The sequence below is a fragment of the Streptomyces sp. NBC_00631 genome (genome assembly GCF_045206895.1).
Classification (GTDB): Bacteria; Actinomycetota; Actinomycetes; order Streptomycetales; family Streptomycetaceae; genus Streptomyces.
The window spans coordinates 3425474-3481866 of sequence record NZ_CP107734.1 but is presented as its reverse complement, the minus strand read 5'-3'; the positions used below and the strand labels follow the sequence as shown (position 1 = coordinate 3481866).

General features: G+C 71.9%; 55 protein-coding genes (1 of these 55 cut by a window edge). 33 read left to right on the top strand and 22 right to left on the bottom strand.

Going from position 1 to position 56393, the window contains the following annotated elements; all coding sequences use genetic code 11:
- Window positions 1–32: 32 nt before the first annotated feature.
- On the bottom strand, window positions 33–659 hold the full coding sequence (locus OHB00_RS16045; protein WP_406435461.1) for an SCO2322 family protein: 627 nt from the start codon (window positions 657–659) through the stop codon (window positions 33–35).
- Window positions 656–1861: a prenyltransferase/squalene oxidase repeat-containing protein gene (locus OHB00_RS16040; RefSeq protein WP_406435459.1), complete on the bottom strand. Its 1206-nt coding sequence runs from the start codon at window positions 1859–1861 to the stop codon at window positions 656–658. The genes OHB00_RS16045 and OHB00_RS16040 overlap by 4 nt, the downstream gene beginning before the upstream one ends.
- A gap of 346 nt (window positions 1862–2207) precedes the next feature.
- On the opposite strand from OHB00_RS16040, the gene OHB00_RS16035 reads away from it, so the two are divergent.
- Window positions 2208–2858 carry a phosphotransferase gene (locus OHB00_RS16035; RefSeq protein WP_406435457.1) on the top strand — a complete coding sequence of 217 codons (651 nt, stop codon included), beginning with the start codon at window positions 2208–2210 and terminating at the stop codon, window positions 2856–2858.
- Between the two features lie 15 nt (window positions 2859–2873).
- Here OHB00_RS16035 and OHB00_RS16030 read toward each other — a convergent pair whose 3' ends face one another.
- Together OHB00_RS16030 and OHB00_RS16025 are read right to left on the bottom strand one after the other, a co-directional pair.
- Window positions 2874–3227 (bottom strand): antibiotic biosynthesis monooxygenase family protein, encoded by a 354-nt coding sequence (locus OHB00_RS16030; protein ID WP_406435455.1) that lies wholly within the window; start codon window positions 3225–3227, stop codon window positions 2874–2876.
- 28 nt (window positions 3228–3255) lie between these two features.
- Window positions 3256–4296: a hypothetical protein gene (locus OHB00_RS16025; RefSeq protein ID WP_406435453.1), complete on the bottom strand. Its 1041-nt coding sequence runs from the start codon at window positions 4294–4296 to the stop codon at window positions 3256–3258.
- Window positions 4297–4552: 256 nt separating this feature from the next.
- On the opposite strand from OHB00_RS16025, the gene OHB00_RS16020 reads away from it, so the two are divergent.
- Window positions 4553–5134: a helix-turn-helix domain-containing protein gene (locus OHB00_RS16020; protein ID WP_406435451.1), complete on the top strand. Its 582-nt coding sequence runs from the start codon at window positions 4553–4555 to the stop codon at window positions 5132–5134.
- An 18-nt stretch (window positions 5135–5152) separates the two neighbouring features.
- On the opposite strand, the gene OHB00_RS16015 is transcribed toward OHB00_RS16020, so the two are convergent.
- Together OHB00_RS16015 and OHB00_RS16010 are read right to left on the bottom strand one after the other, a co-directional pair.
- Window positions 5153–5617, bottom strand: a complete 465-nt coding sequence (locus OHB00_RS16015; RefSeq protein ID WP_406435449.1) for a nuclear transport factor 2 family protein — start codon at window positions 5615–5617, stop codon at window positions 5153–5155.
- Between the two features lie 82 nt (window positions 5618–5699).
- The gene (locus OHB00_RS16010) at window positions 5700–6770 is read right to left on the bottom strand and encodes an MBL fold metallo-hydrolase (protein ID WP_406435447.1); all 1071 of its coding nucleotides are present in this window, start codon (window positions 6768–6770) and stop codon (window positions 5700–5702) included.
- A 190-nt stretch (window positions 6771–6960) separates the two neighbouring features.
- Between OHB00_RS16010 and OHB00_RS16005 the strand changes: the two genes are divergently transcribed.
- The 3 genes from OHB00_RS16005 to OHB00_RS15995 all read left to right on the top strand — a co-directional run bounded on the left by OHB00_RS16005 (window position 6961) and on the right by OHB00_RS15995 (window position 9340).
- Complete coding sequence (locus OHB00_RS16005) at window positions 6961–7503, top strand: GNAT family N-acetyltransferase (RefSeq protein WP_406435445.1); 543 nt, start codon at window positions 6961–6963, stop codon at window positions 7501–7503.
- A gap of 136 nt (window positions 7504–7639) precedes the next feature.
- Entirely contained in the window at window positions 7640–9097 is a 1458-nt protein-coding gene (locus tag OHB00_RS16000; RefSeq protein ID WP_406435443.1) for an aldehyde dehydrogenase, read from the top strand.
- A 9-nt stretch (window positions 9098–9106) separates the two neighbouring features.
- Complete coding sequence (locus tag OHB00_RS15995) at window positions 9107–9340, top strand: ferredoxin (RefSeq protein ID WP_406435441.1); 234 nt, start codon at window positions 9107–9109, stop codon at window positions 9338–9340.
- On the opposite strand, the gene OHB00_RS15990 is transcribed toward OHB00_RS15995, so the two are convergent.
- On the bottom strand, window positions 9341–10039 hold the full coding sequence (locus OHB00_RS15990) for a maltokinase N-terminal cap-like domain-containing protein (protein WP_406435439.1): 699 nt from the start codon (window positions 10037–10039) through the stop codon (window positions 9341–9343).
- Between the two features lie 327 nt (window positions 10040–10366).
- The gene (locus tag OHB00_RS15985) at window positions 10367–11008 is read right to left on the bottom strand and encodes a TetR family transcriptional regulator (RefSeq protein WP_406435437.1); all 642 of its coding nucleotides are present in this window, start codon (window positions 11006–11008) and stop codon (window positions 10367–10369) included.
- Between the two features lie 220 nt (window positions 11009–11228).
- Here OHB00_RS15985 and OHB00_RS15980 point away from each other — a divergent pair, with 220 nt between their 5' ends.
- From OHB00_RS15980 to OHB00_RS15970, 3 genes are read left to right on the top strand one after another with little or no spacing between them, the layout of a single operon-like run.
- Window positions 11229–12629, top strand: a complete 1401-nt coding sequence (locus OHB00_RS15980) for a glycosyltransferase family 4 protein (RefSeq protein WP_406435435.1) — start codon at window positions 11229–11231, stop codon at window positions 12627–12629.
- Complete coding sequence (locus tag OHB00_RS15975) at window positions 12623–13396, top strand: class I SAM-dependent methyltransferase (protein WP_406435433.1); 774 nt, start codon at window positions 12623–12625, stop codon at window positions 13394–13396. The genes OHB00_RS15980 and OHB00_RS15975 overlap by 7 nt, the downstream gene beginning before the upstream one ends.
- Entirely contained in the window at window positions 13393–14463 is a 1071-nt protein-coding gene (locus OHB00_RS15970) for a prenyltransferase (RefSeq protein WP_406435431.1), read from the top strand. Before OHB00_RS15975 ends, OHB00_RS15970 begins: the two co-directional genes overlap by 4 nt.
- Window positions 14464–14570: 107 nt before the next feature.
- Here OHB00_RS15970 and OHB00_RS15965 read toward each other — a convergent pair whose 3' ends face one another.
- Window positions 14571–14858, bottom strand: a complete 288-nt coding sequence (locus OHB00_RS15965; protein ID WP_406435429.1) for a hypothetical protein — start codon at window positions 14856–14858, stop codon at window positions 14571–14573.
- Window positions 14859–14994: 136 nt separating this feature from the next.
- Here OHB00_RS15965 and OHB00_RS15960 point away from each other — a divergent pair, with 136 nt between their 5' ends.
- Window positions 14995–15561: a hypothetical protein gene (locus OHB00_RS15960; RefSeq protein ID WP_406435427.1), complete on the top strand. Its 567-nt coding sequence runs from the start codon at window positions 14995–14997 to the stop codon at window positions 15559–15561.
- Here OHB00_RS15960 and OHB00_RS15955 read toward each other — a convergent pair.
- The 4 genes from OHB00_RS15955 to OHB00_RS15940 form a co-directional block, all read right to left on the bottom strand.
- A complete protein-coding gene (locus tag OHB00_RS15955; RefSeq protein ID WP_406435425.1) occupies window positions 15558–16568 on the bottom strand; it encodes an LLM class F420-dependent oxidoreductase in 1011 nt (336 codons plus the stop codon). The two genes, OHB00_RS15960 and OHB00_RS15955, sit on opposite strands and share 4 nt — an antisense overlap.
- Before the next feature lie 100 nt (window positions 16569–16668).
- Entirely contained in the window at window positions 16669–17478 is an 810-nt protein-coding gene (locus OHB00_RS15950) for a hypothetical protein (RefSeq protein ID WP_406435423.1), read from the bottom strand.
- Window positions 17479–17670: 192 nt separating this feature from the next.
- Window positions 17671–18591: an N-acetylmuramoyl-L-alanine amidase gene (locus tag OHB00_RS15945; protein WP_406435421.1), complete on the bottom strand. Its 921-nt coding sequence runs from the start codon at window positions 18589–18591 to the stop codon at window positions 17671–17673.
- 22 nt (window positions 18592–18613) lie between these two features.
- Window positions 18614–19267 (bottom strand): class I SAM-dependent methyltransferase, encoded by a 654-nt coding sequence (locus tag OHB00_RS15940; RefSeq protein WP_406435419.1) that lies wholly within the window; start codon window positions 19265–19267, stop codon window positions 18614–18616.
- A 585-nt stretch (window positions 19268–19852) separates the two neighbouring features.
- Here OHB00_RS15940 and OHB00_RS15935 point away from each other — a divergent pair.
- From OHB00_RS15935 to OHB00_RS15885, 11 genes are all read left to right on the top strand, one after another.
- A complete protein-coding gene (locus tag OHB00_RS15935; protein WP_406435417.1) occupies window positions 19853–20908 on the top strand; it encodes an aldo/keto reductase in 1056 nt (351 codons plus the stop codon).
- Between the two features lie 1615 nt (window positions 20909–22523).
- A complete protein-coding gene (locus OHB00_RS15930) occupies window positions 22524–23768 on the top strand; it encodes an ATP-grasp domain-containing protein (RefSeq protein WP_406435416.1) in 1245 nt (414 codons plus the stop codon).
- Between the two features lie 63 nt (window positions 23769–23831).
- Window positions 23832–24890 (top strand): LLM class flavin-dependent oxidoreductase, encoded by a 1059-nt coding sequence (locus OHB00_RS15925; RefSeq protein WP_406435414.1) that lies wholly within the window; start codon window positions 23832–23834, stop codon window positions 24888–24890.
- A gap of 88 nt (window positions 24891–24978) precedes the next feature.
- Window positions 24979–26238, top strand: coding sequence for an acetyl-CoA carboxylase biotin carboxylase subunit family protein (locus tag OHB00_RS15920; protein WP_406435412.1), 1260 nt, complete (start codon window positions 24979–24981; stop codon window positions 26236–26238).
- Window positions 26239–26246: 8 nt separating this feature from the next.
- On the top strand, window positions 26247–27494 hold the full coding sequence (locus OHB00_RS15915; protein WP_406435410.1) for an MFS transporter: 1248 nt from the start codon (window positions 26247–26249) through the stop codon (window positions 27492–27494).
- 85 nt (window positions 27495–27579) lie between these two features.
- A complete protein-coding gene (locus tag OHB00_RS15910) occupies window positions 27580–28098 on the top strand; it encodes a flavin reductase family protein (protein WP_406435408.1) in 519 nt (172 codons plus the stop codon).
- 47 nt (window positions 28099–28145) lie between these two features.
- On the top strand, window positions 28146–29210 hold the full coding sequence (hppD, locus tag OHB00_RS15905; RefSeq protein ID WP_406435406.1) for a 4-hydroxyphenylpyruvate dioxygenase: 1065 nt from the start codon (window positions 28146–28148) through the stop codon (window positions 29208–29210).
- Window positions 29211–29263: 53 nt separating this feature from the next.
- Window positions 29264–30181, top strand: coding sequence for a phytanoyl-CoA dioxygenase family protein (locus tag OHB00_RS15900; protein WP_406435404.1), 918 nt, complete (start codon window positions 29264–29266; stop codon window positions 30179–30181).
- Complete coding sequence (locus OHB00_RS15895; protein WP_406435402.1) at window positions 30181–31092, top strand: prephenate dehydrogenase; 912 nt, start codon at window positions 30181–30183, stop codon at window positions 31090–31092. Before OHB00_RS15900 ends, OHB00_RS15895 begins: the two co-directional genes overlap by 1 nt.
- 4 nt (window positions 31093–31096) lie before the next feature.
- A complete protein-coding gene (locus OHB00_RS15890) occupies window positions 31097–32431 on the top strand; it encodes a PLP-dependent aminotransferase family protein (protein ID WP_406435400.1) in 1335 nt (444 codons plus the stop codon).
- Window positions 32432–32450: 19 nt separating this feature from the next.
- Entirely contained in the window at window positions 32451–33554 is a 1104-nt protein-coding gene (locus OHB00_RS15885) for an alpha-hydroxy acid oxidase (RefSeq protein WP_406435398.1), read from the top strand.
- Between the two features lie 217 nt (window positions 33555–33771).
- Here the strand turns inward: OHB00_RS15885 and OHB00_RS15880 are convergent, their stop codons facing one another.
- A complete protein-coding gene (locus OHB00_RS15880) occupies window positions 33772–33960 on the bottom strand; it encodes a hypothetical protein (protein ID WP_406435396.1) in 189 nt (62 codons plus the stop codon).
- A 63-nt stretch (window positions 33961–34023) separates the two neighbouring features.
- Window positions 34024–35766 carry an MFS transporter gene (locus tag OHB00_RS15875; protein WP_406435394.1) on the bottom strand — a complete coding sequence of 581 codons (1743 nt, stop codon included), beginning with the start codon at window positions 35764–35766 and terminating at the stop codon, window positions 34024–34026.
- Between the two features lie 161 nt (window positions 35767–35927).
- Here OHB00_RS15875 and OHB00_RS15870 point away from each other — a divergent pair, with 161 nt between their 5' ends.
- Window positions 35928–37193 carry a lipid-transfer protein gene (locus tag OHB00_RS15870; protein WP_406435392.1) on the top strand — a complete coding sequence of 422 codons (1266 nt, stop codon included), beginning with the start codon at window positions 35928–35930 and terminating at the stop codon, window positions 37191–37193.
- A 231-nt stretch (window positions 37194–37424) separates the two neighbouring features.
- Here OHB00_RS15870 and OHB00_RS15865 read toward each other — a convergent pair whose 3' ends face one another.
- Complete coding sequence (locus OHB00_RS15865) at window positions 37425–38057, bottom strand: response regulator (RefSeq protein WP_406445807.1); 633 nt, start codon at window positions 38055–38057, stop codon at window positions 37425–37427.
- A 263-nt stretch (window positions 38058–38320) separates the two neighbouring features.
- On the opposite strand from OHB00_RS15865, the gene OHB00_RS15860 reads away from it, so the two are divergent.
- Window positions 38321–39892, top strand: coding sequence for an alpha-L-arabinofuranosidase B (locus OHB00_RS15860; protein ID WP_406435390.1), 1572 nt, complete (start codon window positions 38321–38323; stop codon window positions 39890–39892).
- A 203-nt stretch (window positions 39893–40095) separates the two neighbouring features.
- Here the strand turns inward: OHB00_RS15860 and OHB00_RS15855 are convergent, their stop codons facing one another.
- Window positions 40096–41388, bottom strand: a complete 1293-nt coding sequence (locus OHB00_RS15855; RefSeq protein WP_406435387.1) for a sensor histidine kinase — start codon at window positions 41386–41388, stop codon at window positions 40096–40098.
- A gap of 284 nt (window positions 41389–41672) precedes the next feature.
- Here OHB00_RS15855 and OHB00_RS15850 point away from each other — a divergent pair, with 284 nt between their 5' ends.
- Genes OHB00_RS15850 through OHB00_RS15840 form a run of 3 tightly spaced genes read left to right on the top strand, consistent with a single transcriptional unit; the run spans window position 41673 to window position 44612 of the window.
- On the top strand, window positions 41673–42530 hold the full coding sequence (locus OHB00_RS15850; RefSeq protein ID WP_406435385.1) for a MaoC/PaaZ C-terminal domain-containing protein: 858 nt from the start codon (window positions 41673–41675) through the stop codon (window positions 42528–42530).
- A 37-nt stretch (window positions 42531–42567) separates the two neighbouring features.
- Window positions 42568–43644, top strand: a complete 1077-nt coding sequence (locus OHB00_RS15845) for a Zn-dependent alcohol dehydrogenase (RefSeq protein ID WP_406435383.1) — start codon at window positions 42568–42570, stop codon at window positions 43642–43644.
- A gap of 11 nt (window positions 43645–43655) precedes the next feature.
- Window positions 43656–44612 carry a 3-oxoacyl-ACP reductase gene (locus tag OHB00_RS15840; RefSeq protein ID WP_406435381.1) on the top strand — a complete coding sequence of 319 codons (957 nt, stop codon included), beginning with the start codon at window positions 43656–43658 and terminating at the stop codon, window positions 44610–44612.
- 79 nt (window positions 44613–44691) lie between these two features.
- Here the strand turns inward: OHB00_RS15840 and OHB00_RS15835 are convergent, their stop codons facing one another.
- Together OHB00_RS15835 and OHB00_RS15830 are read right to left on the bottom strand one after the other, a co-directional pair.
- On the bottom strand, window positions 44692–44844 hold the full coding sequence (locus OHB00_RS15835; RefSeq protein WP_406435379.1) for a hypothetical protein: 153 nt from the start codon (window positions 44842–44844) through the stop codon (window positions 44692–44694).
- Between the two features lie 95 nt (window positions 44845–44939).
- On the bottom strand, window positions 44940–46157 hold the full coding sequence (locus OHB00_RS15830) for a hypothetical protein (protein WP_406435378.1): 1218 nt from the start codon (window positions 46155–46157) through the stop codon (window positions 44940–44942).
- A 188-nt stretch (window positions 46158–46345) separates the two neighbouring features.
- On the opposite strand from OHB00_RS15830, the gene OHB00_RS15825 reads away from it, so the two are divergent.
- From OHB00_RS15825 to OHB00_RS15815, 3 genes are read left to right on the top strand one after another with little or no spacing between them, the layout of a single operon-like run.
- Window positions 46346–47185, top strand: coding sequence for a Nif3-like dinuclear metal center hexameric protein (locus tag OHB00_RS15825; protein WP_406435376.1), 840 nt, complete (start codon window positions 46346–46348; stop codon window positions 47183–47185).
- Complete coding sequence (locus tag OHB00_RS15820) at window positions 47182–47925, top strand: zinc ribbon domain-containing protein (protein WP_406445805.1); 744 nt, start codon at window positions 47182–47184, stop codon at window positions 47923–47925. Before OHB00_RS15825 ends, OHB00_RS15820 begins: the two co-directional genes overlap by 4 nt.
- A 19-nt stretch (window positions 47926–47944) precedes the next feature.
- Window positions 47945–49306: a bifunctional RNase H/acid phosphatase gene (locus OHB00_RS15815; protein ID WP_406435374.1), complete on the top strand. Its 1362-nt coding sequence runs from the start codon at window positions 47945–47947 to the stop codon at window positions 49304–49306.
- Here the strand turns inward: OHB00_RS15815 and OHB00_RS15810 are convergent.
- Both OHB00_RS15810 and yaaA read right to left on the bottom strand, forming a co-directional pair.
- Complete coding sequence (locus OHB00_RS15810) at window positions 49278–49916, bottom strand: bifunctional 4-hydroxy-2-oxoglutarate aldolase/2-dehydro-3-deoxy-phosphogluconate aldolase (RefSeq protein WP_406435372.1); 639 nt, start codon at window positions 49914–49916, stop codon at window positions 49278–49280. The genes OHB00_RS15815 and OHB00_RS15810 overlap by 29 nt on opposite strands.
- A gap of 81 nt (window positions 49917–49997) precedes the next feature.
- On the bottom strand, window positions 49998–50780 hold the full coding sequence (yaaA, locus tag OHB00_RS15805) for a peroxide stress protein YaaA (RefSeq protein WP_406435370.1): 783 nt from the start codon (window positions 50778–50780) through the stop codon (window positions 49998–50000).
- Between the two features lie 98 nt (window positions 50781–50878).
- Between yaaA and OHB00_RS15800 the strand changes: the two genes are divergently transcribed.
- Window positions 50879–52315 carry an RNB domain-containing ribonuclease gene (locus OHB00_RS15800; protein WP_406435368.1) on the top strand — a complete coding sequence of 479 codons (1437 nt, stop codon included), beginning with the start codon at window positions 50879–50881 and terminating at the stop codon, window positions 52313–52315.
- Window positions 52316–52489: 174 nt separating this feature from the next.
- On the opposite strand, the gene OHB00_RS15795 is transcribed toward OHB00_RS15800, so the two are convergent.
- A complete protein-coding gene (locus tag OHB00_RS15795) occupies window positions 52490–54052 on the bottom strand; it encodes an FAD-dependent monooxygenase (RefSeq protein WP_406445803.1) in 1563 nt (520 codons plus the stop codon).
- A 67-nt stretch (window positions 54053–54119) separates the two neighbouring features.
- On the opposite strand from OHB00_RS15795, the gene OHB00_RS15790 reads away from it, so the two are divergent.
- The 4 genes from OHB00_RS15790 to OHB00_RS15775 all read left to right on the top strand — a co-directional run.
- Entirely contained in the window at window positions 54120–54746 is a 627-nt protein-coding gene (locus OHB00_RS15790; protein ID WP_406435366.1) for a TetR/AcrR family transcriptional regulator, read from the top strand.
- A gap of 85 nt (window positions 54747–54831) precedes the next feature.
- A complete protein-coding gene (locus OHB00_RS15785) occupies window positions 54832–55095 on the top strand; it encodes a TetR-like C-terminal domain-containing protein (RefSeq protein WP_406445801.1) in 264 nt (87 codons plus the stop codon).
- A 4-nt stretch (window positions 55096–55099) separates the two neighbouring features.
- Entirely contained in the window at window positions 55100–55927 is an 828-nt protein-coding gene (locus tag OHB00_RS15780; protein ID WP_406435364.1) for a helix-turn-helix domain-containing protein, read from the top strand.
- Window positions 55928–55943: 16 nt separating this feature from the next.
- Window positions 55944–56393: the 5' end (the start) of a DMT family transporter gene (locus OHB00_RS15775; RefSeq protein WP_406435362.1), read on the top strand. It continues 522 nt past the right edge of the window; only the first 450 of its 972 coding nucleotides appear in the window; the start codon lies at window positions 55944–55946; its stop codon lies beyond the right edge, outside the window.

Here is a 56393-nt window from a genome sequence, read left to right as displayed (position 1 = left end):
ACTGCGCGAGAAGTCCCCACCGGCCCGCGGTGTCAGGCATTTCTGCGCCGCCGTGTCTGCCAGAAGGCTCCCGCGGCGAGGACCATGACGACTCCCGCACCGGCCACCAGTCCCAGCGACGGTCCGCCGCCCGACGTCGTACCCCCGGCCCCCGCCGCCACCTTCTCCCCGCACCCGCGCGCCGGATACCCCCCGATCGCACACAGCAACGCGTTCGTGTCGTACCGCAGCGGCTTCGCCACCGTCGCCAGTGCCTCCGCCGTCGTCGCGTCCTCGGACACCACCGCGCAGGCCGTCCGCCGAGCCGGCGGCCGTTCCCCCGAGGGCGCGTCCGCCGTCGTACCGAAGTCGACGACCAGCCCCACCCGCTTCCGGCCCCCGACGGCAGGCGTCTGCGCGCAGATCGTCCCGAAGTCCGCCGTGCCGCGCGGCCGCGACGCGTCCCCCGAGTCCTCGCTCACCGCGAACCGGAGACCCTCGACCGAGCCGTCGGCGGGCCGCGTGGTCGAGGGCCCCTGCGTGGCGTACGTCCAGCGCGCGCCGTCCCGCTCCCAGAAGGACCAGTAGCGGTAGCCGGTGGCCGCCGCCGGCCCCGCGGCGGCCGCGTACAGCGTCAGCGCGGCCAGGAGCAGCAGCGCCGCACGGCGGGCCGCGGTCACAGCTGCTGCTGCTTCCGGCGCCCGCTGAACAGGAAGCCGATGCCGATGCCGGCGACGAGACCGGTGCCGACGACCCACCACACGCCGGTGCCGGACTTCGCCTTCTCCTCGGTGTGCCGCGCAGCCGACCGCGGGGCCGGTCCCGTCGCGTTCAGCGCCGTCACCAGGTTCGTGCCGCCGAAGGCACGCGGGTCCGCGCCCATCGCGTGCGCGGCGAGGATCAGCTCGGCCCAGGCCGCGGGCCCGCTCTGCTCCGCCCATCGCGCGGCGTGCGCCTCCAGCCAGGCGTACGGCTTCCGCGCCTGCTCCGTCCAGCCCCGCGCGGCCATGGCGACGACCGCGTCGGCGGTGTTGCCGTAGTCCGGCTGGGACTTGGCTCCAGCGAGTGCGGAGACGAGGTGGCCCGTCCCCGACGTGGCGTCCGCCAGGTACGCGGCGCCGTTGCGGGCCACCTCCTCCCGGGTGAGTTCCTTGCCGGAGCCGGCGCAGCCACGGCCCGCCGCCGGGGCTTTGCCGGCCGTCGTCACGAACCCCTTGCCGAGGGCGCCGAGCACCCCGGCCGCGGTCGCGTCGGCGTTGGCGGTCAGCTTCCCCTGCTTGTCCGGCTGGTACGCGAGGGCGCCGCCGCCGTCCTGGCCGCAGGGCACCGACCACTTGGACAGGAGGCCGTACGGCGACCTGTCCGCGCTCTCACCGGCCGCCGTGAGCGCGCCGATCACCACGGCGGTGGAGTTGGTGTCGCTGGGCGAGCCCGGGGTGTAGCCCCAGCCGCCGTCCTTGTTCTGCACCGACTTCAGCCAGATCACGGCCTTGTCCGCGGCGGCGTCGTGCCCGCCGGCCGCCTTCAGCGCCTGTACGGCGGCCGCCGTGCTGTTGGTGTCGACGGTCACCTTGGTGTCGCAGGCCGCCGTCGGCTCGGCGCGGAACGCGGCGAACGAGCCGTTCGCGCACTGCTGCCCGGCCAGCCAGTCCACCGCCTTCGCGGCCGGGGTCACCCCCACCGCGCGCTGGGCCAGCAGGGCGAGGGACTGGCGCCAGACGCCGTCGTACCGGGGGTCCGAGCTGCCGTACAGACCTGACGGGAGGACCGCCGACGCGGACGCGGACGGGGCGTCGGCGGCCAGTGCGGTCGTCGCGGGTGTGGCGGTACCGATGACGGCGGTGGCGGCCAGCACTCCGGCGGTGCGGCGGAGGACGGTCATGGTCGGCGGGTGCCTCTCCCTGCGGGGAGCCGGGCAGCACGGGACACCCCGGCGGCTCGGCTCCGTAAACCTCGACGGTGCCGTGCGACGACGGGTGCCGGCGCACCTGAGCCGATCAACGTCCCGGGCGGGGTGGTCCGGCTCGCCACAGCGGGTCTGTGGCGCACGGACAGGGGTGTCCCCGGTTCGAGCGAAGCCGAGATGTGGGGAAGGGCCAGCGCCGGAATTGCACCGGCTTCCCCCGTACGGGTGATGACGACCCAGCTACCTTACCGGTCGCCCGCGGAAGGCTGAGAGGGGGCTGTGCGGTGCGAAGGAGGCTGGACCGTCTCGTTATGGTCATGCCATGACGGGGAGACTGCTCGGGTCGGGGCGTTCGGCCGACGTGTACGAGCTCGACGAGGCGTGGGTGCTGCGCCGGGACCGGGACGGCTGGGGTGACGCGGCCGCCGAGGGCGCGGTGATGACGTACGTACGGGAGCACGGGTATCCGGCGCCCCGGGTGCGGCCCTCCGCGTCCCGTACCGAACTGGTCATGGAGCGGCTGTCCGGGCCGACCATGCTCGCGGCGCTGCTGGCGGGGGAGATGGGCGCCGGGGAGGGCGGCGCGCTGCTCGCCTCGCTGCTGCGGCGGCTGCACGCCGTGCCCGGCCGGGATCCGGCCCGCCCCGGCGCCCGGGTCCTCCATCTGGACCTGCATCCGGACAACGTGATGCTGACCCCCGACGGCCCGCGGGTCATCGACTGGACCAACGCCGAGGACGGGCCGCCCGGGCTCGACTGGGGGATGTCCGCGGTGATCCTCGCCCAAGTGGCCCTGGGCGCATATCCGTTGGCACACGACCTGCTGACGGCCCTGCTCGCCGATCCGGGCGAGCTGACCGAGGAGGGACTGGCGGAGGCGCTGCGACGGCGGGCGGCCAATCCGACGATGAGTCGAGGGGAAGTCGAAGTGCTCGCAGCGGCACGGGAGTTGGTCCGGGCGATCGCCTTCTAGCGTCGCGGCGCAGGGCTACCCGCGCGCGAAGCTGTGACTCCGCTCCACTTTCGCCACATGCAGGGTGTAGCTCTCGTACCACTCGGCCCGCCCGCGCTTCTGCGCCGCGCGGTGCTCCGCGTTGGTCCGCCACTGGGTGAGGGCGTCGGCGTCACGGAAGTACCCGACGGTGATGCCCAGCCCGCCGGGGGTCTGCGCGTGGTCCATACCCAGGTACCCGGGGATGTCCTTCACCAGCTCTTCCATGCGCGCGTCCGTCTCGCCGTAGCCGCTCTGGTCCTCGGTCCGCACCGCGGTGAAGACAGCCACGTAGTAGGGGGGTTCGTAGGCCTCGACGGGCGCGACAGGCGCTTGCGAGTGCTGGGTCATGGCGCCACCATAGGGCGCCGGCGCGGTGTCAGGCCGCGTTCGCGAGCGGTGCGATGCCCGCCGACAGGTGGCGGGCCATGCGGCGCAGCGCGTCGTCGCAGCCGGCGGGGGTCTCGCCGACCGCCACCCACAGGGCCAGCCGGTCGGCGACGGTGGCGTGCGGGCCGGCGGTGACGTGGTTGCCGGTGTGCTGGGTGAGGAGCATGCGGTCGGCGCCGGGCTCCTGGGCGGCGTCGGGGGAGAGGTCGAGGCGGTCGAGGCGGCCGGTGGCGGCCGGGTAGGCGAACTGGATCGCCGCCGCCCGCTGCCGGGTGGGCGTCGTGTCCGGCACCTCGCCGGTGGCCAGGGCGGCCTCGGCCTGGGCGAGATCGACGCCGGTGGCCCGCCGGACGAGGAGCGGGATCAGGTCGCCCGGCAGATACGGGGCGACGTCGGTGACCCGGGGGCCGCGGTCGGTGAGAGTGAGGCCGATGTGCAGGACACCCCGGTCGACGCCGAGGGCGTGCACGGTGCGGTCGACGGCCAGGCGCAGGAAACGGTTGTGCAGCAGGCCGTCGTGGGCGTGCACGGTGTGCCGCAGCGGCTGCCGGGCGGGCGCCGGGCCCAGGGTCGTACGGGTGATGGCGGCGATGCGGATCTCGCCGTCGAGGACGACCGTCTCGGCCGAGACACGGGGCGCCCCGGGGTCACCCGGGTCACCGGTGGCAACGGTGTGGCCGGCCGGGAACGCGCGCAGCGCGGGCGGGTCGCCACAGGCGACGGCCGCGGCGAGGGAGGCGCCGGGCAGCCCCAACTGCCCGGCGATCCTGGCGGCGACGACCGCGTACTCGCCCGAGTGGGTCAGCACGCCGCGGACCCGGTGCCGGGCCGCGAACCGCATCACGGCCGACGCCGTGGCGCCGCCCTTGCCGGGGTCCGCCGCGAGGTGGCCGGCCAGGTACGGCTGTGCCCAGTCGGGCGGCGCGGCGTCCACCAGCAGCACCGGACGGGCCGCGGCGATGCGCGTCAGCACGAACTCGTCGTACGCGCGCCGGCGGCCGGCACCGAGGAGCAGGACGGGCTGCGGCATCGGTTCGCCTCACCTTCTGGGGAGGAGGCGGGCGGCTGGTCGCCCCGGATGCCGCTCCCCCACGGGCGGCACCAGGGACGGGTAGGTTCGACCGTGGCCTGGTGATGTGATCCTTTCGTGTCGATCCGTCACATGTCAACGATTACTGCCCCCTTGGGCAGTGGTCCTTGTCATGTCTGGTGGGCGGCACCGGTGATTCGATAGCCTCGCGTCTGCTCGGCCGACCGACCAACCACGTGTGTCCAGGGGGACCTTGGTGAGTGACGCCCATGTCCCGCTGGCCGGCGTACTGGAACGGCTCGGGGAGCTGACCGGACGTCCCGGACGGCTCTTCGAGGTGCTGGACGTGGCCGACCTGTCGTACCGCACCGGGATCCCGGTCGCGGTGGTCACCGAACTCCTCGCCGGCGGGGCCGCGCCGGAGGTGGGGCTCGCCGAACGGGTGCGGCAGCGGCTGGACTTCATCCGCGAGAACCGGCGCCGTCCCGACGGCAAGCGGTACTCGCTGGGCGAGCTCGCGGCGATCGCCGGCACCAGCAGGCAGTGGCTGAGCGAGTGGCGCAAGAGCGGACTGCCGAGCCTCGAACACATCGACCGGCTGCGGCGGTTCTTCGGTCTGCCGGCGGGGTTCTTCACCGCCGACGAGCCCGAGGCGCTGCACGAGGCGCTCCAGCCGGTGCTGCAGGGCCTGGAAGTGCGGGCCGACCCGCTCTCCCGGCTCCGCGAGAGCGGCCTGGTCCGCCTGGCGGCCCGCGCCCCGCAGATGAACGCCCGCCAGCTGGCCACTCTCGCCGACCTGGCGGAGATGCTCATCACCGCCGAGGGTGCCGTCAACTGAGCCTCGGGCAGGCGGGCTTCAGCCGCCCGCCGTGGGCGTCGGCCCGCCGAACGGCAGCACCAGGGTCCGGGACGCCAGCAGCCAGCCGCCGTCGAGGCACCGGAACCGGTCCTCGTAGTGACCGACCTGCACGGGCGGCCCGGCCGGCACCATTCCGCCGTCGCGTCCCCCGTCGTGACCGTCGACCCGGTACGTCTGGAAGTAGGACGTGGCGGTCGCCGTCTCCGGTCCCGTCACCGTGACGAGGATGTTGGACATCACGCGCCGGGAGAGCCGGCCCGGCGGCCGGGAGCCGAAGTACGCGGCGAGCGCCGCCCGCCCCTCGGCCCGCCGCCCGTCCCCGGGCGGCGGCCACTCCCACCAGCCGTCCGCGGTGAACAGCTCGGCCACGGAGGACGGTTCGCCGAGATCGAGACGGCGGACGAAGTCGATGACGAGACGCTCGCAGGCGCGTTCGGCGAGGAGCCGTTCCAAGGGGTCCATGAGGCTGTCTAACAGCCGAAGGGGCAGGCCGCCGAACGATTTTCACGGCCACGTGAACGGTCTGCAGGGCCACCTGAACGGTTTACGCGGCCACGTAGGTGACCGGCTCGCTCCCCGCCACCGCCTCCGCCCGGCCCTGCTTCACCAGGCGCCGCAGATGGGCCTCGGCCTCCGAGACGGCGATGTTGCGCGAGCCGTACGGGATCTGCTCCCAGGGCCGGTTCCACTCCATTCGCACGGCCAACTGCCAGGGCGTGAGCGGCTGCTGGAGGAGCGAGAGCAGACCGGCGAGGCGCTCCTCGTGGTGGGCGAGCAGCTCCCGGACCCGCCCCGGCGCGTCCGTGAAGGTGTGCTGGTGGGCCGGGAGCACCTCGGCGGGGGCGAGGCGGCCGACGCGTTCCAGGGAGTCGAGGTAGTCGCCGAGGGGGTCGGTGACGGTCGCGTCGTCGGGGTCCTCGTAGAGGCCGATGTGCGGGGTGATCTCGGGGAGCAGGTGGTCGCCGGAGAACAGCCGCCCATGGCCGGGGAGCCGGGCGGGATGCTCCTCCTCCAGGTGCAGGCAGACATGGCCGGGCGTGTGTCCCGGCGTCCAGACGGCGCGCAGCCGGCGGCCCGGGAGGTCGAGGAGCTCGCCGGGGAGGATCTCACGGTCGGGGAGGGCGGGGGCCAGGCCGGGCGGCGTGCTTCGGCGGCGGGGCCCGTCGCGCAGCGGCGCCACGTGCTCGTCCGGCGCTCCGGCGGCCGTCAGCTTCGCCGCCATGTACGTGAACCACCGCTCCGGCCGGGTCTCCCGGGCCCGCCGCACGATCGCCGCGTCGGCCGCGTGCATCGCGATCCAGGCCCCGGACGCCTCACGCACCTGCCCCGACAGCCCGTGATGGTCGGGATGGTGATGGGTGATGACGACTCCGTGCACCTCGCCGACGCCGGTACCGCACGCCGCCAGCCCCGCCTCCAGCACGTCCCACGACCCGGGATCGTCCCACCCGGTGTCGACCAGGACCGGCCCCCGGTCGGTGTCCATCACGTACACCAGCGTGTAGCCGAGCGGATTGTCCGGAATGGGTACGGCGACGGACCGCACGCCCCCACCGAGATCCCGCACCGCCACCTCCGGCCGCGCCTTCGCCGACTCACCCAGACTGTCCGCCATCGGTCTGCCTCCGCCCCCGCCCGGTCCCGCCGGCCCCACGGCCTTGCCTCACTATAACGAGAACTGATGGCACGTCAGATAGCGGGTGGCCGAAGTCCGGCGGGGCGGCCGAGGGTGAGCGGCTCGGGACGGGCCGGGGCGGCCGCAAATCCGTTTGCCGCCGACCGGACCGGCCCGATAGGAAGCTCGCATGCTGAGAGGCGACAGGGTCGGGCTCAGGGCCCGGCACGAGGAGGACATCCCGGTCCTGCGGGCCGAACTCTGGGACGACGCGGTCAACTCCTCGCGGGCCGACAGCCGTCCGTGGCGGCCGGTCGCACCCGGCTCGAACGACGCGCGGCTCACGGTGGACCACGGCGGGGAGGACGTCGTCAGGTTCTCCGTGGTCGAGCTGGCGGGCGGCACGCTGGCCGGCTCCGCCACGCTGTGGGGCATCGACACCCACAACCGCTGCGCGCACATCGGGCTGGGGCTGCTGCCGGCCGCCCGCGGCAAGGGTTACGGCACCGACGTGGTCGCGGTCCTGTGCCACTACGGCTTCGTCGTGCGCGGCCTGCGACGGCTGCAGATCGAGACGCTGGCCGACAACACCGCGATGCTGCGCGCCGCCGAACGCAACGGCTTCGCCCGCGAGGGCGTGCTGCGCTCCTCGGCCTGGGTGATGGGCGAGTTCCTGGACGAGGTCCTGCTCGGCCTCCTCGCCGGCGAGTGGCGGCCGGTCTCGAAGACCTGAGCCGTGAGGGGGGTGGAGTGGCAGCCCCCGGTGTGTCAAAGGCGCTGGTGAGAGCTCGTTCGGTCCCATGCCTGGCTTAGTTCAACTAGAACTGGTATCAGTTCTGAGACATCGTCAGGAAGGGTGGCGGGGCGCCATGACCGAGTTCCTGGAACACGGACAGTTGTTCATCGGCGGGGAGTTGACCGACCCCCTGGGCAAGGACGTCATCGAGGTGGTCTCTCCGCATACCGAGGAGGTCTTCGGGCGGGTGCCGCATGCCTCGCGGGAGGACGTGGACCGGGCGGTGGCGGTGGCGCGGCGGGCGTTCGACGAGGGGCCCTGGCCGCGGATGACGCTCGACGAGCGGATCGAGGTCGTCACCCGCATCAAGGACGCGATCGCGGTGCGGCACGAGGAGATCGCCCGGGTGATCTCCTCCGAGAACGGTTCGCCGTACTCCTGGAGCGTGCTCGCGCAGGCGCTCGGCGCGATGATGGTGTGGGACGCGGCGATCAGGGTCGCGCGTGACTTCACGTACGAGGAGACGCGCGACGGGGTGCTCGGGAAGATCCTGGTGCGGCGGGAGCCGGTCGGGGTCGTGGCGGCCGTGGTGCCCTGGAACGTGCCCCAGTTCGTGGCCGCCGCCAAGCTGGCCCCGGCGCTGCTCACCGGTTGCACGGTGGTGCTCAAGCCGTCCCCGGAGTCGCCGCTGGACGCGTACATCCTGGGCGAGATCACGAAGGAGGCCGGGCTGCCGGACGGCGTGCTGTCCATCCTTCCGGCGGACCGCGAGGTAAGCGAGTACCTCGTCTCCCACCCCGGCGTCGACAAGGTCTCCTTCACCGGCTCGGTCGCGGCCGGCAAGCGTGTCATGGAGGTCGCCGCGAGGAACCTCACCCGGGTGACCCTGGAACTCGGAGGCAAGTCGGCGGCCGTCGTGCTGCCGGACGCGGACGTGGCCGCCGCCGTCGCCGGCATCGTCCCGGCGGCCTGGATGAACAACGGCCAGGCGTGCGTCGCCCAGACCCGCATCCTCGTCCCGCGCTCCCGCTACGACGAGTTCGCCGACGCCTTCGCGGCCGCGGCGAGCGCCCTGAAGGTCGGCGACCCGCTGGACCCGGCCACCCAGGTGGGCCCGCTGGTCGCGCGCCGCCAGCAGCAGCGGAACCTGGACTACATCCGCATCGGCCAGGAGGAGGGCGCCAAGATCCTCACCGGCGGCGGCCGGCCGGCGGGCCTGGACAAGGGCTGGTACGTCGAACCCACCCTCTTCGGCGGCGTCGACAACTCCATGCGGATCGCCCGCGAGGAGATCTTCGGCCCGGTGATCTGCCTGCTCCCCTACGGCGACGAGTCCGAGGCCCTGAAGATCGCGAACGACTCGGACTACGGGCTGAGCGGAAGCGTCTGGACGGCCGACGTGGCCCACGGCATCGAGGTCGCACGGCAGGTCCGCACGGGCACCTACTCCGTGAACACCTTCAGCCTCGACATGCTGGGCCCCTTCGGCGGCTACAAGAACTCCGGCCTCGGGCGGGAGTTCGGCCCGGAGGGGTACGGCGAGTTCCTCGAACACAAGATGATCCACCTGCCGGCCGGCTGGGAAGGATGAGAGGCCGCCATGGGTGACCGCTGGCACGTCGAGGTCGATCGCGCCCTCTGCATCGGCTCGGCCCAGTGCGTCCACCGGGCCACCGGCTCCTTCCGCCTGGACTCCGCCATGCAGTCCCACCCCGTGGACCCGGAGACGGACGCCAACGGAAAGGTCCTCGACGCGGCGGAGAACTGCCCGGTGGAGGCGATCACGATCACCCTGCTGGGCAGCGGGGAGCCGGTGTTCCCGCCGGAGGACTAGCTAGGAGGACGGAAGGGCCTGCAGAGCCGCGAACAGGGACCGGGTGCGGGTGCCGTCCGGCTGGTCCCAGGCGCCGGTGACGTGTCCGACCGCGCCTTCGGGCGCGGTCGAGCCGGGGGTCAGCACGCGCCGCAGCCGCAGCACCAGCCCGCTGTCCGCTACGGCGAACTCGGTGCTGTCGTCGGTGTCGACGGGGGCGCCGAGGCCGGCCACGGGTCCTTCGCCGGCGTAGGAGCGGGCGACCTCCCGGTCGGGGGTGTCGGTGATGCTCTGCGCCTGCGCCTGTGCGCGGCCCTCGATCAGCGCGAGCAACTCGGCGGTCAGAACCGGGTCGTGGCAGCCGTCGTAGGCCCAGCGGGTGCCGAGGACCCCGTGCTCCATGGTGCCCACGAGCGCGTGTCCGGCGCCGTCGAGCGGGGCCGCGCGGTAGGTGAGCGGCACGAGGTACGCCCCCGGGCCCTGGGCGCCCGCCGCGCCCGCGGTGGCTCCTGCGCCGTCTGTGCTGTCTGTGTCGTCTGTGCTTTCGGTGACGACCATGAACTCGATCCCGACCTCGCCCGCCGGGTCGTCGAGCCGGAAGCCGCCGGCCTTCACCAACTCCGGTGCCGCGGAGCCGTGGTACCAGGGCCGGGTGGGCAGCCAGCCGGCGAGGAGTTCGAGCTTGGTGGGCCTGAGGGTGGTGTGGTGGATGAGTGCCATGGGGGGATTCTGCGTTCGGGCGAGGGTGCCCCGCCAGGCGGTTTCCCGGGTCGCGCGGCGATGCCCGGAAAAGTCCAAAAAATCCCCTCTTGGGGGGTTCTCATTTGCCCTACCCGTTCTATGCTGGAAACAGCCTACGAGGCGAGTGAGGGAGTCCGAGCGGAGTAGCCGACTCAGGCGTGACGCAGATGCACAAGCATCCGCCGGTGCCGACGTCGACGGTCGGGCTGAGAGGCCGGAAGGCAGCAGTAGGGCCTGACGGCGACCCCCATCACCTGATCCGGACCATGCCGGCGAAGGGAACCCGTCTCGTAGGTCTTCGTGTGCCTACTTCTTCTCGTCCGGCTTTGCGTCCGGCTCCGTCAGGTCGATCAGGCGGCACACCGTCTCGATGTCGATCTTCACCTGGGCGATGGAGGCGCGGCCCGAGAGCCAGGTGATCAGGGCCGAGTGCCAGGTGTGCTCGATCACCCGGACGGCGGACAGCTGGGCGGGGGTGGGGTCGGTCAGGCCCATCGCGTCCAGGATGATCGCCGTCGTCTGCCGGGAGACCTGGTCCACCTCGGGGGAGACGCTGCGGTCGGCGAAGGTGAGGGCCCTGACCATCGCGTCGGCCAGGTGCGGCTCCCGCTGGAGGGCGCGGAAGGCCCGCATCAGGGTCTCGGCGACCCGCTCGGACGCCGTCTCGCCCGCCGGCGGCTTCTTGCGCAGCGTCCCGTGCATGTGCTCCAGCTGGTCCTGCATGGTCGCGACCAGCAGATGCACCTTGGACGGGAAGTACCGGTACAGGGTGCCCAGCGCCACCTGGGAGGACTCGGCCACCTCGCGCATCTGCACCGCGTCGAAACCGCCCCGGCTGGCCAGCTGGGCGCTCGCGTGCAGGATCCGGCGGCGCCGGGCCTCCTGCCGCTCGGTGAGCGGCGGGGTGGCCGATCTGGCGCCGATGTCCACCTTGGCTTCCGCAGGCATGGGTCCCGTCCGTGACAGTCGGTGAGGGCAGTGCTCAGGGCGAGTGATCAGACAGCATGGCAGGGGTTCCCGCCGTGGCGCGAATCACCTGATCCACTGCTCACTCCACCCCTACCTGCCGGTAGATTCAGAGCCTCTTGAACGATCAAGTCTGAAACTTGTTCTAGATTAGCGTCCCGGCGTAACCTCACGGGAAAGTGCAGGGAGAAGGGGGCCCGGAGTGACCGCTGAGGCCAGTCGGGCGGGTGCCGACGAGGAACCCGCCGCCGACGGCGAGCGACCGCTCGACATCGCGCTCCTCACCTATAAAGGGAACCCGTTCTGCGGCGGCCAGGGTGTCTACGTACGGCATCTGTCGCGCGAGCTGGCCCGGCTCGGGCACCGGGTCGAGGTCATCGGATCGCAGCCGTACCCCGTCCTGGACGAGGGATACCCCGGCCTCACCCTCACCGAGCTGCCCAGCCTCGATCTGTACCGCTCCCCGGACCCCTTCCGGACGCCGAAGCGGGACGAGTACCGGGACTGGGTCGACGCCCTCGAAGTGGCCACCATGTGGACCGGCGGCTTCCCCGAACCGCTGACCTTCTCCCTGCGCGCCCGCCGCCATCTGCGTGCCCGCGCCGGGGAGTTCGACGTCGTCCACGACAACCAGACCCTGGGATACGGCCTGTTGGGGGACATCGGCGCACCCCTCGTCACCACCATCCATCATCCCATCACCGTCGACCGGCAGTTGGAGCTGGACGCCGCCGAGGGATGGAAACGGCGGTACTCGGTACGGCGCTGGTACGCCTTCACCCGGATGCAGAAGCGGGTCGCCCGCCGGCTGCCCTCCGTGCTCACCGTCTCCGGCACCTCCCGCCAGGAGATCGTCGACCATCTCGGCGTGCGCGAGGACCGCGTCCACGTCGTCCACATCGGCGCCGACACCGACCTCTTCGCGCCGAATCCCGCCGTCCCCCAGGTGCCCGGCCGGATCGTCACCACCTCCAGCGCGGACGTCCCGCTCAAGGGGCTCGTCTTCCTCGTCGAGGCCCTCGCCAAGGTACGGACCGAGCACCCCGCCGCCCACCTCGTCGTCGTCGGCAAGCGGCCCACCGAGGGGCCCGTAGCGCAGGCCGTGGAGCGGTACGGCCTGCACGGCGCCGTCGAGTTCGTCAAGGGCATCTCCGACACCGAACTCGTCGACCTGGTCCGTTCTGCCGAGGTGGCCTGCGTGCCGTCGCTCTACGAGGGCTTCTCGCTGCCCGCCGCCGAGGCCATGGCGACCGGCACCCCGCTGGTCGCGACGACCGGCGGGGCGATCCCCGAGGTCGCCGGGCGCGACGGCGAGACCTGCCTGGCCGTACCCCCGGGCGACGCGGGCGCGCTGGCCGCCGGGCTCGGCCGGCTGCTGGGCGATGCGGACCTGCGGCTGCGGCTCGGCCAGGCGGGCCGTGAGCGGGTGCTGCGGCACTACACCTGGGCGCGTGCCGCACAGGGCACGGTCGCCCACTACCGCGAGGCGATCGCCCGCTCAGCGGGCGAGACCGTACCGGCCCGCCCCGCACCCCGCAGTCCCGGCCGCTCCGCGGCCTCCGCCGGTGTTCGTCACGAGAGTGAAAGCAGGGCCACGTGCTGACCGTCGACTTCTCCCGGTTCCCGCTCGCGCCGGGCGACCGCGTCCTGGACCTCGGCTGCGGGGCCGGCCGGCACGCCTTCGAGTGCTACCGGCAGGGCGCCCGGGTCGTGGCCCTCGACCAGAACGCCGAGGAGATCCGCGAGGTCGCCAAGTGGTTCGCGGCGATGAAGGAGGCCGGGGAGGCCCCGGCGGGCGCGACCGCGACCGCCATGGAGGGCGACGCGCTGGCCCTCCCCTTCCCCGACGAGTCGTTCGACGTGGTCATCATCTCCGAGGTGATGGAGCACATCCCCGACGACAAGGGCGTGCTCGCCGAGATGGTGCGGGTGCTGAAGCCCGGCGGCCGGATCGCCGTCACCGTGCCCCGCTACGGCCCCGAGAAGGTCTGCTGGGCGCTCTCCGACGCCTACCACGAGGTCGAGGGCGGCCACATCCGCATCTACAAGGCCGACGAGCTGGTCGGGAAGATCAAGGAGGCCGGTCTGCGGCCGTACGGCTCCCACCACGCGCACGCCCTGCACTCGCCGTACTGGTGGCTGAAGTGCGCGTTCGGCGTCGACAACGACAAGGCGCTGCCGGTGCGGGCGTACCACAAGCTGCTGGTCTGGGACATCATGAAGAAGCCGCTGGCCACGCGGGTCGCCGAGCAGGCGCTGAACCCCGTCATGGGCAAGAGCTTCGTCGTGTACGCCACGAAGCCGCATCTGCCCCGGACCGAGGCCGAGGCCGCGGCCCCGTCGGACGACGCCAAGGTGGCCGCCAAGTGACCACCCCCCGGACAGAACACCTCGTCCTGCCCGGGGTCCTCACCGCCGAGCAGGCCGCCGCGACCGTCCGCGGCATCCTCGCCGTGCAGCGGGAGGACGGCGCGATCCCGTGGTTCAGAGGGCACCACCTCGACCCCTGGGACCACACCGAGACCGCGATGGCGCTGGACGCGGCCGGGGAGCACGCGGCCGCCGAGCGGGCCTACAGCTGGCTCGCCCGCCACCAGAACGAGGACGGCTCCTGGTACGCGGCCTACGCCGACGGCGCGCACGACGACGTCACCGACCGCGCCCGCGAGTCCAACTTCGTCGCCTACATCGCCGTCGGCGTCTGGCACCACTACCTGTCCACCGGCGACGACACGTTCCTCGACCGGATGTGGCCCGCCGTCTACGCGGCCGTCGAGTGGGTGCTGCGGCTGCAGCAGCCGGGCGGCGAGATCGGCTGGCGGCGCGAGGACGACGGCACGGCCACCGACGACGCGCTGCTGACCGGGAGTTCGTCGATCCACCACGCGCTGCGCTGTGCCCTCGCCATCGCCGAGCAGCGGGAAGAGCCGCAGCCGGACTGGGAGTTGGCGGTGGGCGCGCTGCGGCACGCGATACGGCGGCACCCGGAGCGGTTCCTGGACAAGGACCGCTACTCGATGGACTGGTACTACCCGGTGCTGGGCGGGGCGTTGACCGGTGCGGAGGCGGGTGCGCGGATCGAGAAGGACTGGGAGCGGTTCGTCGTGCCCGGGTTCGGGGTGCGGTGCGTCATACCCAATCCGTGGGTGACGGGCGGGGAGTCCGCCGAGCTGGCGCTGGCGCTGTGGGCGGTGGGGGAGTCCGACCGGGCGCTGGAGATACTCCAGTCCATCCAGCATCTGCGGGACGACGGGTCGGGGCTGTACTGGACGGGGTACGTCTTCGAGGACGACGCGGTGTGGCCGCGGGAGCTGACGACGTGGACGGCGGGGTCGTTGCTGCTCGCCGTCGCCGCGCTCGGGGGGCATGACGCGACGTGCGCGGTGTTCGGGGGCGGGGAGCTTCCTTCTGGGCTTGAGGTGGATTGTTGCGCCTAGTGGGGCGGGGGAACTGTGCTACGGCGGGTGCGGCGCCGTGAGGGCTGGTCGCGCCCACGCGGCAGAGCCGCATATGGACACAGCCCCGCGCCCCTTCGGGGGCGCTTTCAGTGCCGGTGCATGCGATTGGCTATCGCGTGGCCGATGAACAGGTAGACGACCGCTGCCAGGCCGTACCCCGCCACCACCCTCGCCCATGCCTTGTCGAACGTGAACAGGTCGTGTGACCAGCCGGCGAGCCAGCTGGCCGCGTCGTGGACGAACTGGACCAGGCTGTTCGCCCGGTTCGCGTCCAACAGGTACATCAGGATCCAGAGGCCCAGGATGAGAGCCATGATGTCGGCGACGATCGCGACGACCCTACCGGCCTGATTGGCACCGCGTTCAGAGGACATACCCTGCGGCTTGCCGCTGAACGGTCCTTGAAACCTGAACCGCGTTCTCCCCGAGTGGCGAGGTGCCTCCATCTGGGTGACGCTGCCGGAGGAAGCACCCGCTCGGGGACGACATCGAGACACACGGGAGGACCCCGTGCCCGTACCGATACGGCGCCTGGTCGTCGCGCTCACCGTCTGCTGCGCCCTGGTCGCCGGCGTCACCGCCTGCGCCGGCAGCACCCGGAGCAAGTCCGTGGGCACCGGCATGGTGGCGGCCCCGGTGGCCGACACACCCAGTCCGAGCACGTCCGCGCAGAAGCAGAAGTTCGCCAAGACGCGGTTCGTCGCCAACGCGGGTCTCGCCGCCGGTGCGACCTACCAGTGGATCGTGAAGCCGTGGAAGGCCGGCAAGTTCAAGAAGGGCGCCCACGGCCGCACCTTCGCCCTGCTCAAGGCCGCCGCCGCGGGCGGGTTCGCCTACAACAGGCTGAAGGCCGCCAAGCGGAACGCCGAGGGCGACCCGTTGCTCTCGAAGGCCATCGCCCCCCTCTCCGCCGGGATCGACGGGCTGAAGGACCTGCCGTCCAAGCTGCGCAAGGGCGACGGGAACGCGGCCGGCGCCTTCGAGGACGTCATCAACAAGGTCAAGGAGGCGGGGCAGAGCGCCGGCGCCCCGGTGCAGAACCAGGTGCCCTCGGCCGGCCAGCTGGCCGGACGCTAGGAGTTCAGCTCGGCGAGCACCCGCAGCGTGTGAGGGTCCGGGGCCACGGCCAGCAGGTCGGTCACCGGGCCCTTGCGCCACGACTCCAGCCGCTCGGCGATGCGTTCACGCGGGCCGACCAGCGAGATCTCGTCGGCGAAGGCGTCCGGCACCGCCAGCACCGCCTCCTGCCGGCGCCCCGACAGGAACAGCTCCTGGATCCGCCGTGCCTCCGCCTCGTACCCCATGCGGGCCATGAGGTCGGCGTGGAAGTTGCGGGCCGCGTGGCCCATCCCGCCGATGTAGAAGCCGAGCATGGCCTTCACGGGCAGCAGCCCGGCCGCCACGTCGTCGCAGACCCTGACCTGGGCCATGGGGGCCACCAGGAAGCCCTCGGGGAGGTCGGCGACCGCCGGGCCGTACACCTCGGGCCGGCTCGGCGCCCAGTACAGCGGCAGCCAGCCGTCGGCGATCCGCAGGGTCTGGGCGACGTTCTTGGGCCCCTCGGCGCCGAGCAGGACGGGCAGGCCGGGGCGGAGCGGGTGGGTGATCGGCTTCAGCGGCTTGCCGAGACCGGTCGCGTCCGGCCCCCGGTACGGCAGCGGGTGGAAGCGCCCGTCCACCGCCACCGGCCCCTCCCGGCGCAGCACCTGCCGTACGACGTCCAGGTACTCCCTGGTCGCGGTCAGCGGCGACCTGGGGAACGGGCGGCCGTACCAGCCCTCGACGACCTGCGGGCCGGACAGCCCGAGCCCGAGCAGCATCCGGCCCCCGGAGAGGTGGTCCAGGGTCAGCGCGTGCATCGCGGTGGTGGTCGGCGACCGGGCCGCCATCTGGGCAACGGCCGTACCCAGCTTGATCGTCGACGTCTGCGCGGCGATCCAGGTGAGCGGGGTGAAGGCATCCGAGCCCCAGGACTCCGCCGTCCACACCGAGTCGTACCCGAGCCGCTCCGCCTCCCGCGCCAGCGTCACATGGTCCGGGGAGGGCCCGCGCCCCCAGTAGCCGAGTGCCAACCCGAGCCGCATGGCCACCTCCTGACGTACCGTCAGAGAAATTGCTGAGCGACTGTACGACAACGGCCCCGCACCCGGAAGGGCAAGGGGCCGTATGCGGTCCGGCCGCGGATCAGCCGCGCTGGATCCCGGAGGTGTCCTGCAGTACGCCACGGCGGCCGTCCTGGGTCTGCGCCACCAGGGCGGCGCCGCGCTGCTCGACCGCCAAGTACCAGGTGCCGGGGGCCAGTTCGGCGATCGGAGCGGTCGAGCCGTCCTCCGCGAACAGCGGCCGCGCCACCGGGACGGCGAACCAGAACGGCGAGAAGTCCGCGGCCGGCGGCTGCGGCGCGGCGGCCGGGGGCTGCTGCTGGCCGAACGGCTGACCGGGCTGCGGCTGGGCCCCGTAGGGCTGGCCGGGCTGCGGGGCGGCGGCACCCGGGTAGCCGTAGCCGCCGGGGGGCTGGGCGCCGTAGGGCTGCGGGGCCTGCGGCTTGGGGGCCGGGATCAGGGCCGCCTGGAGAGCGGGGACCAGCGGGGTGGTGACGGCGGCCGCGGCCAGGACCAGGGCCGCGATCAGGCCGAGGATCAGACCGGTGCCCGCCCCCACGTCGAGGCTCTTGAACTCGTCGGTGAAGGGGCCCAGCGGGTCGATGGTCGACCAGAACGCGGTCCACACGGAGAACACCGTGAGACCGACGCCGATCTGACCCAGGTCGAGGCCGACGAACCTCAGCGGCTGCGGCAGTGCGCGGGCGAGGACGATCAGGACCGCGCCGGCGATGCCGCCGACGTACATGCTCATCACCAGGCCGAGGTTGTCCCAGGCGTTCGGGGCACCGTTGCCGGACTTGTCGAACGTGTCGAGGAACGACGCGATGAACAGCAATACCGCTGCACCGATCACCACGCCGTCGCCTCTAGTGAGGGAGCGGATATTCACTTCAGGTCCTTCGTAGGTCGTCTCGTCGGCGGAGGAGGCGTCGCGCGTGGCCTCTCATGGTAGGAAGGACACTATCGCCCAGTCGATCAGGGTGTCCGCCCGGTACTGCCCGCCGATGGCCGTCCCGCGCAGGAAACTCACGATTCCGTCACTCAAGTCTCAGTGATTCTTCAGCGTTCGGAAGTCGGCCCGTCACTTCCTCAGGAAGTCCGCAAGGCCGTCCGCGATTCCCTGCGCCGCCTTCTGCCGCCAGGCACCGCTGGTCAGCAGTGCCGCGTCCTTGCTGTCGCGCATGTTGCCGCACTCGATGAACACCTTGGGAACAGTCGACAGATTGAGACCGCCGAGATCCTTGCGTACGTCGAGACCGGTGCCGTTGCCGACGTAGTTGGACGGCGCGGAACCCGTGACCTTCGCGAAGTCGCTCTCGACGTGCTCGCCGAGGGTGCGGGAGGAGGCGACGATCGGGCGGGTGTCGGCGGCGCCCGAGTGCACGGACGCGGGCAGGATGACATGGAAGCCGCGGTCGCCCTCGGGCGCTCCGTCGGCGTGGATGGAGATGGCCGCGTCGGCGTGGGCGGCGTTGCCGATCTCCGCGCGCCTGGTCACGCACGGCCCCCAGGCCGGCCGGTCCCCGTCATGGGTCAGCTTCACCGTGGCACCCTGCCGCTCCAGCAGGGTCCGCAGCCGGTGCGCGACGTCGAGGGTGAAGCGGGCCTCGCTGTACCCGGCGTTGGTGGACGTACCCGTCGTGTCGCACTCCTTCCAGTTCGTCCCGATGTTCACCTTCTGGTTGATCTCGGACGTGTGCTGGAAGTTCCCCGGGTTGTGACCCGGGTCGATGACGACGACCTTGCCCCGCAGCGGAAGGGCCGCGTCCGGGCTCGGTACCTTCGCGTCGTCGGTCGGTGACACGGGCGCCGACTCGGGCGCCGCCGTGCCCGCCTGTCCGGCAGCGCTGCCGCCGGGGCTCCCGCCGGGCTTGCCCACCCCCTCGTACACCACCCATCCGAGCAGCGCACCGGGCACCAGCGCGGCAAGACCGACGGCGAGCGGCGCCCGCCGGAGCCGGCGCTGCCGCGGGGCATCGAATTCCGGGCCTGTGTACGACACGTCTGCGACTCTAACCGCGCTCTCAGATCCCCGCCCCCGTCCGCCGCAGGACACGCAGCGAGTCGTGGGCCGAGACCTCCGTGAAGGCGCCCGACTCCAGGGCGCGGAGGTAGACGCGGTAAGGGGCCTGGCCGGTGAACTCGTCCTTCGGGTCCGGGAAGACGTCGTGGATCAGGAGCAGCCCGCCTTCGGCCACATGGGGGGCCCAGCCCTCGTAGTCGGCGGTGGCGTGCTCGTCGGTGTGGCCGCCGTCGATGAAGACGAAGCCGAGCGGTGAGTTCCAGAACGCGGCGATCTGCGGGGAACGGCCGACGACGGCGACCACGTGCTCCTCCAGGCCCGCCCGGTGCAGGGTGCGCCGGAAGGCCGGCAGCGTGTCCATCAGCCCGAGCTCCGGGTCGACCGTCTCGGGGTCGTGGTAGTCCCAGCCCGGCTGCTGCTCCTCGCTGCCCCGGTGGTGGTCCACGGTGAGCGCGGTGACCCCGGCGGAGCGGGCCGCGTCGGCGAGCAGGACCGTCGAGCGCCCGCAGTACGTCCCGACCTCCAGCAACGGGAGGCCGAGCCGCCCCGCCTCGACGGCGGCCGCGTACAGCGCAAGCCCCTCACCGGCGGGCATGAATCCCTTCGCCGCCTCGAACGCGGCCAGAATCTCGGGCTTGGGGGCTGCCGCGGTCATGGGCGTCCTCTCCCTTCACTGCGCTCGACACCGCAAGCGTCGCCGCGCTGGTCACTGCACTTGTCCGACTGTCCGGACAGCCATGCTGCCGCACACCTGCTCCGGCTGTTCGACAGGGGTGCGGACGGCACCCCGGCACGCGGGGGACGCCGCACCGACCCGGTGTGTATCAGCCAAAGTGTTCGGATCGGCCGGCTGCCGGTCCGCCGCCCCGCGGACCCCCTCCCGCCGCGCTCACGGCGCCGAAACCCCTGTCTGCGAGCTGTGGCCGACACGCCGTCGGTCCGGCGATGCCCGCAGGCCGCCAGGCATCCACGGTGATCCCCAGGAGGCCCGCGTTCCAGGGAGGTTGCGGTCGCGTACGCGGCCCGTCCGCCGCTCCGGGGGCGAGGCCGACACACCACGGGGAAGCGCTGTCACCAGCCAGGGCGCAGCTCGCGGTGGCGATCGCCCCCGGTGGTCCGGTCCGCCCCGCACAGGACGGTCGTCCGCCGGTCAAACTGACGGCAGCGGACCGGTTTTCAAGTGCGCTCCAAGACCTACACTGACGCCGCCAACCCGCCCCACCTGTGACGGAGCACCGGTATGCGCTATCGCGTCCTCGGCAAGACCGGCATCGAGGTCAGCACCCACTGCCTCGGCACGATGATGTTCGGGGCCTTCGGCAACCCCGACCACGAGGACGGCGCCCGCGTCATCAACGCCGCGCTCGACGCCGGCATCAACTTCGTGGACACCGCCGACATGTACTCGGCCGGTGAGTGCGAGGAGATCGTCGGCAAGGCGCTCAAGGGCAGACGCGACGACGTGGTGCTCGCCACGAAGGTGCACTTTCCGCTGGGGGAGGGCCGCAACCGCAGCGGCAACTCGCGCCGCTGGATCCTCAAGGCCGTCGAGGACAGCCTGCGGCGGCTGGACACCGACTGGATCGACCTCTACCAGGTGCACCGGCCCGACCACACCACCGACATCGAGGAGACGCTGTCCGTCCTCAGCGACCTGGTGAGGGCGGGCAAGATCCGGGCGTTCGGCTGCTCCACGTTCCCCGCCGAGGATCTCGTCGAGGCGCACCACGTGGCGGAGCGGCGCGGGCTGATGCGGATGCGCACGGAACAGCCGCCGTACTCGATTCTCGCCCGCGGCATCGAACGCGCTGTGCTGCCCACCGCGCAGCGTCTCGGCATGGGCGTGCTGACCTGGTCGCCGCTCGCCTCCGGATTCCTCTCCGGCGCCCACCGGGAGGGCCGGCCGGTCGACTTCACCACCGGCCGGGCCAAGCGCTACCCGAGCCGGTTCGACCCCGCCGTCCCCGGCAACGCCGCGAAGTACGCGGCCGTCGAGCAGCTCATCGCGCTCACCGAGGAGGTGGGCTGCACCCTGCCGGAGCTGGCCGTCGCCTTTCCGCTGGTGCACCCGGCCGTGACGTCGGTGATCATCGGCCCGCGCACGATGGACCAGCTCACCGCGTCGCTCAAGGGCGCCGAGCTGGTCCTCGACGACGCGGTGCTCGACCGCATCGACGAGATCGTGGCCCCCGGCACCGACCTCTACCGGGCCGACGGCGTCTGGCAGCCACCGTCCCTCACCGACCCTGCCGCCCGCAGGCGCCCGTCCGGGGAACGCGCGGCCGCGGCCGGCTGACCGGCGTATGCCGTAGGACCGGGGAGGGGCAGGGGCGAGCGGCCGGAACACAGCAGGCGCCCGGCTGCCGAGCCGCTGCGCCCCGGATTCCCCTGAGTCCGCCGACTCCCACGGACTCGACGCCGCCGGGGCTGGCCCGCCACGCCTGCCCGGCCGAGCCGCACATGCTCGGCCTGCCGGCCTGTGTGTGCCGGGGTGGTCGGGTCGGATGTGGGTCTGCGTGTGCCTGGTCGGTCGAGTCGGATGTGCCTGGCCTGCCGGCCTGTGTGTGCCGGGTGGCTCGAGTCGGATGTGGTTGGGCTGCTGGTCTGCGTGTGTCTGGTGGGCCGGGTCGGATGTGGTTGGGCTGCTGGTCTGCGTGTGCCTGGTGGGCCGGGTCGGATGTGGTTGGGCTGCTGGTCTGCGTGTGCCTGGTCGGTCGGGTCGGATGTGGTTGGGCTGCTGGTCTGCGTGTGCCTGGTCCGTCGGGTCGGATGTGGTTGGGCTGCTGGTCTGCGTGTGTGATCGGTCGGGTCTGAAGTGCTTGGTCTGCTGGTCTGCGCCTGGCGGGTCGGGTGAGTCGGATGTGCCTGGCCTGCCGGTCTGCGCGGGCCTGGTCCGCCGGGTCGCAGGGGCTGGCCTGTCGGGCTGTTGGCCTGCGCGTGTCGTGTCCGCCGGTTTTCGTGTCCGGTTCTTGGGTCCGGTTCGTGTGTCCGGGCCGGCCCCGCGCGTCCGGTTCGTGTGTCCGCTCGGCGCTTCCGCAAGGCGCTTCCACCTGGTTGGTCCGCGTGAGTGGGCCCGCTGGTTCGCGTGCGCTCGGCTTCGCCGGTCGCGGTCGCGGTCGCGGTCCGGTCGTGGTGGCCGGTCGGCCGGTTCCGGTGGGTTCGGTCGGCCGGTTGCGGGCAGCCGGATTCGGGCGTTCGGTCGCCGGCCCCGGGTTCCCCCGGTCCGCCTGCGCGCGGTTCGAGCCGTTGTCGGTGGCCTCGTGCGGTCCTCGGGTTGTTCCTTGCGATGCTCCCGCCGATCGGATTTCGCGAAGTCGTGCGTCGTGCGCGGTGTTGTCCGGTGATTCGGCACTTGTCAATGCTTTGTAAAACGTGGCGAGTTTCAGGTCGGACGCCCTGCTTACAGTGGCGGATCTACGCACTCCATTAGTGGCTGAGAGGTAACTGTTCAACCCCGCGCAGGTGAAGAACCGAAGGTCACGGGCCTGGTCGGCGGATAAATCCCGACCTTGGTTCACCAAGTCGGGCATACGAGCAGCGATCGGGACGGACGAATTGAGGTCGGGGATCGGTTGACCTCGCACACCGTTACCCATAAGATATTGACCGCTACACGGGAAGATTGCCGGTACCAAAGGCCACGGGGGGCCCCGATTGTTGTGTTTTTCTTCTGCCTGTGAGTAGTTGCGCGTAGGCCCGACTTGAGGCGAGCGCCCCGCAGGCCGACTGTCTCAAGGTAAACCGGGTTCAACCTCACCCGTCAGTTTCTACGATTACCGAGGTGTTCGCGACGTCTCGCGGCACCTTGTCATCACTCGTGCCCACGAACGATGGTGCATCTCGCTGCCCTGACCTGGCGGCGAGCGCTTTCCATGCCCACTGTCGCCGAGTTCGGATGTCGAGGAATTCCTGTGTCTCATCGTGTCCTGGTGGTGCAGCCGGCGTTCTCCGCGATCGCCTATGTCACGCACGCGCGTTCCCTTGGCTGGGACGTCGTGGTGGCCTCATACGAAAACGAAGGCCGTAGAGTCGCGGACACCGTGCGCTCTCTCGCCACGGAGATACTCACGGTGGACACCAATGACAACGCTGCCTTGGCGACCGTCGTCGACCGAGTCCACGAGCGGAATCCCATCAATGCCGTGGTCGCCGGCGGCGAATACTATGTGCCGGCCGCCGCATTCCTCTCCGCCCGGCTAGGCCTGCCCGGTCTGCACCCCGCCGCCGTGGAACGGGTACGGCACAAGGCGAGAATGCGCGAGGCGGTGGCCGAGGCCGGCCTGGAAGTGCCGAAGTTCACCATGGTCCGCGGAGCCGCGGAGATCGACGAGGCGTGCGCGTACGTAGGATTTCCCGCCGTCGTCAAGCCGGTGGATTCCGGTGGAAGCGTCCATGTCTCACGCGTCGACACCCTGGAAGAGGCGCGCGCGGCGGTGGACGCGATTCACGCCGAAAAAGGGCTGGAATTCGACCGGCCGCTGACAACCGACGCCATGGTCGAGCAGTATGTGCCGGGTACGGAGTACAGCGCCGACGGCTATGTGTGCGACGGCGACGTGGTCGTCGTCGCGGTGACACGCAAGCTGCTCGGCCCCGAGCCGCGGTTCCTGGAGCTCGGGCATCTCACCCCGGCCCCCCTCGACGAACCCACCCGGCACGATCTGGCCGCGTACGCGCAGGGCGTCGTCAGGGCCGTGGGGATCACCACGGGGCCGTTCCACTGCGAGCTGCGGCTGGACGACGGGCGCCCCGTCCTCATGGAGGTGGCCGCGCGGCTGCCCGGAGACAAGATCACCGAGCTCATGGAGATGGCCACCGGCCTGGCGCTGCCGGGCAAGGTCCTCGCGGACATCACCGGCGCCGATCCGGTCGCCGCGGGGGCGTTCCGGGAGCCGGTCGCCAAGGCGGCCGGGATCCGCTTCCTGACCGCGGGCGGAGCGGGCTCGTACGCCAGGCTCGACGGCTGGGACGACCTCGCCGCCGAGCCGTGGGTGGCGGCGAGCTCGGTGCTCATCGCACCGGGCGCCCCGATCAAGACGGACGAGGCGGACTACAGCTGCCGGGTCGCCGCCGTCGTGTTCACCGCGGACTCCCCCGAAGAGGCCCACGAACGCTGGACCGAGATCGGTGACCGCGTGCGCGTGCTCGGCGCCTGACGTCCGCCGCCCCCCGCCCCCGATACCTGACGCCTGACGCCCGCCATGGAAGGGAACAACACGATGGACGCTCTGCGGCTTCACTGGTGCTCGCCGCCCGACACGGGGCAGTCGACGCCGACGGACAAGTACCGGATCGGCGCGCTCGACATGGGTGAGGTCGTCGACTTCGTCCAGGAGGCCGAGGAACTCGGCGTCGACAGCCTGCTGTTCGGGATCTCCAACTACCTGCCCGACCCGCTGCCCGTGCTCGGCGCGCTCTCGCAGGTGACCGAACGCGTCAAGTTCATGCTCGCCTACCGCCCCGGCCTGATGTCGCCGACCCTGTTCGCGCAGGTCGTCAACACGCTGTCCTGGATGACCGACGGCCGTATGTCCCTCAACATCGTGTCCGGGATCTCACCGGCGGAGCAGGCCGGCTACGGCGACTTCCTCAGCCACGACGAGCGCTACGCGCGGTGCAACGAGTTCCTTGAGATCATCCGCGAGCTCTGGGAAGGCGAGTCGCCGATGAGCTACGACGGACAGCACTACACCGTCAAGGACGCCGCGCTCGGCCTCGGCCACAAGGGCGGCGGGCGGCCCGAGATCTACATCAGCGGGGCGTCCGCGGTCGCCCAGCAGACGGCACTGGCCTCCGGCGACTGCTGGCTGCGGTACGGGGACACCCCCGAGGCGATCGCCAAGGCCACCCGGCCGCTCCTCGACGGCGGGCGCCGGGTGGGCACCCGGATGCACGTGCTGGCCCGGCCCACCCGGGAGGAGGCGGTCGCCGAACTCGCCCGCCTCATGCGCAATCCGGACGAGGACCACGAGGCGTGGATCCGCAAGTGGGTGGACACCACCGACTCCGAGGCCGTGAAGTCCTCCTACCGGCTGGCGGAGGGCGCCACCGACGAGTGGCTGTCGCCGTACATCTGGACCGGTGCCGTCGCCTACCGCGGCGGGCCGGCGCTGTGCATCGTCGGCAGCTACGAGGAAGTCGCCACGTACATCCACAGCTACAAGGCCGCGGGCATCAGCGAGTTCATCTTCTCCGGATGGCCCACCCGGGACGAGATGCGGAACTTCTTCACGCACGTGGCCCCCCTGATCCGGCGCCTCGAAGCACAGGCCGCGTGACCTGGCGGTCCCCGCAGCAGCCGACGCGTCCACCCGGCGCACAGATCTGACCAAGACGCATCCCCCCACGTCGACTGAGGAGTGCCCCATGCACATTGTTGTCGTCAACCGCTGGCCGAGGTTCCATGACGAGGAGCGCTGGGACTTCTCGCTCGGCCGCTTCGAGGACCTCATCGACCACGAGCGCCATCGCGTCAGTTACGTGGTCGACCCGGTCGGCGCCACGGGCGTCCTCGCGGATCCCGCGCGGATCGCCGGCCTCGTCCAGATCGACGACGTCAACGACTTCGAGGCACTCCGCGACGCCGTACGGCAGCTCACGCGGCAGGTCGGCCCGGTCGACCGGCTCGTCGCCGTCTCCGAGTTCACCCTCGGCATCGCGGCCGAGGTGCGCGAGGCACTCGGCATCCCCGGCCCGCGCCCCGCGGACGTGGCGGTCTACCGCAACAAGCTGAGGATGAAGGAACTGGTCCGCCGGGCCGGCCTGCGCGTGCCCCGCTTCGCGTCCTGCGACACCCCGGAGGAGGCGCTGGCGTTCGCCCGGAAGACCGGCTTCCCGCTCATTCTCAAGCCGGTCGCCGGGGCGGCGAGCATGGGCGTCCACCGCGTCGAGGACGAGGAGACGCTCGCGACGCTGCTCACGGAGATCGACACCGGCGACTACGAACTTGAGGAGTTCATCGACGGGGCGATCCACCACGTCGACGGATTCGCGGACGCCGAGTCGCGGATCCCGTTCATGGCGGTGTCCCGCTACATCAACGACTGCCTGGCCTTCGAGGCGGGCAGGCAGCCGCTCGGCTCGGTCGTCGTACAGGCGTCCCCGCTGCGGGACCGCGTCCAGGAGTTCGCGCGGCGCTGCGTGGCGGCGCTGGGCATGACCTCCATGCCGTTCCACCTGGAAATCTTCGTCACGCCGGACGAGGACCTGGTCTTCCTGGAGATCGCGGGCCGCATCGGCGGGGCCGAGGTGCCCTACCTCACCGAGAAGCTCTTCGGGATCAACCTCTTCGAGGCCTGGCTGGACGCGCTCTGTGAGGGGCAGGCCACACTCGCGCCCAAGTCCGGCGATCCGTCGGGCGGTTGGCTGATCATCCCGAAACCGGCCGGGCTGCCGGCCCGGGTCGTCTCGGTGACGTCCATGCGCGAGGAGTTCGGGACGATCTGGCGCGAGCTGGTGCCCAGGCCGGGCGACGTGATGGAGCCCGGCGGCAGCTACGACGCGGTGCACAGCGGGCGGTTCATCCTGACCGGCGACGAGGCGGCCGTGGAGCAGGACATCCGGAAGATCATCGCCGGATTCCACCTCGAAACCGTGCAGCTCGAAACCGTTCCGGTGTCGGAGTGAGGAGTTCCGTGACCCCGCGCTCGCGGCTGCACCTCAGGCTTTTCGCCTGCGGTGTCCTCCTCGGAGTCGTCGCGGAGCAGATCGTGCTGTTCGCCGTTCCGCTGCTCATCTTCCAGGACACCAAAGAGGTGTCCGCCCTCGGATTCGCCTACGCCATCGAATGGCTGCCGCCCCTGCTGGCGTATCCGTTCGCCGGGCTCCTCGCCGACCGGGACGGCGGCCCACGGCTGTTCTCCCTGGTCACCGCCGGCCGGGCCGTCGTCCTCGGCGGCGCCCTCGTCGGCTGTCTGGCCGCCCCGTCCTTGCTGACACCGGTCCTGATGACCTCCGGGGCGCTGCTGTCCCTGCTGATGGCACCGGTCCGGATGTCGGTCGAGAAGGTGGTGCCCCAGCTCGCCCAGGGCACGGAACTGCCCAAGATCCAGGGCCTGGTGCAGAGCATGGAGGTCTCGGCGATGGCCGTCGGCCCCGCCCTGGCCATGCTGGGCGTGGTCTTCATCGACAAGGTCTGGCTGCTGGCCGGCGCCGCGGCCGTCTTCGCCGCGGCGGCCGCCTGCTGGCTGCCCCTGCCCCGCGGGCAGCGCTCACCGGGCGGTGCCGGAGCGCGGGAGACGTTCGCCGAACTCCGCCTGGGCTGGTCGCTTCTGATGCGCAGCAGGCCGCTCGTCCTGCTGGCGTCCCTCAACTTCTCCATCAACCTGGTCTTCGCCACGGTGCTCAGCGCCAACGCCGCGCTCGTCACGGGTGTCTTCCACGCCCCCGAGACGTCGTACGCATTGCTCAACATCTGCATCGGCGTTCTTGGAATCATCAATCTCCTGGTGATTCCGTTCTTGCTGAGATATGTTGAAGTGCGGTTGCTCGGCGCTTTCGGGCTCGCTCTTCTCTGCCTCTGCCTGCTGCTTATCGGGTTCGCCAACTCGATGCTGCTCTACGGTTCGGCATTCGTCGTGGCCATGCTCGGCGTGACGTATTTCAACGTCTTCAACCGGACGCAGCGGATCAAGGTTCTGCCGCAGGAGCACCTGGGCAAGGTGATGGGGCCGTTCTATCTGCTCAACATGCTGGCCATGCCCCTCGCCGGCCTTCTCGTGGCCGGTTCCGGAGCCAGCGTGGGCCCGCAGCGACTCGTCGCCGTACTGGCGATCGCGCTCACCCTGTTCGGCGCGGTCATGCTGCCGCTGACGGTGCGGGCATTCGGTCACGCATTCGCCGCGCAGGAGGTCTCCCTCGTGGGTGCCGGCGCCGAATCATGACGGCAGGAAAACCAATGGAAATTCTTTTGTCGAATCATTCACTCTCCTCGAAACCCGATCACAAGCTGTTCCGCGGAGGAACTTGATGGGTGTCGGTTCTGCACGGTTCAGCGAACTCTTCGGCTCCTTCCCCACCCCGGTCGCCGTCATCACGGCGGTGGACGGGGCGGGCGAGCCGTTCGGATTCACCAGCAACGCGGTGTGTGCCGTGTCGGCGGCGACGCCGATGCTGCTCATCTCCGTGGGCAAGGGGTCCCGGACCCTGCCGGCGATCATGTCGTCGCAGGCGTTCGCCGTCAATTTCCTCTCCTCGTCCGGGCAGGCCGCCTCGCAGATCTTCGCGAGCAAGGCGACGGACAAGTTCACCCATTTCACATGGCAGTCGTCGGCCGTCGCGAAAGGCGCGCCGCTGCTCGTCGACATCGCCCTCAGCTACGCGGAATGCCGGGTGGAAAGCGCCATTGAGGTGAGCGATCACTGGCTCATCATCGCCCGGGTCGAAGGCACTGCCGTATTCCCCCGCGAACCACTTCTCTACCGTCGGGGCGACTACGGCGTCTGGTCGCTGCAGAACGCCGACGCGGAAGAACTCTCGGCTTTCTGAGGAAGCACCGCACGCAACTGCCGGTCATTCAAACAGAAAGGCATCGCATGGACATCGGAGCCGTGGACCACGTCGAGTTCTACGTCGGGGACGCCCAGCAGTCCGCGTTCTACCTCTGCACGGCGTTCGGCTTCCGCGTCTGCGGACAGGCCGGCCCCGAAACCGGACAGGCCGACCACCGCTCACTGCTGCTGCGGCAGGGCGGCATCGAGATCGTGCTCACCTCCGCCCTCAGCCCCGGACACCCGGCCGCGGCCTACGTGACCCGGCACGGCGACGGCGTCGCCAACATCGCCTTCGAGGTCACCGACGCGGCCAAGGCGTTCGCGACCGCCGTGGAGCGCGGCGCCACCCCCGTCGAACAGCCCGCCGTCCACAGCAAGGACGGCACCGAGGTGGTCACCGCGTCGGTGCTGGGCTTCGGAGACGTCGCCCACCGGTTCGTCCAGCGCACCGGGGACCGCGAGCAGTTCCTGCCCGGCGTGATGGACATCTTCGCCCCCGACCCCGACGAGGGCGAGCACCTGCTGAGCACCGTGGACCACGCGGCGATCTGCCTGCCGGCGGGACAGCTCCGGCCCACCGTCGCCTTCTACGAGAAGGTCTTCGGGTTCTCCCAGATCTTCGAGGAGTTCATCGAGGTCGGCAGCCAGGCCATGGACTCCAAGGTGGTGCAGAGCCCGTCGGGGAAGGTGACCTTCACCCTGATCGAGCCGGTCACCAGCCGCGAGCCCGGCCAGATCGACACCTTCCTGGCCCGCCACGGCGGCGCCGGAGTACAGCACCTGGCGCTGCTGTGCGACGACATCGTGTCCACCGTCGCCACCCTGGAGACCCGCGGCGTCAAGTTCCTGCACACCCCGGGCGCCTACTACGACCAGCTCCAGGAGCGCTTCGCCCGGCCGGAGTTGAAGATCGAGGATCTGCGCCGCACCAACGTGCTGATCGACGAGGACCACTGGGGCCAGGTGTTCCAGATCTTCACCCAGTCCCCGCACGTGCGGAAGACCTTCTTCTGGGAGGTCATCGACCGGCACGGCGCCCGCACCTTCGGGAGCGGCAACATCAAGGCGCTCTACGAGGCCGTGGCCCGCGAGAAGGCCGTCTCCTGACCCTGGCACCACACGCATCCCGATCACCGAACCAAGGACTCGTGAGGAAGACCATGACTGCTCAAGACGCCCGGAACTTCTCCCTGACCGACGAGGAACTCGGCCTTCTCCCCACCGACGAGGACGTCACCTTCTACGCCGAGCACGGCTGGTACCTGTCGAAGAAGCTCTTCACCGACGACGAGGTCGAACAGCTGGAGGCCGCCAGCGAGCGCTTCTACGCCGGGCACCGCGACCGAACGCTGCCGGTCCGCCCGCCCAAGCTGGCGTACTGGGAGCCGGAGCACGGCCCCGTCCAGCGGCACAACGACTACATCCACTACGAGGACGACACCATCGGCCACATCCTGCGCAAGCCGCTGCTGGGCGCCGTGGCCGCCCGGCTCGCGGAGGCCGAGCAGATACGCGTCTTCCAGTCGACCCTCATCTTCAAGCCGCCGGTCGCCCAGGAGCAGTCGAACATCGTGCCCTGGCACTTCGACCGGCACTACTGGTCCACCTCCACCTCCGAGCGCATGCTGACCGCGTTCATCCCCTTCCACGACTGCGATGAGGAGATGGGCACCATCACGATGGTCGACGGCAGCCACCGCTGGAAGGAGACCGCCGAGAACGACGCCACCTCCCTCCACTTCGCCGAGCGCGACCGCTCCGAACTGGACCAGATGCTGGAGGACAACGCCGCCTACAACGGCGTCGAGGTCCGCAAGATCCCGGTCTTCATCCCGAAGGGCCACGTCAACTTCCACCACTGCCGCACCTACCACGGCAGCGGTGCGAACATCAGCGACCGCCCGCGCCGTGCCATCTCCCTCCACCTGCAGGACGGCGAGAACCGCTACCGCGACTTCTTCCGCTCGGACGGCAGCAAGGTCGCCTACAACCACGACGTGCTCGTACGGCGCACCGCCGCCGGCACCCCCGACTACAGCGACCCGGAGTTCCTCCCGTTGTTGTGGAGCAACCGCTGATGCGCAGTGCCGCAGTGGTCGGGACCGGTCTGATCGGTACCTCGATCGCCCTGGCCCTTCGGGGCCGGGGCGTGACCACGTACCTGATCGACAAGGATCCGGAAGCGGCGCGGACCGCCGCCGATCTCGGGGCCGGCATCGCCGGAAGGCCCCGGGAACCGGTCGAGCTGGCCGTCATCGCGGTGCCGCCGCAGCACGTCGCGGGGGCGCTCAAGGAGCATCAGGTGAAGCGGCTCGCGGACGACTTCACGGACGCGGCGAGCGTCAAGGAGTCGCCCCAGCGGGAGGCCGCCCAGGCCGGCTGCGACCTGACGCGTTTCGTCGGCGGGCATCCCATGGGCGGCCGGGAGCTGTCCGGGCCGCTGGCCGCCCGGGACGACCTGTTCCAGGGCCGGCCCTGGGTGCTCACCCCCTCCCCGCAGACCCGGGAGCGGACCGTCGAACGCGCCGGGGAACTGGCCGAGTTGTGCGGAGCCAGGCCGGTCGTGATGGCCCACGCCGAGCACGACCGGGCGGTGGCGCTCACCTCCCACGCCCCGCACCTGGTGTCGAGCCTGCTCGCGGCGCGGCTGCTGCACGGCGACCAGTCCCAGCTGGGGCTCGCGGGACAGGGGCTCCAGGACGTCACCCGCCTCGCCGGCGGCGACGTCGAGCTGTGGACCGACATCCTCGGCTCGAACGCCGCCGCGGTCGCCGAGATCCTCGCCGAGTTCGCGGACGACGTGCACGTGGTGGTGGACGCCCTGCGCGGGCTCGGCGCCGTCCGGGAGCCGGAACAGCGGCGCGCACACACCGACCGGCTCTCGGCGGCCCTCTCCCGCGGTGTGCAGGGCCGCGCCCGGATTCCCGCGCGCGGTACGGGAGTTCGGGGTCTGAGCGCCGCTTACGCGACCGCGCCGAGGGGAGTCTGAAACCATGACCCAAGCCGCCCCGCCGCTCCCGCAGGCCCTGCCCCTCGCCGGGCTGCACGCCTCGCTCAGCGACCCGGTCCTCGACGCGATGAACTTCCTCAACGAGGTCGTCGGCCGCTTCCCGGACGCCATCTCCTTCGCCCCCGGCCGGCCCACCGAGGGCGACTTCGAACCGGAGGACCTCGCCCGGCATCTCCAGACGTACACCACGTACCTGGAGAAGACCCTCGGCTGGTCCCGCGACCGGGTGCGGACCCAGCTCTTCCAGTACGGCCGTACCAACGGCGTCATCCACGAACTGATCGCCAGGACGGTCGCCAACGACGAGGGCATCCAGGTCCCGCCGGAAGCGATCGTGGTGACCACCGGGTGCCAGGAGGCCATGCTCCTCGTCCTGCGGGCCCTGTTCGCCGGTCCCGAGGACACCCTGCTGGTCAGCTCGCCCTGCTACGTGGGCATCACGGGCGTGGCCCGGCTCCTCGGCATCCGGGTCCGCCCGGTGCCCGAGGGCCCCGCCGGACCCGACCCGGAGGCCGTGCTGGCGGCGGTCCGCGCCGCCCGGGCAGCCGGTGAACGCCCCCGGGCCTTCTACGTCGTCCCGGACTTCGCCAACCCGTCCGGCGCGAGCATGAGCGTCGCGGCACGGGGGCGGCTGCTGGACCTGGCCGCGCAGGAGGACCTGCTGGTCCTGGAGGACGACCCGTACGGGTTCTTCGTCAGGACCGGCTCGGCCCGCCCGACGCTGAAGGCCCTCGACCGGGGCCGGCGGGTGGTGCATCTGGGGTCCTTCGCGAAGACGGCGCTGCCCGGCGCCCGGGTCGGCTACGCCATCGCCGACCAGGAGGTCGTCGGCCCGGACGGGCGGCGCACGCTGCTCGCGGACGAGCTGTCGAAGATCAAGAGCATGACCACCGTCAACACCTCGGCCGTCAGCCAGGCCGTCGTCGGCGGGATCCTCGTCGAGCACGACTGCCGGCTCCGCGAGGCGAACTCCGCGGCCGTCGCGTACTACCGCACGAACATGGACACGCTGCTCGGCGAGCTGGAGCGGCACTTCCCCGCGGCGCGCCGGGCCGGGCTCGGCATCTCCTGGAACCGTCCGGACGGCGGCTTCTTCCTGGTCGTCGACGTGCCCTTCGCCGCCGACCACCAGGCCCTGGAACTCTCCGCACGCGCCTTCGGCGTGCTGTGGACCCCGATGAGCGACTTCCACCTGGACGGCGGCGGCACCCACCAGCTGCGGCTGTCGTGCAGTTCGCAGAGCCCGGAGGTGATCGTCGAGGGCATCGCCAGGCTGGCCGCCTTCATCACCGCGCAGATCAGCGACACCACCGCCTGAGGGCGGGTGACCGACATCCATGGACCGCACGGCGAACGGAGAAGACGTGGTGCTGGCGCTGCACACCTACGAGGCGGCGGCCAAGGAGCGGTTGCCGGGACCGGTGTGGGACTTCTTCGCCGGCGGCAGCGGCACCGAGTCGATGCTGACGGCGGGGCGGGAGGCGCTGGACCGCATCCGGCTGCGGCCGCGCTGTCTCGTCGACGTCTCCCGCTGCGACCCGGCCACCGAGCTGCTGGGTGCGCGACTGGCCGCTCCGCTGGGCATCGCGCCCATGGCCTACCACCAGCTGGCCCATCCCGAGGGCGAGGTGGCGACCGCACGGGCCGCGGGCGACGCGGGGGCGCTCCTGACCGTCAGCATGTTCGCGAGCCGCACGCTTGAGGACATCGCCGCCGCGGCCACCGGTCCTCTGTGGCTGCAGCTCTACTGGCTCAAGCGCCGGGACCTGATGGCGGACCTGATCCGCCGGGCCGAGGCGGCCGGTTTCCGGGCGCTGGTCCTGACGGTCGACGCGCCCAGGGTCGCGTTCCGCCCACGGGACGCCGCCAACGGGTTCGCGGTGCCGCCCGGCATCCGGGCGGTCAACCTGGCCGCGGAGGTGATGGCCGCCTCGCACGGGAGCCGGGCCGGGGAATCGGCCATCGCACGGCACTCGGCGGAGCAGTTCGACTCCTCGATCACCTGGGACGACCTCGCCTGGCTGCACGAGGTGTCGTCCCTGCCGGTGGTGCTCAAGGGCGTACTCACCGGGGACGACGCCAGGCTGGCCGTCAAGCACGGGGTCTCGGGACTGGTCGTCTCCAACCACGGCGGCCGGCAGCTCGACTTCGCCCGCAGCGCCCCGGACTGCCTCACGGAGGTCGTCGACGCCGTGGAGGGAGGCTGCCAGGTCGTTCTCGACGGCGGCATCCGGCACGGTGCCGACATCGCCAAGGCCCTGTGCCTGGGCGCGGACGCGGTCATGATCGGCCGCCCCGCGCTCTGGGGCCTGGCACATTCCGGCGCCGACGGCGTCGCCGCGGTCCTCCGCCTGCTCATGCGCGAGTTCGACGAGGTCATGGCCCTGATGGGAGCCCCGACCGTGCCCGACCTCAACCGCTCCGGCGTCACGACACCCTGACCGTCACGTCGCCCGCGCCCGCGGCCCGGCCTCCCGCGAGTCGCTCGGTGTCACGGGTTCGGCGGCCGCCGACGGGTCGGAGCGATCACACGGGTTTCCCTGGCCTGCGGCTGGCGCGGTGCTGGGGCCATCAAGCGGTCCGTCGGCCTGCGGCTGATGCGGTGTCGGGGCGACCGTGTGGGTTGGCCGGCCCATGGCCGCCGGGGTGTCGGGGCGATCACGCGGGTTTCCCGGCCTGCGGCTGATGCGGTGTCGGGGCGACCGTGTCGGGTGGCCGGCCCGTGGCCACCGAGGTGTCCGGGGCGATCACGCCGGTATCCCGCTGCGGCTGGTGCGGGGTCGGGGTAAGGGCGTCGTAGGGGTCCCGGTGGGTGACGCCTTCGGCGGTGGTGGGTTGCCGTGTCATCGGTGTGTGGGACGGGGGTGCGGGCGGCCGTGATGTGTCACGGTCGCCCGCACCCGCCGGGTGTCACGCGTCGACCGTCTCGGCGGGCAGTGCGAGGTCCAGGTCGATCGCGCGGTCGTCGCCGGCGTGGGTCGCCGACGAGGCGAGCGGACCGTGGCCCGCGGCCTTCGCGGCCAGGACGTACGCTCCCTCGGCGGGTACCGCGAGCGCGTACCTGCCGTCCTCGGCGGAGAGGGTCGCTCCCGCCTGCCGCCCCCGCCGGTCGATCAGGGTCACCTTGGCGCGGGCCACCGGCACGCCCGCGGCGTCCAGGACGCGGCCGCGGAAGCCCCGCAGGACCTCCTCGGCGTGGGCGAGCGCGGCGTCCTCCTCGCTGCTGGCCCGCAGCTGCGTGTGCTGGGCCGGCAGGCTCCGCTTCGGCAGGAACACCGCGAGGAGCAGACCCACCGCCACCGCGGCCGTCGCGATCAGGAACGAGACCCGGAAGCCGTGCATCGTCGGGATGGCGACGCCGCCCACGTTGTTCGCGGTGTTCGCCAGCACCATGCCGATGACGGCGCTGGAGACGGAGGTACCGATGGACCGCATCAGTGTGTTGAGGCCGTTCGCGGCGCCCGTCTCGGACGCCGGGACCGCGCCGACGATCAGCGCCGGCAGCGAGGAGTAGGCGAGGCCGATGCCCGCGCCGAGGACGACCGCGATGACCAGGCTCTGCCAGGCCGCGCTCATCAGGCCGAGGCCCGCGCCGTAGCCGATCGCGATGATCAGCATGCCGAGGATGAGGGTGGTCTTGGGGCCGTGCTTGGCCGAGAGGCGGGCGTACACCGGCGCCGTGAACATCATCGTCAGGCCCAGCGGGGCGACCAGCAGACCGGCGGTGACCATCGACTGGCCGAGGCCGTAGCCGGTGGCCTTCGGGAGCTGGAGCAGCTGCGGCAGGACCAGCGAGACCACGTAGAAGCTGACGCCGACCATGATCGAGGCGAGGTTGGTGAGGAGCACCTCGCGGCGGGCGGTGGTGCGCAGGTCGACCAGCGGGGCCGAGTGGCGCAGCTCGAACACGCCCCAGAGGAGGAGGACGGCGACCGCGGCGGCGAACAGGCCGAGTGTGGTGCCGGAGGACCAGCCCCAGTCGCTGCCCTTGGTGATGGGCAGCAGGAGCAGCACCAGGCCGGCCGACAGGCCTATCGCGCCGGGCACGTCGAATGAGCCCTTCGCGCGCATCGGGGATTCCGGTACGACGAGAAGCGTCAGGGCTATGGAGAGCACGCCGAGGCCGGCGGCGCCGTAGAACAGGGCGTGCCAGTCCGTGTGCTGCGCGACCAGGGCCGCGGCGGGCAGCGCGAGGCCGCCGCCGACGCCGATCGAGGAGCTCATCAGGGCCATCGCCGAGCCGAGCCGCTCGCGCGGCAGCATGTCGCGCATCAGGCCGATGCCCAGCGGGATCGCGCCCATGGCGAAGCCCTGGAGGGTACGGCCCACGATCATCGTGAGCAGGTCGCTGGTGAGCGCGCTGACCAGCGCGCCGACCACCATCACGGCGAGGCTCAGGATCAGCATCCGCCGCTTGCCGTAGAGGTCGCCGAGGCGGCCCATGATCGGGGTGGCCACGGCGCCCGACAGCAGCGTCGAGGTCAGCACCCAGGTGGCGTTGCTCGGCTCGGTGCCCAGCAGCTGCGGCAGGTCCTTGATGACCGGAACGAGCAGGGTCTGCATCACCGCGACCACGATGCCCGCGAAGGCGAGCACCGGGACCACGGCCCCGCTCGCGCCCCGGGCGGGCTGGTCGGTCGTCGTGTGCGTCATTGAGTGAGGCCTCCCCGAGTGGTAAGTACCGGCTAAACCTCGTATGCACAGGCAACTATTCCGTTGCTTCGAGCTGCTAACGAATCCTTGACCGTCCCATGGGTTTCTGATCTGCCGTCAGGGGATGGCGCATTTATGAAACACGTTCTAGTGTGCGCGCCATGAAGGCCTATGTTGCCGGCGTCGGTATGACCAAGTTCGAGAAGCCCGAGACCCGTGACTGGCAGTACTGGGACATGGTCCGGGAGGCCGGCGGCTCTGCCCTCGCCGACGCCGGAATCGCCTACGCCGAGGTGGAACAGGTTCCCGTCGGCTACTGTTTCCAGCCCTCCACCGCCGGTCAGCGGGCCGCCTATGAGCTGGGTCTCACCGGCATCCCCGTCTACAACGTCAACAACAACTGCGCCACCGGCGCGACCGCCCTGATGCTGGCCCGCCAGCTCGTCGAGGGCGGGGCGGCCGACTGCGTCCTGGCCCTCGGCTTCGAGAAGATGAAGAAGGGCGCGCTGGGGAGCGGCGCCGACGGAGGGGCCCGCGGCGGGGCCGCTGATGACTGGAGCTCGGCCTCCCCCGTCGCCCGCCACTACGGCATCATGGCCGCCCGGCACGGCTTCGAGATGACCCCGCCCACCGCGCAGATCTTCGGCGACGCGGCCCGCGAGCACATGGAGCGGTACGGCACCACCGAGGCGCAGCTCGCCGCGGTGGCCGCCAAGAACCACCGGCACTCCGCGGACAACCCGTACGCCCAGTTCCAGGACGTGTACGACGTCGACGCCGTCCTCGCGGCCCGCACCGTCCACCGCCCGCTCACCCGGCTCCAGTGCTCGCCCACCTCCGACGGCGCGGCGGCGGCCGTCGTCGTCTCCGAACGGTTCGCCGAACGGCGCGGGCTCACCGGCCTCGTCGAGATCGTCGCGCAGGCGATGACGACCGACACCGAGGAGTCCTTCGCGTCGGGCTCGTGCATCGACGTCGTCGGGCAGCCCATGTCACGGGCGGCGGCCCGGCAGGTGTACGAACGCTCCGGCCTCGGCATCGAGGACGTCGACGTCGTCGAACTGCACGACTGCTTCTCCGTCAACGAGCTGCTGACCTACGAGGCGCTCGGCATGTGCGCCGCCGGTGAGTCGGGCAAGCTCGTCGAGTCCGGCGCGACCACGTACGGCGGCCGCTGGGTGGTGAACCCCTCCGGCGGGCTCATCTCCAAGGGGCACCCGCTGGGCGCGACCGGGCTCGCGCAGACCGCCGAACTGGTGTGGCAGCTGCGCGGCACGGCCGGCGACCGGCAGGTCCCCGGCGCCCGGGTCGGGCTCGCGCACAACATCGGGCTGGGCGGGGCCGCGGTGGTGACGCTCTTCCGGCGGCTGGTCCAGGGCGCACGACCGAGGCCGGGGTCGGCCGAAAAGCCGATGCAAGCACCGTAACCGGCTTGAGCAAGCACCGTAACCGGCTTGAGCAAGCACCGTAACCGGCTTGAGAGCACGACATCCATGCTGGAAGCCGCGGACGCCTCGCACATGTCCCGCCGTACCGCGCCCCCGCCTGGCTGGTGGTGCCACCGGCGTGCGCCGGGCTGCTGCCGGCGGGGGCGGTCCTGATGCCGCTGCGGCTGCCGCGCCGGAAGACCCCGGTGGGCCAGGACGCGGGCCGGTGGGTCACAGCCACCCCTGCTGCCGGGCCTCCCGCACCGCCTCCGCGCGGTTGCGGGTGCCGGTCTTGCCGATCGCGGCGGAGAGGTAGTTGCGGACCGTCGACTCCGACAGATGCAGTCTCGCCGCGATGTCGGCGACGGTCGCACCGTCCACCGACGCCTTCAGCACGTCGCACTCGCGGGCGGTGAGCGGGTTCGGCCCGGCACTGAGCGCGGCGGCGGCGAGCGCCGGGTCGACCACGGTCTCCCCGGTGAGCACCCGCCGGATCGCCTGCGCCAGTTCCTCCACCGGCCCGTCCTTGACGAGGAACCCGGCGGCCCCGGCCTCCATCGCCCGGCGCAGATAGCCGGGCCGGCCGAAGGTGGTGAGGATCAGCACCCGGCAGTCCGGCGCCTGCTCGCGCAGCTCCGCCGCCGCGTCCAGGCCGCTCCGGCCCGGCAGTTCGATGTCGAGGAGGGCCACGTCGGGGCGGTGGACGAGCGCGGCGTCCACGATCGCGTCGCCCGCCGCGACCTGGGCGACCACCTCGATGTCCGGCTCCATTCCGAGCAGTAAGGCCAGAGCCCCGCGCATCATCCCCTGGTCCTCGGCGAGCAGCACCCTGATGGACCTGGCCGGCCGATGGTCCCGGGGCATCTCGTTCGCAGGCTCGTACACAGCCCAAGCCTAGCCTCGGGCCCGGCAATTAAAGAACAGTCATTGTTCCGTGCCGCAGGGCTTGACGGGGGTTGACCGTGCTCAAACAATCGCCTCTGCAATTCCCCGAATGGTCGGCGAATGGTCGGCATTTCGACAGCTGGACAGGTTCGGTATTTCGATCGAACGGTGTTCGGAATATCGGACACCAAGAACCCGCACCGCCCTACGAGGAACCAAGAATGAGGTGCACCGTGTTCTCAGTGCCTGTACGAGCCCTGCGCTCCTGTCCGCCGCGTATCCGGAGAGCCGTGCTCTCCGTGCTCGCCGCGTTCGCGACCATCGCCGCGCTCGTCGTCGGGGCCGGCGCCCCCGAGGCGTCCGCCGCGAGTTCGCTGCCCTGTGACGTCTACGCCGCCGCAGGCACCCCGTGCGTCGCCGCGCACAGCATGGTCCGGGCGCTGTACTCGTCGTACAGCGGCTCCCTCTACCAGGTGCAGCGCGCCTCGGACAGCGCCACGGCCGACATCGGCCTGCTGGCCACCGGCGGCTATGCCAACGCGGCCGCGCAGAACTCCTTCTGCGCCGGTACGACCTGCATCATCACCAAGATCTACGACCAGTCCAGCAAGCACAACGACCTCACCGTCGAGGGCGCCGGCGGGGCCGGCGCGGCCGATGTCGGGGCCCCGGCGGACGCGCTGCCGGTGACCGTCGGCGGCCACCAGGTCTACGGCCTGGAGATCTCGGCCGGCATGGGCTACCGGGACAACTCCACCTCCGGGGTCGCCACCAACGGCGCCGCCGAGGGGATGTACATGGTCACCTCCGGCACTCATGTGAACGGCAGTTGCTGCTTCGACTACGGCAACGCCGAGACCAACAACAAGGACACCGGCAACGGCCACATGGACGCCATCAACTTCGGCACCGAGTGCTGGTTCGCGCCCTGCTACGGCTCCGGCCCCTGGGTCCAGGCGGACCTGGAGAACGGGCTGTTCGAGTCCAATCTCGGCTACAGCACCAACTCGTCCAACACGGGCACAGGTGCGCTGCCGTTCGTCACCGCTTTGCTGAAGAACAACGGGCAGGACCATTTCGCACTGAAATGGGGGAACGCCCAATCCGGCGGACTCACCACCACGTATTCCGGCGGTGAACCCAGCACCAGCAGCGGTTACTCACCGATGCACCAGGAGGGCGCGATCGTCCTCGGCACCGGCGGCGACAACAGCAACGGCTCCATCGGCTCGTTCTTCGAGGGCGTGATGACCTCCGGCATCCCGACCGACGCCGCCGACGACGCCGTCCAGTCCAACATCGTCTCCGTCGGCTACGGCGGCGCCACCGGTTCCACCGGCAGCCTGGGCTCCGCCTCGGAGATCTCCCTCCAGGCCACCACGTCCTGCTGCACCGCCGACTACGTCCGCCACCAGAACAACGCCGGTGTCCTGTCGGCCATCACCTCCGCCAGCTCCACTCTCGACAAGAGCGACGCCACCTGGATCGTCCGTCCCGGCCTCGCGAGCAGCTCCTGCGTCTCCTTCGAGTCCCGGAACTACCCCGGCGACTACCTGCGCCACTACAACTTCAAGATCTACCGGCAGCCCATGGACGGCACCACCACGTTCAGACAGGACGCCACCTTCTGCCCGACGACCGGCAAGAGCGGCACGGGCACATCCTTCGCCTCGTACAACTACCCGACGAAATACCTGCGTCACTACAACTACAACCTCTACATAGCGAGCGACGGCGGCTCCAACGCCTGGGACAGCGCCACCTCCTGGACCGACGACGTGAGCTGGGCCGTCAGCTCGCCGTGGGCGCCCTAGGGGCTGTCCGGCGGATCATGCCGCAGGCGCGGGGTCTGGCACGCCCTCCCCCAGAGGGGGTACCCCCAGCGGCGTCGTCGTCGGTCGCCGACGCCCCCCGGCCTTCGGCCGGGAGGTGCCCCCACCGCGTCGCCCGCCGGGGCGGCGGCTGATGGCCTACGCCTCCTCCGCCTTGCAGTCGCACGCTCCCCCGCGCTCACCAGTCACCGCTGCTTTCCTGCGACTTGATCCGCCGGACAGCCCCCAGCCCTCTCCGGGGACAGCAGCTCCAGGGCCTCGGTGGGGAGCTCCGCGGTGACCTTGAAGCCGCCGCGGGGCGCCGGGCCGGCCTGAAGGGAGCCGCCGGCCGCCGCCAGGCGCTCGGTCAGCCCCTTCAGGCCGGTGCCGCCGATGCCCTCCCGGCAGGGCTCGGCGGCCACCGCGCCCGAGCCGTCGTCGGTGACCGTCAGCCGGGCCTGCCCGGCGGCGCTGTCGACGGTGATCTCACAGCGCGTGGCGTCGCTGTGCCGCACCACGTTGGTGACCGCCTCGCGCACCACCCAGCCGAGCAGCGTCTCCGTCTGCGGGGCGAGCGGCGCCCCCGACTGCCGGACCACCGGCTCCATGCCCGCCGCCGTGAGGGCCGAGCGGGCCCGGGTGAGATCGGCGGCCAGGCTGCCCTCCCGGTAGCCGGTCACCGCCTCGCGGATCTCGGTCAGCGCCTGCCGGCCGACCGACTCGATGTCGGAGATCTGCGACAGCGCCGCGTCCAGGTCCCGGGGCGCGACCCGGCGGGCCGCCTCCGACTTCACGACGATCACCGAGAGGGTGTGCCCGAGCAGGTCGTGCAGATCCCGGGAGAAGCGCAGCCGCTCCTTCTCCACCGCGCGCCGGGCCAGCTCCTCGCGGGCGGCGCGCAGTTCCCGGACGGCCTCGGAGAGGGAGAGGATCGCGGCGGTGATCATCGTCGACAGGAAGGTGCCGTAGGCGATGGTGATGGCGTCCGAGCCGTCCCGGTACCAGGAGACCGCGCCGGCGAAGAGGGCCAGCAGGATGCCGGTCCGGCCCAGCCAGGGGCCGCGCAGCGCCGCGCCCGCGGCGAGGCCGAGCAGCGGGAAGAACATCAGCCAGTTGTCGCCGTAGCCGAGGGCCAGGCCGGTGGTCAGCAGGCCCATCAGCACAAGGGCGACGCGGGTGGAGGTGGCCTCCCGGGCCTCTTTGCGGAAGGAGCGGAACGACACGTAGATGTACAGGGAGTTGAAGGCCAGCAGGCCGAAGGAGCCGATCAGCGGATTGGGCGTCTTGCCCTGGAGCAGGTTGGAGAGGGAGCCCAGCCCCATCAGCAGCCAGGGGAGCAGCGCGAACCCGGAGGGCGGCGGGCCGGCGTGCTCGGACACCTCGCCGTTCTTCCGCGCGGCCTTCTGCTGGGCCCGGAAACGGTCCATCTCCGCCCGCCACTCGGCCCGCGCCGTCCGCCAGGCGTCCACCTGGCACCTCACCTGCTGCCGCCACGACATACCGCTTCCCCCGATCGGATCCGTTCCGTGCTGTCCGGCGGTACGACCCTACGAAAGGCGGCGCCGGTCCGGCAGAGGCGGATGTACGGCGATGGGCAGGACAAATGTCATGGTCCGCCGGAGCCGGATCTGACACGACGTCAGGAGTCTTCACAACTGCGGAGGGCTGGGCTATACAAGGTGCGCTGGACTGGAACGCGTTCTAGACCCGCCCCGTGGACGACCTCGGTGCGACCGACGGTGCGGACGGCCGTGCCGAGGTCTTGAGACACCTCAGGAGCCGTATGCCCATCGACGCAGCCAAGGCCCTCGCCGCCGAACCCCGGTCCGGGGAGATCCACTGGGAGCGCCGGGACGTCCAGCTCTACCACCTCGGCATCGGCGCGGGCCGCCCCGCGACCGACCCCGACGAACTGCGCTACACCCTGGAGACCCGGCTGCACGTCCTGCCCAGCTTCGCCACCGTCGCGGGCAACGGCTCTCCCGAGGTGATCAGCGGACTGTCCATGCCCGGCATCGACGTCGACCTCGCCAAGGTGCTGCACGGCGGCCAGTCGCTGACCCTGCACCGCCCCATCCCGGCCGCGGGCACCGCCACCGCCACCGGCGGGATCGCCGCCGTGTACGACAAGGGCAAGGCCGCCGTCCTCGTGATGCGCACCGAGGTCGCGGACGCCGACGGCCCGCTGTGGACCAACGACGCGCAGATCTTCGTACGGGGGGAGGGCGGCTGGGGCGGCGACCGGGGCCCCTCGACCCGGCTGGAGCCGCCCACCGGCGAGCCCGACCGGACCGTCGAGCGCCCGATCCGCGAGGACCAGGCGCTGCTCTACCGCCTCTCCGGCGACTACAACCCGCTGCACGCCGACCCCGAGTTCGCCAAGCTCGCCGGCTTCGACCGGCCCATCCTGCACGGGCTGTGCACCTACGGCATGACCCTGAAGGCGGTCGTGGACACGCTGCTCGACGGGGACGTGAGCCGGGTGCGGTCGTACACGACCCGGTTCGCCGGGGTGGTGTACCCGGGGGAGACTCTGCGGATCCGCATGTGGCGGGGCGACGGGCGGATCCGGGTCGCCGTGAGCGCCGTAGAGCGCGAGGACGCGCCCGTTCTCGCCGACACGATCGTCGAACACTCTTGATCAGTTGAGCAGCTGAGCAGTTGAGGGGAGCCGCACCATGCGCGCAGCCGTACTGCACGAGATCGGACAGGAGAAGCTGGACGTCCTCGACGACGTCGAGGCGGTGGGATTCGGGCCCGGCAGGGTGCGGATCCGGGTGCGCGCCACGGGGCTGTGTCACTCGGACCTGTCCGCGATGAGCGGGGTGCTGCCACAGCCGGGGCCGTTCGTGCCGGGCCACGAGGGCGCGGGCGAGGTCCTGGAGGTGGGGGAGGGCGTCACCCGGGTGAAGCCCGGCGACCGGGTGGTCGTCTGCTGGCTGCCGGCCTGCGGCGCCTGTCCGGCCTGCAGGCGCGGGCAGACCGAGCTGTGCCTGGCCGGGTTCATGAACGCCGGCACCCCCAACTTCCGGCGCCCCGGCGGTGACGTCTTCGGCTTCGCGGGCACCGGCACCTTCACCGAGGAGGTCGTGGTCGACGCCGGGTGCGCGGTGCCGATCCCGGACGACGTGCCCTTCGACATCGCCGCGCTGATCGGCTGCGGGGTCACCACCGGGCTCGGCGCGGCACTCAACACGGCCGACGTGGAGGCCGGTTCGTCGGTCGCCGTCATCGGGTGCGGAGGCGTCGGGATCTCGGCGATCCAGGGGGCCCGGCTCAAGGGCGCCGCCGAGATCGTCGCCGTCGACCCGGTCGAGTCGCGGCGCGAGTCGGCGCTCAGGTTCGGGGCGACGAAGGCGGTCTCGCCCGACGAACTGCCCGGCGCCAAACAGGAGGCCACCGCCGGCGAGGGTTTCGACTACGTCTTCGAGGTCGTCGGCAAGTCCGCCACCGCCCGGACCGCGTACGAGAACACCCGGCGCGGCGGCACCCTCGTGGTCGTCGGCGCGGGCGCCATGGACGACTTCCTCCAGCTCAACATGTTCGAGCTGTTCTTCGACGAGAAGCGGATCCTGCCGTCGATGTACGGCGGGGGAGACGTGGTGCGCTCCTACGAGCGGACGATCGCCCTGTGGCGGGCCGGCCGGATCGACCTGGAGGGCCTGATCACCCACCGGGTGCCGCTGGCCGAGATCAACGAGGCCCTGGACCAGATGCGCACCGGCACCGCCCTGCGCACCTGCATAGAGATCTGAGGGGCCGACGCATGCCGGAAAGGACGTCGGAGAGGCCGCTCGAAGGGCTCAGCGCGATCGTCACCGGAGCTGGCCGGGGCCTGGGCCGGGCCGAGGCACTCGAACTGGCCCGGCTGGGCGCGGCCGTCGTCGTCAACGACTTCGGCCGGCCGGGCCGGGACGGCTCGGGGGCGGCCTCCGCGGCGCCCGCCGAGCAGGTCGCCGAGGAGATCCGCGCGGCGGGCGGCCGGGCGGTCGCCCACACGGGGGACGTCGCCGACTTCGCACAGGCGCGCGACCTGCTCGCCCTGGCGACGGCCCACTACGGAAAGCTGGACATCCTCGTCAACAACGCGGGGATCCTGCGCGACCGCATGGTCTTCTCCATGACCGAGGACGAGTGGGACTCGGTGATCAGGGTCCACCTCAAGGGCCACTTCAACACCACCCACTTCGCGGCGGCGCACTGGCGGGACCGCTCCAAGGCGGCGGGCGGCGCGAAGGTCTACGGCCGGATCGTGAACACCTCCTCCGAGGCCTTCCTCGCCGGCTCCGCGGGCCAGCCCAACTACGCGGCCGCGAAAGGCGGCATCGTCGGCCTGACCACCTCCACCGCCCTCGCCCTCGCCAAGTACGGCGTCACCGCCAACGTGATCTGCCCGCGCGCCCGCACCCGGATGACCGAGGACGTCTTCGCCGGGTTCGAGCAGCCGGCCGAGGGCATCGACCCGCTCGCCCCCGAACACGTCGCGCCGCTCGTCGGCTACCTGGCCTCCCCGGCCGCCGAACGGATCAACGGACAGCTGCTGGTCGTGCACGGAGGCATGGTCGCGATCGTTGAACGCCCGCGCGTCCAGGCCAAGTTCGACAGCAAGCAGGACCTCTTCAGCTACGACGAACTCGACACCCTGCTCACCCCGCACTACGCCGACCGGCCGGCGGGGGAGACGTTCGCGGCGGCGGAGGTGCTGGGGCTGAAGCGACAGTAGGACGGCGGACGACAGCGGCTGGACCGCGTACGACAGCGGCTCCGCCCCCGAGGGGGCGGAGCCGCTGTCGTACGTACCGTCAGGCCGCGCTGTCGGCCGGCTCCGGCTTGCGGTGCCGGCCGCTGGGGGCCGTTTCGCTGTCCTGCCCCGAGACGTGACCACGGTGCTTGCCGTGGCCACCCCTTTCCTGGAGGTCGGCGGACAGCGGCTGGGACGTGCTGGCGTCGCTCATCGGAAGAATTCACCCCGTCAACATGATCTTTCTACAGCGCGGCGATTTTATCGGGCCCGCGGCGGGGCGAATCCAGGCAGGCACGCCGACCGGTGCTAGTTCGTTACAAGCCGTGCCAGGGGCGCCTGTTGCAGGGGTACCGGCCGGGCCACCACCGGTTCCGGGGGATCCGGTTCCGTCGGCTTCCCGGGCGTACCCGACGCCCCGGCGGCCGCGCCGTCATGAACCGGATCCCCCGGGCCCCCGTGCTCCCCCGCCTCCCCCGATCCCCCCGTCTCCGCCCAGGGCACCGCCACCGCCGCCACCCCGCACGGGATCTCCCCCGTGGCGTACGGCAGCCGCAGCACCCCGTCCGCTGTCCACACCCCGGCACCCGTCAACCACCCCTCGGGCGCCGGGAGATGACACATCCCGCGCGCTCTCGGCCGCCAGGCGCCCACCCAGCTGCCGAGCGGCCCGGCGATGCGCAGCGCCACCCCGCAGTTCTCCGGCACCAGCATCTGCCCCGGCTGCACGGCGAACGGCGTCACCACGCAGTCCGGGCACTCCGGCACCCGCAGACTCTCCGGGAAGCGCACCGGCAGCGTGCTGCCGAGGACGCCCCAGCCCAACCGTTCCTGCCCGGGGCTGGGCGCGTCCGAGCCGACCAGGATCAGCCCGCTGTCCGGGTCGGCGAGCAGCAGCCGGTCGTCGCTGTCCGCCGCGATCTGCAGCAGCGGCGACACCTCGCCACCCCGCTCCAGATCGACCACGACGGCCTTGGTCCGGCCGCCCAGTTCCCGGTCCAGGGCGAGCATCCGCCCGGCCCGGTCCAGCCAGACCCCGCCCGAACACCGCCCCGGCACCACCGCGAGCCGCTCGGGCCCGAAGGCCCCGCCCGCCACCAGCCAGACGGTGGAGGAACGCGGCCCGACGGCGAGCGCGTACGCCCGCGCACCCCCCGGCGCCGACGGCAGCAGCCGCAGCGATCCACCCTCGTCCAGGCACTCCACCGCGCCCAGCGGCAGCTCACCCGTGCCCGGCCCGGTCGGGTACAGCAGGGCGAAGTGGTGCCGCCCGTCAACCAGCCGCCGGATGAGCACCCGCCCGTCGCCCATCGGCTGCACCTCCGTGTCCGGCTCCTCCGGCTGGTTGCCGGGGAGGGGCACGGCGTAGGGCTCGGGGCCGTCCAGCGTCCACCGCTCCGGGTACCAGGAACCTTCCTGCTGAGCCAGCCGGGCCGCGTACGCCCCGTCCACCGTGATCGCGCAGCCCGACCCCGGCGCCCTGTCGTCCTCGTCCGCAGCCGAGGGTCCGATCGCACAGGCCGTCATCGTTCGGTCACCTCCGGCTACGAAGCTAGTTTTCGCACGCACAGACGGCGGACCGGCCGCACACGGCTTCACACATACGGGTGCACGCTGGACGATTCGCCTGAGGAAACAGGGGCCGGTGTGCTGTCCGCCTGCTCCCGTGGGCGAGCAGGTACAGCCCCGGGGAACAGGCAGGTAGCCTTTTCCCCGTGACCCGTCTGTCAGAAGTCATCGCCGCGCTGGACAACCTGTGGCCCGCCGAGCGCGCCGAGTCCTGGGACGCGGTCGGTACGGTCGTGGGCGACCTCGACCAGGAGGTCACGCGCGTCCTCTTCGCCGTCGACCCGGTCCAGGACATCGTCGACGAGGCGGTGAAGCTCGGCGCCGGCCTGCTGGTCACCCACCACCCGCTCTACCTGCGCGGTACGACGACGGTCGCGGCCTCCCACTTCAAGGGCCGGGCGGTGCACACCCTGATCAAGAACGACATCGCGCTGCACGTCGCCCACACCAACGCCGACACCGCCGACCCGGGCGTCTCCGACGCGCTCGCGGGCGCCCTGGACCTGCGGGTCGTACGCCCCCTCGTCCCGGATCCCACCGACCCGCAGGGCCGCCGGGGCCTCGGCCGCGTCTGCGAGCTGGACCACCCCGTCACCGTCCGGGAACTGGCGGAACGCGCCGCGGCCCGGCTCCCCGCCACCGCACAGGGCATCCGCGTCGCCGGCGACCCCGAGGCCCTCGTGCGCACGGTCGCCGTCAGCGGCGGCTCCGGCGACAGCCTCTTCGACGTCGTACGCGCCGCCGGCGTGGACGCCTTCCTCACCGCCGACCTGCGCCACCACCCGGCGTCGGAAGCGGTCGCCCAAAGCCCCCTCGCGCTGCTCGACGCGGCGCACTGGGCCACCGAATGGCCCTGGTGCGAGCTGGCCGCCACCCAGCTCGACGAGATCTCCGACCGCCACGGCTGGGACCTTCGCGTGCACGTCTCCAAGACGGTCACCGACCCCTGGACCAGCCACTCACCGTCCCTTGGAGCCCCCAACTGAACGCAGCGCCCGCCGACCAGATCCGACTCCTCGACGTCCAGGCCCTGGACGTACGCCTCCAGCAGCTGGCGCACAAGCGGAGGTCGCTGCCCGAGCACGCCGAGATCGAGTCGCTGACCAAGGACCTCACCCAGCTGCGCGACCTGCTCGTGGCCGCGCAGACCGAGGAGAGCGACACCGCCCGCGAGCAGACCAAGGCCGAGCAGGACGTGGACCAGGTGCGCCAGCGCGCCGCCCGCGACCAGCAGCGCCTGGACTCCGGCGCGGTCACCTCCCCGAAGGACCTGGAGAACCTCCAGAAGGAGATCGTCTCCCTCGCCAAGCGACAGGGTGACCTGGAGGACGTCGTCCTTGAGGTCATGGAGCGCCGCGAGTCCGCGCAGGAGCGGGTCGCCGAGCTGACCGAGCGGGTCGGCTCGGTCCAGGGCCGGATCGACGACGCGACCGCGCGCCGGAACGCCGCGTCCGCGGAGATCGACACCGAGGCCACGACGGTGACCAAGGAGCGCGAGGTCATCGCGGGCTCGGTCCCGGCCGACCTCCTCAAGCTCTACGACAAGCTGCGCGAGCAGCAGGGCGGCATCGGCGCGGCCAAGCTGTACGCGCGCACCTGCCAGGGCTGCCGCCAGGAGCTCGCCATCACCGAGCTGAACGAGATCCGCTCCGCCGCCCCCGACACGGTCGTCCGCTGCGAGAACTGCCGCCGCATCCTGGTGCGCACGGCCGAGTCGGGTCTGTAGGAACACTGAAGGGGCTTACGTGGCAAGGGAGTTCATCGTCGAGGCGGACGGCGGCTCCCGGGGCAACCCGGGACCGGCCGGCTACGGCGCGGTGGTCGTCGACGCGGCGACCGGCGAGACGCTGACGGAGGCGGCCGAGTACCTCGGCGTCGTCACCAACAACGTCGCCGAGTACCGCGGCCTGCTGGCAGGCCTGCGCGCGGCCCACGCCCTGGACCCGGCCGCCACCGTCCACGTCCGCATGGACTCCAAGCTGGTCATCGAGCAGATGTCCGGCCGCTGGAAGATCAAACACCCCGACATGAAGCCCCTGGCCACAGAGGCGTCCCGGGTGTTCCCGCCGGACCAGGTCACGTACGAGTGGATCCCGAGAGCCGAGAACAAACACGCCGACCGACTGGCGAACGAGGCGATGGACGCGGGGAAGCGGGGGGAACAGTGGTCGGCCGCGGCATCGACGGCGGAGCTGGACGCGCGGCCTGACCGGCCGGGCGGGGCGAAACCACGGACGGCGGCGACAGCGCCCCGTGCGGAGCGCGGACCTGAGCGGTCGGGCGTGACCGGGGACGCGGTGGCGGACGCGGCACTGGCAGCGCCCCGTAAGGGGCGCGGGGCTGAGACATTTGCGGCTCCGCCGCGTGGGCGCGACCAGCCCCCACTCACCGGCACTGTGACGACAGCCGAGGCGCCCGCCGCCGACACCCGCGCCGCCCGCACGGTAGCGTCCCCCGGCTGGAGCTCGGCCCCCGACCTCGGCGCCCCGGCCACCTTCGTACTCCTCCGCCACGGCGAAACCCCCCTCACCCCCCAGAAACGCTTCTCCGGCAGCGGCGGCACCGACCCCGCCCTCTCCGAGGTCGGCCTGGAGCAGGCGCGGCGCGCCGCCGAAGCCCTCGCCCGCCGCGGCACGATCGAGACGATCCTCGCCTCCCCCCTCACCCGGACCCGGCAGACCGCCGCGGCCGTCGCCGACCGCCTCGGCCTCGACGTCACCATCGAGGAGGGGATCAAGGAGACGGACTTCGGCGCCTGGGAGGGCCTGACCTTCGGCGAGGTCCGCGAGCGCCACCCCGACGACCTGACCACCTGGCTGGCCGACCCGTCGGCCCACCCCACCGGCGGCGGCGAGAGCTTCGCCGAGACGGCGGCGCGCATCGCGGCCACCCGCGACAAACTGATCGCGGCCTACGCGGGCCGCACGGTCCTCCTCGTCACACACGTCACGCCGATCAAGACGTTCGTGCAACTCGCCCTCGGCGCCCCCCTCCAGTCCCTGTTCCGCATGGAACTGTCGGCGGCCTCGCTGTCGGCGGTGGCGTACTACGCGGACGGCAACGCGAGCGTACGGCTCTTCAACGACACGTCCCACCTGCGTCCCTGAGCCCCGCCGCCGCCCGGGCCAGCGACTCGACGCGGCCCCAGTCCCGGGCGGCCACGGCATCCGCGGGGATCATCCACGTGCCGCCCACGCAGCCGACGTTCGGAAGGGCGAGGTACTCGGGCGCGTTGCCCGGCCCGATCCCTCCCGTCGGACAGAACCGGGCCTGCGGCAGCGGACCCGCGAGGGACTTCAGATACGCGGTGCCGCCGGCGGCCTGCGCCGGGAAGAACTTCATCTCCCGCACCCCGCGTTCGAGCAGCGCCACCACCTCCGAGGCGGTCGACACCCCCGGCAGGAACGGCACCCCGGACGCGGCCATCGCCGTCAGCAGCCCGTCCGTCCACCCCGGACTGACGAGAAACCGCGCCCCGGCCGCCACGCACTGCGTCACCTGCTCCGGCGTCAGCACGGTCCCCGCCCCGACCACCGCCTCCGGCACCGCACCGGCGACGGCCCGGACGGCGTCCAGCGCCGCCGGTGTCCGCAGGGTCACCTCGATGACCGGCAGCCCGCCGTCCACCAGCGCCCGCGCCAGCGGCACGGCGTCGGCGGCGTCCTCGATGACGACGACGGGCACGACGGGCGCGAGATCCAGCAGCGAGGTGGGCATGGCGTCATCCTGCCGAGGCGATGCAGAGCGCGCAAAGGCCGTTGCGCATGTTGCAATAGGTGCGATGCCGCGTCCGGCGCTTCAGTGAACCTCGGTCACCAGCACATCCAGCGCCCACGCCCGCCCCGCCTTCGCGGGCGACTGCGCCTCCACCTCGTACCCCAGCTCCCGCAGCGCCTCCACCAGCTCACCCGGACCGGCCGGCGCGATCCCGGCGCTCAGCAGACTCCGTACCATCCGCCCCTTCGTCGCCTTGTTGAAGTGGCTGACCACCTTCCGTGTCGGCGCGTGCAGCACCCGCACGGTCGCCGTCCGCGAGGCCACCTCACCCTTGGGCTGCCAGGCGGCCGCGTACGCCGCCGACCGCAGGTCCAGCACCAGCCCCCGCCCGGCCACCTCCGGCAGCACCTCGGCCATCGGCCCCCGCCAGTGCGCGCCGAGCGGGCCGAGCCCCGGCAGCTTCACACCCATCGAGCAGCGGTACGACGGGATGCGGTCCGTCACCCGCACCGCGCCCCACAGCCCCGAGAAGACCAGCAGCGACCGCGCGGCCCGCCGCTTCGCCGCGGCGTCCAGGGAGGCGAGGCCGAGGGCGTCGTACAGCACCCCCGTGTAGATCTCCCCGGCCGGCCGCGTGCCCGCGGTCCGCAGCGCCGCGTTCTTGGCGACCTCGCCGCGCAGCCCCTCGCTCAGCCCGAGCACCCCGCGGGCCTTCTCCTCGTCACCGGCGCACAGCTCGACCAGCTCGGCCAGTACGGCCTCGCGCGCCGCCGCGAGCCCCGGCAGGGACAGCGACTCCGGCTTCAGCGACGCACCACGGCCCGAGGACGCCTTGCCCTCCGAGGGCGGCAGCAGGACCAGCACAGGTACTCCTCTTCACCACGACGCTCATCGGCGTCCGTCATCAACGCTTCGCGTCAGCGTAAGGCGCCGGACCGGCCGCCTGTGACTACGCTCGTCCTATGCCCCGCCGTCACATCCGTGTCAAGGGTGCCCCCGAGGCCCCCCTCCGGGCCGCGCTCGCCGCGCTCCGGGCCGACCTCCATGCCCCCGAGACCTTCCCGCCCGAGGTCCTCGCGGAGGCCGAGGGCGTCGCCAGGTTCCCGGCCGTGCCCGGTCACGACGCGACCGACATCCCCTTCTTCACGGTCGACCCTCCCACCGCGAACGACCTCGACCAGGCGATGCACCTGTCCCGGCACGACGGCGGCTTCCGCGTGCGGTACGCCATCGCCGACGTCGCCGCCTTCGTCGTACCCGGCGGCGCGCTGGACTCCGAGGCGCACCACCGCGTGAACACCCTCTACTTTCCCGACGAGAAGGTCCCCCTGCACCCCGCCGTCCTCAGCGAGGGCGCGGCCAGCCTGCTCCCCGGCCGGACCTGCCCGGCCGTCCTGTGGACCATCGACCTGGACGGGGAGGGCCGGACCCTGACCACCGACGTCCGCCGGGCCCTCGTCCGCAGCCGGGCCAAGCTCGACTACGCGGGCGTCCAGCAGCGGATCGACGAGGGCACCGCCGAGGAGCCCGTCGCCCTGCTCAGGGAGATCGGCGAGGCCCGCGAACGCCTGGAGGTGGAACGCGGCGGCATCTCCCTCAACGTGCCCGAGCAGGAGATCGTCGAGTACGACCACACCTATGAGCTCAGCTACCGGGCCCCGCTGCCCGCCGACGCCTGGAACGCCCAGATCTCCCTGCTCACCGGCATGGCCGCCGCCGATCTGATGCTGGCCCACGGCACCGGCGTGCTGCGTACCCTGCCGACCGCCCCCGACGGCGCGGTGGCCCGCCTGCGCCGTACCGCGCACGCGCTGCGCATCGAGTGGCCGCACCATGTCTCGTACGCCGCGCTGATCCGCTCCCTGAACCCGCGCCGCCCCCGCCACGCGGCCTTCCTCCAGGAGTGCACCAGCCTCCTGCGCGGCGCCGGCTACACGGTCTTCCGGGACGGCGTCCTGCCCGCGAACACCACCCACGCGGCCGTCGCCGCCTCCTACGCCCACTGCACCGCGCCGCTGCGCCGCCTGGCCGACCGCTACGCATCCGAGCTGTGCCTGGCGGCGGCCGCCGGCGAGGCCCCGTCCGACTGGGTGCTGATGGCGCTGGACACGCTCCCCAAGCAGATGGCCGAAGGAGCGCGGCGCGCCGGCACGGTGGAGCGGGAGTGCGTCGACATCGTCGAGGCGGCCCTGCTCAAGGACCGGGTCGGGGAGGTCTTCGACGGCTGCGTGGTGGAGGTCGAGGAGCGCAGGCCGACCGTGGGGAAGGTGCTGCTGCAGCAGCCCGCCGTCATAGGCCGGATCGAGGCCGGCGCACCGCTCCCGCTGGGCGAGCGGCTGCCGGTGCGCCTCACCGAGGCCGACCCGGGGACGACGAAGGTGCGCTTCGCGCCCGCCTGAGCCACCGCACGGCGTTGCCCCCCAGATCTCCGCGATCCCCTCGGGCGAAGTCCTCGGCCCTCGGTCCTCGTCGAGTTCGGCGAGCACCTCGCCCAGGCCCTTGCCGGAGTGGAGCACGTCCTCGGCGAGCCCGTGCCCCGGCTCCGGCTCGGCGACCGCCGGAGCGAGCGGGGCTCAGACGGCGACGAACCAGCGGGCCAGGGCGTCGTCGACGTCGTCTCCCTGGTCGTTCTCGTCCGCGGCCCAGGCCACGAACCCGTCGGGCCGTACCAGCAGACCGGTCAGCTCGGGCCGCCCCGGGCAGGCCGCGGTGACGACGTCCACCCGGTCGCCGTACCCCTCCGCGCGGGCGCGCAGCTTCGGGTCGTCGGCGAGGTCGAGGAGCAGGGCGCGGCCGTCGTGGAGACGGTCGCCGAGCCGGGTGCCGTCGGAGAACTCCAGGTCCGGGGCGCTCTGCCCGGTCAGCGGGTGGCCGCCGGGCAGATCGTAGCGCTGCCAGACGCCCGAGATCTGCTTGACGAGGTACGTCGTCCCGGTCGTCGTCAGCGCGAGATCGGTGACCACCCGGCGCAGGGCGCGGGCGTGCCGGTCGGGGCGCATCACGGCGATCTGGGCACGGGTCCAGTCCAGCACCCAGGCGCCGACCGGGTGCCGTTCGGCCGTGTAGCTGTCGAGCAGGTTCTCGGGCGCGGCCCCGCGCACCACGGCGGCCAGCTTCCAGCCGAGGTTCATGGCGTCGCCGAGCCCGAGGTTGAGCCCCTGCCCGCCGAACGGCGAGTGCACGTGCGCCGCGTCCCCGGCGAGCAGCACCCGGCCCTTGCGGTAGGTGCTCGCCTGGCGGGCGTTGTCGGTGAACCGGGTCGAGGAGTGCACCTCGTCGATGGTCACCTCGGCCACGCCCGACACCCGGCGAAGCGAGGCCTGGAGCTCCTCTGCGGTGACGGGCGCGGACCGGTCGGCGGGCGGCCCGTCGAACTCGACGGTGAGGACACGGCCGGGGAAGGGCCCGTTGACGTACGTCCCCACGTCGGTGGTGTTCCAGCCCACCCCCAGCCGCTCGCCCCCGCTCATCTCGACGACCGCCTGATAACCGGTGATCTCCGGCTCGGTCCCGGGGAAGTCGAACCCGGCGAGCTTGCGGACGGTGCTCCGGCCGCCGTCGCACCCCACGAGCCACCGGGCCCGGATCGCTTCGGAGGGGTCGAGCCGTACGGTGACGCCGTCGTCGTCGGCCTCGAAGCCGGTCAGCTGCACGCCCCGGCGGACCTCGACGCCCAGCCGGTCGGCACGGGCGCCCAGGATCCGCTCCAGCTCCACCTGGGGGACGCCGAGGCCGACGCCGTCGGCGGGGCCGATGTCGGCGAACGCCGGGTCGGAGCCGTCGAACAGGTCACCGCGCATCATGATCCCGGCGAAGTGCCCGGCGAACTTCGGGGGAGTCCGGGGCGCGTCGGCCGCGCGGTCCCCGAGGAAGGCCCGCATCCGCCACCGGTTCCGCTCCCAGGCCGCCGCGAGGTCGGGGAGCAGCCCGCGCCGGTAGAGGCTCACCGCACCCGCCGTGTTGATCCCGCCCGCCTTGATGGTCTCGTCCACCTCGGCCAGCCGCTCCACGACCAGCACGCTCGCGCCGCCGAGCCGCAGCTCACCGGCGAGGAAGAGGCCGACGGGCCCGCCGCCGGCGACCACCACGTCGTAGTCCACGCGGTTCCTGTCCCCGGTGGACGTCCTGCGCGTCATGCTCTCGATGTCTTCGCTCATGACTTCACTGTAGTCACTAAAAGTTTCGAGCGGCTATAGTTTTCTTGTGATCGATGAGAACAGGCCAGGGGAGTCCCTGCGGGAGCGCAAGAAGCGGGAGACGCGGCAGCGGATCTCGAACGTCGCGACGGTGATGTTCCGGGAGCACGGCTTCGACCAGGTCACGGTCGCGGAGGTCGCGCGGGCGGCCGGGGTCTCGGCGATGACCGTCTTCAACTACTTCCCGCGCAAGGAGGACCTGTTCCTCGACCGCATCCCGGAGGCGGTCGCGGCCTTCGCCGGGGCGGTACGGGACCGCGCGCCCGGCGAGCCCCCGCTCGCGGCGCTGCGCCGCCTGGCCTTCCGGTTCATCGACGCACGGCATCCGCTGGGCGGTGTGGGCGAGAACTTCGCGGGCTTCTGGCCGGTCGTCGCCGACTCGCCGGCGCTGCGGGCCCGGGCCCGTGAGGCGGTGGAGGAGGTGGAGCGGGCGCTGGCCGGAGCGCTCGCCGAGGCGGGGCTCGCCGACCCGGAGCTGACGGCGGCCGTGACCGTCGCCGCGTACCGCTCGGTGTGCGTCGCCTCGGTGCGCCGCCAGCTCGCGGGCGACCCGTTCACGGAGATCGTCGAGGACCACCGGGCGCGGATGGCGGCGGCGTTCGACGCGCTGGAGCGGATGCCTCCCGGCGCCTGACTCTCTCTGCGTCTGGCTCTCCCGGCGTCCGACGCTCCTTGCGTCTGGTTCTCCCGGCGTCCGATGCTCCTCGCGTCCGACTCTCCTGGCCCATCCCCACCTCTACTGCCTGGCCACGGAACGCCCCCTCCCGCGGGCCGCTCTGCCGTCCGGCCTGGGGGACAGGGCCGCCCTCCCGTCGCTGCGAGCCTGTGGCGGCGACCTCGACCTGGCCCGCGCCACCTGGGCGTTCGCGCACGGCATGGTGATCCTGGAGATCCACGGCCGCTTTCCCGACGACGCCGACCTGGACGCGGCATGGAAACGGGGCCTGAAGGCGTTGCACCCTCAGCACGCCACAGGGGGGTAGGACGATGGCCGAACACGCACGGTGGACAAGGGCGAGGCTGGGCCGCTGCGGCCCGTCGCTCGACATGCTGACGGCCCGCTTCGAGAAACACGTGTACGCCCCGCACACCCACGCCGAGTTCTCGATCGGGGTGTGCGTCGACGGCTCCGAGGTGATCGCCTACCGCGGCGGCCACATCCACACCGGCCCCGGTTCGATCGTCGTCCTGGGCCCCGGCGAGATGCACACCGGCGGTCCGGCCACCCCGACCGACGGCTACGCCTACCGCGCCCTGTACGCGGACTCGTCCCTGCTGGCGGACGGCACCCTGGACGCCGTACCGCACTTCCGCGACCCGGTCGTCGACGACCCCGAGCTGGCCGCGGCCATCCGCCAGGCCCACACCGAGCTGGCCGCCTGCCCGGACCCCCTGGAGGCCGAGACCCGCCTCCCCTGGCTGCTGACGGCCCTGTCCCGCCGCCACTCCACGGCCCGGCCGGCGCGGGACGAGATCCCCGGCGCCCACCGCATCTCGCTCCTGGTCCGGGACCGCCTGGCCGACGAACTGACCTGCCCACCCTCACTGGCCGACCTGGCGGCCGACCTCGGCCTCTCCCGCTACCAGCTCCTGCGGACCTTCCGTACGACGATGGGTGTACCGCCGTACGCCTGGCTCGCCCAGTACCGGGTGAACCGGGCCCGCGCGCTGCTGGAAGCGGGCCTGCGCCCCGCGGAGGCCGCCACGCTCGTGGGTTTCGCGGACCAGGCCCACATGACCCGCTGGTTCCGCCGGGTGCTGGGGGTGACCCCGGCGGCGTACCGCAACAGCGTTCAAGACGCGGCACGGTACTGACGCCGATGCTTCCGGTATGACTGCACGCGGCTGGTTCCTGTTCTCCCTCATGGGAGTGATCTGGGGCATCCCCTATCTGATGATCAAGGTGGCGGTGGACGAGGTGTCCCCGTCGATGGTGGTGTTCGCGCGGTGCGCGGTGGGCGCGGCCCTGCTCCTCCCCCTGGCGATCCGCCAGGGAGGTCTCCTCCTCACCCTCCGAACCCACTGGCGCCCGATGCTGGCCTTCGCGTGTATCGAGATCATGGGCCCCTGGTTCACTCTCACCGACGCCGAACGCCACCTGTCCAGCTCGACGGCGGGCCTGCTCATAGCGGGCGTGCCGATCGTGGGCGTGGTGGCGGCCCGCTACTTCGGCGGCGACCGTGAGCACCTGGGCGTACGACGGATCGCGGGCCTCCTGATCGGCCTGGCCGGCGTGGGCGTCCTGACCGTCCCGCACCTCACGGGCGGCGACGCCCGCTCC

Bases quoted from the DNA above. Each gene is read 5' to 3' on its own strand.
- OHB00_RS16040 (WP_406435459.1), bottom strand. From the start codon at position 1,861: ATGACCGTCCTCCGCCGCACCGCCGGAGTGCTGGCCGCCACCGCCGTC.
- OHB00_RS16035 (WP_406435457.1), top strand. From the start codon at position 2,208: ATGACGGGGAGACTGCTCGGGTCGGGGCGTTCGGCCGACGTGTACGAG.
- OHB00_RS16030 (WP_406435455.1), bottom strand. From the start codon at position 3,227: ATGACCCAGCACTCGCAAGCGCCTGTCGCGCCCGTCGAGGCCTACGAA.
- OHB00_RS16025 (WP_406435453.1), bottom strand. From the start codon at position 4,296: ATGCCGCAGCCCGTCCTGCTCCTCGGTGCCGGCCGCCGGCGCGCGTAC.
- OHB00_RS16015 (WP_406435449.1), bottom strand. From the start codon at position 5,617: ATGGACCCCTTGGAACGGCTCCTCGCCGAACGCGCCTGCGAGCGTCTC.
- OHB00_RS16010 (WP_406435447.1), bottom strand. From the start codon at position 6,770: ATGGCGGACAGTCTGGGTGAGTCGGCGAAGGCGCGGCCGGAGGTGGCG.
- OHB00_RS16005 (WP_406435445.1), top strand. From the start codon at position 6,961: ATGCTGAGAGGCGACAGGGTCGGGCTCAGGGCCCGGCACGAGGAGGAC.
- OHB00_RS16000 (WP_406435443.1), top strand. From the start codon at position 7,640: ATGACCGAGTTCCTGGAACACGGACAGTTGTTCATCGGCGGGGAGTTG.
- OHB00_RS15995 (WP_406435441.1), top strand. From the start codon at position 9,107: ATGGGTGACCGCTGGCACGTCGAGGTCGATCGCGCCCTCTGCATCGGC.
- OHB00_RS15990 (WP_406435439.1), bottom strand. From the start codon at position 10,039: ATGGCACTCATCCACCACACCACCCTCAGGCCCACCAAGCTCGAACTC.
- OHB00_RS15985 (WP_406435437.1), bottom strand. From the start codon at position 11,008: ATGCCTGCGGAAGCCAAGGTGGACATCGGCGCCAGATCGGCCACCCCG.
- OHB00_RS15965 (WP_406435429.1), bottom strand. From the start codon at position 14,858: ATGTCCTCTGAACGCGGTGCCAATCAGGCCGGTAGGGTCGTCGCGATC.
- OHB00_RS15955 (WP_406435425.1), bottom strand. From the start codon at position 16,568: ATGCGGCTCGGGTTGGCACTCGGCTACTGGGGGCGCGGGCCCTCCCCG.
- OHB00_RS15940 (WP_406435419.1), bottom strand. From the start codon at position 19,267: ATGACCGCGGCAGCCCCCAAGCCCGAGATTCTGGCCGCGTTCGAGGCG.
- OHB00_RS15935 (WP_406435417.1), top strand. From the start codon at position 19,853: ATGCGCTATCGCGTCCTCGGCAAGACCGGCATCGAGGTCAGCACCCAC.
- OHB00_RS15925 (WP_406435414.1), top strand. From the start codon at position 23,832: ATGGACGCTCTGCGGCTTCACTGGTGCTCGCCGCCCGACACGGGGCAG.
- OHB00_RS15920 (WP_406435412.1), top strand. From the start codon at position 24,979: ATGCACATTGTTGTCGTCAACCGCTGGCCGAGGTTCCATGACGAGGAG.
- OHB00_RS15910 (WP_406435408.1), top strand. From the start codon at position 27,580: ATGGGTGTCGGTTCTGCACGGTTCAGCGAACTCTTCGGCTCCTTCCCC.
- hppD (WP_406435406.1), top strand. From the start codon at position 28,146: ATGGACATCGGAGCCGTGGACCACGTCGAGTTCTACGTCGGGGACGCC.
- OHB00_RS15900 (WP_406435404.1), top strand. From the start codon at position 29,264: ATGACTGCTCAAGACGCCCGGAACTTCTCCCTGACCGACGAGGAACTC.
- OHB00_RS15895 (WP_406435402.1), top strand. From the start codon at position 30,181: ATGCGCAGTGCCGCAGTGGTCGGGACCGGTCTGATCGGTACCTCGATC.
- OHB00_RS15890 (WP_406435400.1), top strand. From the start codon at position 31,097: ATGACCCAAGCCGCCCCGCCGCTCCCGCAGGCCCTGCCCCTCGCCGGG.
- OHB00_RS15885 (WP_406435398.1), top strand. From the start codon at position 32,451: ATGGACCGCACGGCGAACGGAGAAGACGTGGTGCTGGCGCTGCACACC.
- OHB00_RS15880 (WP_406435396.1), bottom strand. From the start codon at position 33,960: ATGACACGGCAACCCACCACCGCCGAAGGCGTCACCCACCGGGACCCC.
- OHB00_RS15875 (WP_406435394.1), bottom strand. From the start codon at position 35,766: ATGACGCACACGACGACCGACCAGCCCGCCCGGGGCGCGAGCGGGGCC.
- OHB00_RS15870 (WP_406435392.1), top strand. From the start codon at position 35,928: ATGAAGGCCTATGTTGCCGGCGTCGGTATGACCAAGTTCGAGAAGCCC.
- OHB00_RS15865 (WP_406445807.1), bottom strand. From the start codon at position 38,057: ATGCCCCGGGACCATCGGCCGGCCAGGTCCATCAGGGTGCTGCTCGCC.
- OHB00_RS15855 (WP_406435387.1), bottom strand. From the start codon at position 41,388: ATGTCGTGGCGGCAGCAGGTGAGGTGCCAGGTGGACGCCTGGCGGACG.
- OHB00_RS15850 (WP_406435385.1), top strand. From the start codon at position 41,673: ATGCCCATCGACGCAGCCAAGGCCCTCGCCGCCGAACCCCGGTCCGGG.
- OHB00_RS15845 (WP_406435383.1), top strand. From the start codon at position 42,568: ATGCGCGCAGCCGTACTGCACGAGATCGGACAGGAGAAGCTGGACGTC.
- OHB00_RS15840 (WP_406435381.1), top strand. From the start codon at position 43,656: ATGCCGGAAAGGACGTCGGAGAGGCCGCTCGAAGGGCTCAGCGCGATC.
- OHB00_RS15835 (WP_406435379.1), bottom strand. From the start codon at position 44,844: ATGAGCGACGCCAGCACGTCCCAGCCGCTGTCCGCCGACCTCCAGGAA.
- OHB00_RS15830 (WP_406435378.1), bottom strand. From the start codon at position 46,157: ATGACGGCCTGTGCGATCGGACCCTCGGCTGCGGACGAGGACGACAGG.
- OHB00_RS15810 (WP_406435372.1), bottom strand. From the start codon at position 49,916: ATGCCCACCTCGCTGCTGGATCTCGCGCCCGTCGTGCCCGTCGTCGTC.
- OHB00_RS15800 (WP_406435368.1), top strand. From the start codon at position 50,879: ATGCCCCGCCGTCACATCCGTGTCAAGGGTGCCCCCGAGGCCCCCCTC.
- OHB00_RS15795 (WP_406445803.1), bottom strand. From the start codon at position 54,052: ATGACGCGCAGGACGTCCACCGGGGACAGGAACCGCGTGGACTACGAC.
- OHB00_RS15780 (WP_406435364.1), top strand. From the start codon at position 55,100: ATGGCCGAACACGCACGGTGGACAAGGGCGAGGCTGGGCCGCTGCGGC.